The following is a 57,671-nucleotide window of genomic DNA, read 5'->3' as shown; positions in this document are numbered from 1 at the left end:
AAGAAGCTCACGCGATTTGCCAGTATTGGGTGTATCGTTTTCTGGCTGACTGCAATGCAAGCGGTCCTTGGGGCCACAGCCGCTGGCATCGACGGTCAGATTGTGCTTCCGACAATGCAAACCGCGCCCTACTTGATTCTGGTTGGGTTGGCGGGTTTGCTAGCGCATTTTTGCATTACCAATGCCCTGTCTATCGCCCCGGCAACCGTCGTCATTCCCTTTGATTTTGCACGCCTTCCGACAATCGCGGTGATCGGAATGATCCTCTATCACGAGCCCATCGACCATTGGGTGCTGATCGGCGCCGCTATCATCTTTGCAGGCATTTTCCTGAACATCTGGTCCGAAAATCGTAACAGTTTAGCAACAGTTCAGAACTGTAGTGGCAACAAGTAACGCACCGTCACCAGTTGACCTTAAACTAACTGAAAAGAAAGTATCGCGCATTACACACGAGTAGGCGCTGGACTCACTCAATTCTTCGCCAGGCAAATACTCGAAAAAGTTCGGGAGGACAGAATGAGAACAACACTACTCGCAACGTGCGCTTTGTGCGTTGGAGCAACGGCTGGTTTTGCAGGCGGCCTGGACCGCAGCGGTCAGGGTATCAACCTGATCTTTGAAGAAGGCTCTGCAGTTCAGTTTCGGTTGGGGTACACCGACCCAAGCGTGACCGGCACGATGCCAGACATTTTTGGTACAAACGGCGGCCAACCCGTTGCTTCCGGCGAAGTTGCAAACGATTTTTTTACGCCACACTTGGGGTACAAAACGGCGCTTACGGAAAAACTTGATTTCGCGCTGATCTACGATCAACCCTATGGCGCCGATATTCAGTACGCGAGCACGTATCCCCTGTCTATCAACCCAATTCCCGGCGGTCGGACCGACAGCCTGAGGGCGACAGCGGATACAGATGCCATCACTGCGCTGCTGCGCTACAAATTCGATGGCGGATTCAGTGCCATCGGCGGTATTCGCGCGCAACGCGTCGAGGCTTCGATAACTGTTCCTATTACCGCAGGCTATCAGGTGGATACCAGCGCTGATACCGCATTCGGGTATGTCGTTGGTGTCGCGTGGGAAAAACCCGAAATCGCCGCGCGCGTTTCGCTGACTTACAACTCCAAAATCAGCCACGACCTTTCGCAGACAGAATCGCTCAATCCGCCTCCTTTCCCACCAATTCCACCGGGGACTGTGGCAACGTTCAACACCACAAGTGAGATCGAAACACCCCAGTCAATCAACTTGGATTTCCAGACTGGTGTGGCGCCCAAGACATTGTTGTTCGGCTCGATCCGTTGGGTCGACTGGCCACAGCTTGTGTATAACCCGCCAAACTATCCGCCGACCAGCAACCTGGTTGACTATGACGAAGCCACGTTCACCTACTCGCTGGGTTTGGGCTATCAGTTCTCGGAAGAGTTTTCTGGTGCTGTGACACTTGGCTACGAATCTTCCCAAGGTACGCCGGTGTCGAACCTCGGCCCGACAGATGGGTTCTGGAGCATCGGTCTGGGTGGCACCTATTCTCTTGAGAATGCCAAAATTTCCGGTGGTGTGCGTTACACGGATATCGGAGATGCCACCGCGAATGGCGCTGGTCCAGCGGCACGTGGCACGTTCACAGGCAACAGCGCCTGGAGCGTTGGTTTCCAGATCACATACGCTCTGAACTGATCTGAGTATCATATGTTCCCACAAAGCCCCGCAGTTTCTGCGGGGCTTTTTCGCATGAACCGGGTCGCCGTTGGTTAACTTCAATGAAACAGTGCCCGCATGAACGAACAAAAACAACTCTCTCTCCGCGGGTGGACCGAGCTTTTGTTGCTTGGACTGATCTGGGGCGCCTCCTTTGTTTCCATCCGGGTCGCTCTAGACACACTTCCCGTGATGACGTCGGTTTTGCACCGCACATTCTGGGCCATGCTGGTCTTGTGGCTGGTGACTTGGATCAAGGGGATCAAGGTGCCGCACTCGCCCCGTATCTGGGGCGCTTTTCTGGCCATGGGGCTGTTGAACAACCTCATCCCCTTCAGCCTGATGGCTTGGGGGCAGCTTCACATTGACACGGGTCTGACGGCGATCCTGAACGCGGCGACTGCGGTCTTCGGCGTTCTGATAGCAGCACTGTTTTTTCGCGACGAACGATTGACAAAAACCCGGCTACTGGGTGTCTGCTTGGGCTTTCTTGGTGTCTCAATCGCGATCGGAGTGCAGAATTTCTTGAGTTTCAGCCTGCAAAGCACCGCTCAGCTTGCAGTGTTGACCGGAACAATTTCCTACGCATGTGCCGCGGCTTGGGCGAGGCAAACGTTATCGCACCTTTCCCCGGTGATTGCCGCCGCCGGTATGCTGACGGCTTCGACAGTGCTGGTATTGCCAATAACACTTGCAGTTGATGGAGTACCCAGCTTGGCGCTACCCGCAATAACCTGGGCGGCCATCGGGTACTATGCGATCGTCGCAACGGCCGGCGCATATCTGCTTTACTATCGGGTTTTGGCAATGGCCGGCAGTGGTAATCTTATGCTGGTGACGCTTGTCATACCCCCGGTCGCTATTGTTCTGGGCGCATTGCTGCGCGAAGAGTCCCTGTCCCCAAACGCCTTTCTGGGCTTTGCCGTTCTGGCGATTGGCCTTTTGGTTCTGAATCGTTCGTCCCGGCCCAATTGACGCCGTGCGCTGCCCGATTTAGCTAAGGCAAAAAGGACAGCGCAAAATGATCTACACCTCAGCCAATGACTGGCGCACCGCAAGCCGCAAGAAAGTGCTGTTCTTTGGCATGTCAGGATTAGGCAAGACCTACGTATCCAACATCCTCAGAGATTCCGGGAACTGGTTCCACTACTCGATCGATTACCGGATCGGAACGCGCTATATGGGCGAGTACATCACCGACAATGCCAAGGCCGAGGCCATGAAAGTTCCGTTCTTGCGTGAACTGCTGTTGTCGGATTCGATCTATATCGGTTCGAATATTTCATTCGCCAATCTGACACCTGTTGCTGCTTATCTGGGCAAGCCGGGAAACCCCGATCTGGGCGGCTTGGACATGCCGGAATACCGCCGCAGGCAGGAACAGTTTCGCTTGGCCGAAATTCATGCGCTGCTGGACACCGAATACTTCATCGACCGCGCCGAGCGTTTATATAAATATCCCCATTTTATCTGTGATACGGGTGGGTCGATCTGCGAATGGGTAGACCCCGAAGACCCAAGAGATCAGGTTTTGTCCGAACTCGCACGGCATACCCTCATGATCTGGCTAAAGGGTGACGAGGGTCACACGGTCGATCTTGTGCGCCGTTTCGACAAATCCCCGAAACCCATGTCCTATCAGGCCGATTTCCTGACCCGTTCCTGGACAGAGTATCTGGATCAACACGGCTGTGCCGAGACCGAGGTCAACCCCGATGATTTTGTCCGCTGGACCTATGCGCAAGCCCTGGCCCATCGTCAGCCCCGGTACGAGGCGATGGCAAAGAACTGGGGCGTGACGATTGATGCCAACGACATCGGCAAGATCCGCGATGCGGCTGATTTCGACGAGTTGATCGAACGCACCCTTGAGGCCAGTCGCAATAACGCCTAACTACCAGTTTTCCCTAATCTCTTCGAAGTCAGACACATGCCCATCAAAATCCCCTCAGATCTGCCCGCTTTCGACGTCCTGAACAAAGAGGGCGTTATGGTCATGTCCGAGGATCAGGCAATGCGTCAGGATATTCGCCCCCTGCGCATTGGGCTGCTGAATCTGATGCCGAAGAAGATCCAGACGGAAAACCAGTTCGCACGTCTAATCGGCGCAACTCCGTTGCAGATCGAACTGTCTTTGATCCGTATGACGGAACACCAGACAAAAACCACCGCCGCCGAGCATATGTCAGAGTTCTACCTGCCTTTTCAGGAGGTTAAGGACCAGAAATTCGACGGCCTGATCATCACTGGTGCGCCGATCGAGCATCTGGAATTCGGTGACGTCACCTATTGGGATGAAATCAGCGAAGTCTTCGACTGGACCCAGACAAACGTTCATTCAACCTTTGGCGTTTGCTGGGGCGGGATGGCGATGATCAACCATTTTCATGGTGTCCGAAAACATATGCTGGATGCCAAGGCCTTTGGCTGTTTCCGTCACCGCAATCTGAACCCTGCATCACCTTTCTTACGTGGGTTCTCTGACGATTGCGTTATCCCGGTCAGCCGCTGGACGGAAATGAAACAAGATGAGATCGACGCCGCGCAGGGTTTGACCACCCTGCTTGGCAGCGATGATGTGGGCCCTTGTCTGGTCGAAGATACCAGCCATCGCGCGCTGTATATCTTCAACCATTTTGAATACGACAGCGACACGCTGAAACAGGAGTACGACCGCGACGTCGCCAATGACACGCCCATCAACGTGCCGATCAACTACTATCCGGATGATGACCCATCCAAGACACCTCAAAACCGTTGGCGCAGCCACGCGCATCTTCTTTACGGGAACTGGATAAACGAAATCTATCAGACGACGCCTTTTGATATGAGCGAAATTGGCCGCTAAAACATTGATATCCTTTGGCCTCATCGTTCTGGGCCTTGCCGCTGTGACTGCGTGGCGCAGCGCCCGAAATGAAGCACAGGCAGAAGCGGCTTTCCCACCCGAAGGCCAGGTTCTTGATGTCGATGGGATCGCCGTTCATGCGGTTGTCATGGGGAAAGGGCCAGATGTGGTCCTCCTTCACGGCTCAAGCGGCAACACCCGCGACATGACCTTTGCGCTGGCACCCACTCTGGCGGAAAACTACCGCGTCATCGTTTTTGACCGGCCCGGCCTGGGGTTTTCAGAAAGTTTCAACCCAGACGGTGAAACGATCACGGAACAAGCGGATATCCTGCAAAAAGCTGCTGCCCAACTTGGGGCGGAAAAGCCTGTCGTTGCGGGCCAAAGCTATGGCGGTTCAGTGGCGCTTGCATGGGCGGTCACAAGGCCCGAGGATCTCTCGGCGCTTGTTTTGATCGCACCTGCTGCCATTCCGTGGGAAACGCCGCTGGATGGGTTTAACCAATTGGCATCTACCACGGTCGGCAACGCGCTCGCCCTGCCCCTGATCTCTTCCTTCGTGCCCGATTGGTACGTGACACGGGCATTGGACACTGTATTTGCGCCCCAATCGGCCCCCGCTGGATACGCCGAACATTTCGGACCCGGCCTGACCATCCGGCGCAGTTCCATGCATGCAAATGCCAAGCAACGGGCCAATCTATTGGATGAGATAACCCAATTGCAGCCGAAATACGGTGAGATTTCAGTGCCAACCGAAATCGTTCACGGCACCGCCGACGACACTGTCGGCCTCGAGTGGCATTCCCAACGTCTGATCCAGCAAATCCCGCAGGCCGAACTGGTCGCGTTACCGGGGATCGGTCACATGCCGCAGGTTGTCGCAGCCCCCGAGGTTGCCGCCGCAATTGATCGTGCAGCGCGGCGTGCAGGTTTGCGTTAATCCAAGCTCTAATCCATAGTCGGATATGGGTTTTATCGCGAGGTGACATATGGCCCGGACCGAAAAAGGTTCTATCGAGAAGTATTTTCAGGAAAGCGCGCCCAAAGCTGTGCGGGATGAGATCGAGAATTCGAAGAAAGGCGAAATCCTGAACCCGACCTACCCGTATAGCGAGAAGATGAAGACCAAGGACTATGATGAGCAGATGGAACTGCTCCAGATCGAGTTGGTCAAAATGCAGTCTTGGGTCAAGGACACGGCGCAACGGATCGCCATCATCTTCGAAGGCCGCGATGCCGCCGGTAAGGGCGGAACGATCAAACGGTTTCGCGAAAACCTGAACCCACGCGGCGCGCGCAATGTGGCGCTCAGCAAACCCTCAGAAACTGAACGCAGTCAATGGTACTTCCAGCGCTACATCCCTCACCTGCCTGCCGCTGGCGAGATCGTGTTCTTTGACCGCAGTTGGTACAATCGCGGCGTGGTCGAGAACGTATTTGGTTTCTGCACCCAGGAAGAGCGCGAGCGGTTTTTTCGTCAGGTTCTGCCGCTTGAAACGGGTTTGGTCAACGATGGCATCAAACTCTTCAAGTACTGGCTCAATGTCGGGCGGGCTGAGCAGCTGAATCGCTTTCTGGCCCGTGAAACCGACCCGTTAAAGCAATGGAAACTCAGCCCGATTGACGTGGCTGGGTTGGACAAGTGGGACGAATACACACAATCGATTTCAGAAACTCTGACCCGGTCACATTCAGACGTATCTCCTTGGACAATTGTCCGGTCGGACGATAAGAAACGCGCCCGTCTTGCAGCAATTCAAACGGTTCTGCACACGCTGGACTATGATGAGAAGGACGCAAAAAGCATTGGCGACATTGATCCCCTGATCTGCGGTGGTCCGGATGTCTGGGAAGCCTAGGTTGCGTTTTCACCCTGCCCGGCCAAGGATTTCAAGGGCAAGCGTTGGACGACCGTGTGTATTTGGTCTATCCCCTTGTCTTCCAATACCTAATCAAAGAACCTGAGGCCGGGATGTCGAAACGCGGTTATCATCACGGAAACCTAAAGCAAGCCCTGATCGAGGCAGCCTTGTCCCTGATCGAAGAAAAGGGGCCGACAGGTTTTACGTTATCTGAAGCCGCCAAAACCGCTGGCGTAACACCCGCCGCAGTCTATCGCCACTTTGAAGGGCGCGAAGACCTTATCGCCGAAGCTGCACGGCAAGGGTTCGAGATGTTCGCGGACCTGATGCAATACGCTTATGACAAGGGCCAACCCTCTGCCCTTTCCGCCTTCGAGGCAACCGGGCGGGCCTATCTGGCTTTTGCGCGGAAGAACCCCGGCCATTACATCGCCATGTTCGAAAGCGGAATATCGTTGAATCGCACCCCCGAACTATCAATGGCCGCCAATCGGGCCAAATCGGTTCTTGAAAAAGCCGCCGACGACCTGTCACAACATATTCCACCTGAAAAGCGCCCGCCCGCGTCGATGTTCAGCGCACATATCTGGGCGATGAGCCATGGTGTGGTTGAATTATACGCGCGCAATACCGGAGCGACGTCTCCCTTCCCCCCGGAAGACCTGCTGGAAAGCGGCATTGGTATCTACCTGCGAGGGCTGGGTCTGATCCCGCAGGACGATTGACACCTGTCAAAAAGTTCGGCTGCTTTGCGGTAAGCTCAGCCCGGACGTTACGTTGATCAGATTCATCTCGCCCATTCCCTTTATGTCAACACGTCCCAAGTCCGAGACCTGAAATTCGTCAATCAGGGCGTATTTCATCTCTTCCGGCGCAACGATTTTCATAGGATTGGCAAATATTTGCAGTCGGGACGCGATATTTACCGCCGGACCGAAAACGTCGTAGACGTATTTCTGAATACCCACGACAGACCCGACCGCGGCCCCCATGCCCAAACCGATCCGTGCCTGCCATTTGTGCGGGTGGCTTTCGTTACGGCGTTCGAGATAACGCAGGAAACGTACCGCGCAATGGGCCACAGCAGTCGCGTGATCGGGTGTCGGGTCAGGCATGCCTGAGACCGCAAGATATGCGTCACCAATTGTTTTGATCCTTTCACACCCGAATTGCTCAACGATCCTGTCAAACGCTGTGAAAATGTCGTTCAACTCACTCAGGGTCACTGTCGGGTCGGTCTTGGCCGCGAAATCGGTGAAACCCACAAAGTCCAGCATGACCACGGACACCTGCTTGTAGAGCTGCGGAGTGACAACACCGAAGGTTTTGAACTCTTCATAAACGGCCCGTGGCATCAGGTTCAAAAGCAGCCGTTCAACCCGTTCTTTCTCGCGCTCCAGTTCTCGCGTGTTGCGTTCGACCATGGTGGAATAGCTGTCAATCATGCTTTCCAGCTCGCGAATGCGCGTGATGTTCTGGCATTCGACAATCAGAACCTGCTCGGACAGCCCTTTGGCCAACGAAACTGCGACTGCAAAGATCAAGGTCCGCCGCTTCGGCTTGATTTGCAATTCAACCGAATATCTCAAGCCCGATTGCTTGACGTCTTCCAATTCTTTGGGATCAAGGGCCGGCAGAATGTCCGTAAGAGTACTGCCGTTCTCGGGAGTTCCAAACCACTCTGCGAAAGGTCCGTTATGAAAAACGAACTGAAGATCCGAGGCGCGCACCACGGCAATGCCGACACCGATGGCGCGTAACAGCTGTTCGTTTATTGCATGAATGCTCATGCCGCGTTTCGGGCGACGATAATTGAACGCTTCCCTTCAATTGCGGCCAGCGCGGTTTTGATATCCTGATCGGACATACCATGCACGCTCAGCGCTTCGCCAAACAGCTCAGCCATCACATCAAATTCGTCATGTGAGATACTCAGATGCCTGTGTACGGCTTCGATCCTGTCATCACTGAATGACGCCGGTCCGCCGATCAGGGACGATACAAACTTCGTCTGATGATCAATCAGCCGCGGCATATCTATATCTTCAAAATAATGGCCGATGTCATCCGAATCCAACGCCATTTCATAGAAGGTCATCACGACACGGCTGATCGTTTTGAAGCCACCGTATTTATCATAAAGCGTTTGCGCCACACGAAAACCCAAGAGTTACCGAACAAAAACACTGTAATTCTATATCAAATGGACATTTTTGTTAATGTTTATGGTATTTTTTTCGTTTTCCGGCTTAACGCGCGTTCATTTTAGGACAAGCAAAAGTGTCCGGGATTTAAAATCCTGCGCTTTCGAAGACCCGGCGTGGTACACGAAACCAAGTTGTACACAGCCAAGACTCCGGGGCTGGTTTGGGTTTCTGTCTAAGGGGGTGATGGCGGAGAGACAGGGATTCGAACCCTGGAGACGGTTCCCCGCCTACACACTTTCCAGGCGTGCGCCTTCGACCACTCGGCCACCTCTCCGTGCCGGCGATGTTTGGACCAATGTCATGAGATTTGCAAGGCCCCAATTCGGTGAAATCACCGGAAAGGATCAATTAAATCCGGTAGTCTACCCAGAGCGTCAAGCGACCAGAAACGCGACCTTTCAGCTGTCGGGCTGGTCGTCAGATTTCATCGCCCGCGTCAGGGTCCAGATCAGATTCTGTCAGTTCAACTGGCTTTCCTGCCGTTGAATCGGTTGTGTTCTGTTTGGGCGCAAGGCCTGCCTCTTTAACCTTGTTCGAGGTCTGCAAAGCTTCGGGATTGCGCAACCAGATATCACGCTGTGCAAACGGCACCTCGATACCCGCTTCCAGAAAGCGCCGATTGATCTCGTGGTTCATGTCGGATTTGACGGATAAAACCCAGTTCACATCCCGTAGGATCGCTCTGATCTCGAAATCCAACGCATCCGCTCCAAATCCCTGAAACACCACACTGGGCGCCGGGTTGGCCAGAACCATCGGGTGGTTGTTTGCGACCTCGCCCAGAATGGTCTCGACCAGCCGTGTATCTGTTCCGTAGGCGACACCGACCGGTACAATCACCCTGCCGATGGTATTGCCACGTGTGTAGTTGGTGACGACGCCGCTGATCAGGTCCGAGTTTGGAATGATCACATCCGTTCTGTCGAACGTCTCGATACGGGTCGAGCGAACGGAAATGTCACGCACGTAGCCCATCATCCCGTTCACATCGATCCAGTCACCCTTAGAGATCGGCCGTTCGACCAGAAGGATGATGCCGGACACGAAATTAGACACAATCGTTTGCAGGCCAAAGCCAATACCGACAGACAGTGCACCTGCGACAATTGCCAGAGACGACAGATCAAACCCCGCGACCATGATCGCGACCAGCGCGGCCAGAAATATCCCGATATACCCCGAGCCAGCGACAATCGCGTTCTGCCCGCCCGGATCGATACTGGTTTTGGGTAACAGCGAGTTGCGCAGCCCGCTTTGCAACAACCGCGTCAGCGTATAACCGATTGCGAAAACGGCGATAAATGTCAGGAAATTGCTGGGTGAGATCGTGACACCACCGATGTCAAAGCCAAGCAACAGGCGTGACCATACTTCAAGCAGATCCGTTTCGCGCGCGCCCCAGTATATCGCCAGAACAGGCAGCGCGACGATGGCCAGTGCAAAGCCCACCAAGACTGAAAAAAGAGAGTCGCGCGCAGCGTCGCCCTGCCCTGTGATCCATCCGTATATCTGACTGACGAACCGTTGAAAAATTGCCAGTGCGGCAATCAGAACCAGTGTTTTTACCGCCGGAAACACAATCGCTTCGGCCGCATTAGTATAGCCAACCAGTGCCAGTACGGGTGTTGCGATCCCCAGCAGGAACATGGCCTTGCGCAGGAATTCTACCAACTGGCTGAATCCAGCGGCCCGGGTAGACGTCGTCTGGTCCAGCAGGCGGTCGTTCGTCCGGATCTGCCGCACGCGGAGCAAAAGCAATGCCGTTCCGACAATCACTGGAAAGCTGATAACCGCACGGGTCGCATCCGAAACGTTTTCGATCTGCTGGAACAGAAGCGCCAGTTCGTGCAGGATCAACATCAAAGCCAACAGATCAATGTGTATCCGCAATTCGGTAATCCGAGCAGCAGACAGGCGCTTGAATCCTTGTGAAGCACCAATCACGTAAATCTGTCGGCCAATCCAGTCGTAGAAGAAGGCAATTGCCGCCCAGTAGGGGATTTTTTCCAGCAACAAACTGCCTCGCAGACCCGGAACACCCGACAGGCTGATCGCGGCGATGGCGGCAACGACACCGATCCATGGCAACAGAATCCGCAGCAGAGAAATGATGAAGGACCAAACACCAGTGCCCGCTCCGCCCAGCAATCTTAGATAGTCGCCGCCCCGCTCGGACCAACGTTTGCCGAAGATCAATAAAACCGCCGCTAGACTCACGAGAAACAGGATTCCCAAGCCACGATCACGGATACGCTCTTTCACTACGTCCGAACGCAGGTTGGTAAGTGTTTCATTTGTCAGGCTCAGAAGCGCCTCTTTTACGTCTTGCCATGCAGGTCCCCAATATACGGGGTTGATCGGTGACGGACCGCGCTCAAAGAATTGTTTTGTCTGCCGCGCCCGGATGATCCGATCGATTTCACTGATCAATCCGTTTGCGCGGCTATACGCTTCTTCGGAAATGATGCGGGGCACGCGCAAACTGTTGAGCTGATCATTAAGATGAGTTCGCAACTTAGCGATGTCTTCAGGTTCGGTCGCGTCCCCTTCGGGTTTCGGACCAAGCGCCTTGATCTGGCTTTCCAGCGTTGCGATGCGATCCGTGTTGGCGCTTCGCGCCTTGTTAAAGTCCTCTCGGTAACCGTTTATTTCAGAACGTAAATTCTCAAACGCAGCGTTTGACGCACGGTTTGCTTCGATCACCGACTCGGCACGGTCCGCCGTTTTTATCCAGCCCCGGTAATACTCACTTTGCCTGTCGGTCAGCTGCGCAACAGCACCGCCTGCGACCCCGACAAGACACAGGAAAACCAGTGTCAGAAACAGGCGAACCTGCTTAGGCATCACACGTCCTCAAAAACGCCAGGAATGCTGCGCGGTGCTTCGGTCATCCAATTCGGTACCGGCAGGTCTTTTTCGCGCAGGAAATCCGGGTTGAAAAGCTTGGACTGATACCGTGTGCCATAGTCGCAAAGGACAGTCACAATGGTGTGGCCCGGCCCCATTTCCTTGGCCAGACGCACGGCGCCCGCCATGTTGATCGCGGTTGACCCGCCCATAACCAGCCCCTCTTCGCGGAGCAGGTCAAAGATATAGGGCAACGCCTCGGTGTCAGTGATCTGATAGGAATGATCCGGCGTGAACCCTTCCAGATTCTTTGTTATCCGCACCTGTCCGATACCTTCAGCAATCGATCCGCCCTCCATCGCGATTTCACCGGTGGTGTAATATGAATAGAGACCCGCACCCATGGGATCGGCCAAACCGATTTTTACACCCTTGGGCCGCAGCGCTTCGGCAACCCCGGCCAATGTACCGCCCGACCCGACAGCACAGATAAACCCGTCGACCTTACCGTCTGTTTGTTCCCAGATTTCGGGTCCTGTAGTTTCAACGTGGGCCTGACGGTTCGCCACGTTGTCGAACTGGTTGGCCCAGATTGCCCCATTGGGTTCCGTCTGCGCCAATTCCTCGGCCAAACGCCGGGAATAATGCACGAAATTATTGGGGTTGCGATAAGGTGCGGCCGGAACTTGAACCAGTTGAGCACCGGCCAGCCGCAGCATGTCTTTCTTTTCTTCCGACTGGGTTTCCGGGATCACAATCACGGTCTTGAACCCCATTGACGCACCCACTAGCGCCAGACCTATACCAGTATTGCCTGCGGTTCCTTCCACAATGGTGCCACCGGGCTTCAAATCGCCCCGCGCAATGGCATCACGGATAATATAGAGTGCAGCACGGTCCTTGACGGATTGACCGGGGTTCATGAATTCGGCTTTGCCGAGAATTTCGCAACCAGTTTCTTCACTGATGCGGCGCAGCCGGATCAGTGGTGTTTTTCCTACTGCGTCAGCAAGATCTCGTGCAATGCGCATGATGGCCCCTTGTCGTTTTGTACCATCGAAGATTTACAGCCGCACCGCCGCGACCACAAGCGGGATAGTCACCCGCGCAATCTGTCCCGGTGGCGGGCCAGCCAATAAGCCAGAGACACCAATTGTAGATCCTTGAAAACATGGCGATCCGTCATGTCTATGAATTCGTCGAACGGCAAGATTTGACTGCGGATGTCTTCACCTTCTGTGTCCAGGCCACCGGTGATTGTGGTGTGTGTCAACTCACCAAGACCAACATAAAGATACATGAACCCGGTGGAAGATCCGCTCGAGGTGTAGGCACCGCCAGCATATTCCAGCCTGTCAAAACGAATACCCGCCTCCTCCATCGCCTCTCGATGCGCGGCCTGTTCGGGTGTCTCGCCCGGATCAATCATCCCGGCCACCGCTTCCCAAAGCCAGGGTTCCGGATCGTTGTTCAGAAAAACCGGTGGTCTGAACTGTTCCACGATCAAAACGGTATCACGAACCGGATCATAGGGCAGAACGCCGACCGCACTGCCCTGCAACAAGCTTCCACGGCGCAGTACCGGCCCCATGCTGCCGTCATGCCGCCGGTGTTGCAGGTCGATTTCCTCCATCCCGAAATAATCAAGATACACCCGGTCATGGCGATGCACGATCACATCTTTTGCAATGTCCCGCGGATCACCGGTTCTCCGCTGCCCGGCCATAATCTTTGACCAGGCACGCGTTTGAGTGGCGCGAACACTGCGGGCCATGACTCGGGGATCGACCTTCCCGAAATAGGCCATCTCTTCCTCAGCGGCGAGCGTTGTAAGTTCGCCCAATCTGTCCGCCCATTCCTGAAGCGACCACAAATCACCCGGCCTCCAGGCACCGGGGGCAGGAAAAAAGACCTGAGCTTGGGCATTGGTCCCATCTTCCAATTCGACCTTCAACGGCTTCAGATCATAGTCGAATGACCCTTCGTAATAATCAAGCCTGGCCAGATCCACAGACGACAATTCCTGCACCAGTACACCTTCGGCACTGGCACCTTCCATTTCCAGGATCATTGGGAAATCCTGCCCCTGAACAGAATGGACAGCATGGCCTCGAAGTTGGGCGGGCCGCGCTTTGGTTTCGCTCAGAGGATGGCCAAGAACGCGTTCCAACAACGGCAAGTGTCGCAGCGTTCCATAAAAAAACAAATCAGACAAAGTCGATCTCTCTTGTCGGGAAACGGATCAGCGCCATGATCGGGCGGCCTGTTCTGTGGCCAGTCCCGATACAACAGCCCCAATTAGGAATGCAATCAGGATTTCCGGGTAAATCAACAGCTTACCGTACTCAATCCCGATCTTGAAAATGGCCAGAATGGCCTCAAATGGGCCACCGTAACGATTGCGCATGGCAAGCCGGAACATTTCGTAACAGCCCTGCACGAACAACGCCCAGAAAATCAGCGAGGCGACACCAGTCAGACCGTTATTGATCCCAGCAGTCCAGCCGCGCCCTGCACGCTTGCCCATGATTCCCCACCCGCAAACCGCGCCAAGGCCCATGTTAACCAGGGTAAAGTACCCGTAATCCTTACCTTCTTCACCGTTTTCGATAATCATGCCAGAGACAATGAATGCCAGCACGATGAGACAAACGGCGGCTACAAGACGCGAGGCAGTGGGCATGTTACGGTCCGTCAGTTAACTTGCTTTGATACGGTGATCTGTGTCACATCGCAATTGCGCGTGTCAAAGGCTGCGCCACAGGCAGTCAAATAATAATTCCACATGCGGCGAAAACGCTCATCAAAGCCGAGGTCTGCGATCTGTTCCCATTTTGCATTGAACGTCTCATACCACCGCCGCAGCGTCAGGTCGTAACTTTTGCCGAATTCTTTCGACTTCACCACATTCAAACCCGCCTGATTGATCTGCTGCCGTAGGATCGTGGGCGACGGAAGCATTCCACCCGGAAATATGTATTTCTGAATGAAATCAACACCGTTCTTGTAATAATCCCAGCGGTGGTCACCTACGGTTATGATTTGCAAGGTCGCTTGCGCCCCCGGCTTCAGCCTCTCACGAACGGTTTCAAAATAAACCGGCCAGTATTTTTGGCCCACCGCCTCGAACATCTCGATTGAGGCTATGCCATCATATTGTCCACGCTCGTCGCGATAGTCCTGCAACTTGAATGTCACTTGATCTGAAAGTCCCGCTTTTTCAATACGTTCATTAGCAAACTTGAACTGTTCCTCACTAATCGTAAGGCCGGTTACATGCAAACCCCGCTCTTTCGCGGCATATTCGGCAAAACCGCCCCAACCGCATCCGATTTCCAGAATGTGGTCACCGGGTTTGGCCCCCATTTCATCGACAAGGCTGGCATATTTGGCAGTTTGCGCCTTCTCAAGACTTTCTTGCCCGGTCTCAAAAATGGCGCTGGAATAAGTCATCGTGTCATCCAGCCACAAACCGTAGAAGTCGTTACCCAGATCATAGTGGTAAGAGATATTCTTTTTCGCCTGCGTCCGGTTATTGCGATGAAGCCAGAACCGCAGCCGTTCATAGGCCTGGACAAGGAACTTTCCAGTAAACCCGTCATAGACGGTTTCGGACCCCAGATGGACAAGATCCATGAATGAGCGCAGATCAGGCGTGCTCCAATGTCCTTCAAGGTAAGCATCAGAAAACCCCAGCTCGCCTTCGCGGATCAGACGGGCAAAAACATCTCCGTCGTGGATATCGATCTGAGCAACAGGCCCTGCCTTTGGCCCCTCTGCGCGAAAGATGCGGCCATCAGGCAATGTTATGTCTAGTCGCCCCGACTCCATTCGGGCCAGCATCTTGAACACCTGGGCGAAATACCTGGGCAGATCCGACTGCCCCTCTATCGTCGTCAGCACCATCCGCTCTCCCCTCTGCGGCACAGGTATCAGGCTAGGCCGCGATTTTGTTTCTGGCAAGTTTTCAGTTCCTTAGTGGGATTTTCGGCTTTCATACGCACGCAAGGCGCGGTTTCGTCCATCCGCCAGTTTCACGACAGGTTCGGGATAATCCGCCTGCGGACACAGGTTCCATGAACCGGGAACCGCAGCGAAATAGGAAAGTGCAACGTCACTGGGTTTCGTCTGGCCTTCGGCGATCCAGCGCCGCATGTAAGCCCCCTGCGGATCAAACTTTTCCGCCTGCGTTTCGGGGTTGAATATACGAAAGAAGGGCGACGCATCCGGGCCTGATCCCGCAACCCACTGCCAGCCCATGGCGTTACAGGCTGGGTCCCAGTCAATCAGGCAATCCTCGAACCAGTTCATCCCGATTTTCCAGTGTGTCATCAGATGTTTGGTCAGGTAACTGGCAACAATCATCCGGGCCCGGTTATGCATACGGCCTGTCACATACATCTGCCGCAGGCCAGCATCGACGACAGGAATTCCGGTTCGGGCCTGCCTCCAGGCGGCAACTTCAGGGTGGTCTGGATCGATATTCCACGGGAAATCATCCCATTCCGCTTTCCAGTTATCAGTCAGCAGATGCGGTGAGTGATACATCAGGTGATAGGCAAACTCACGCCAGACCAACTGCCGCAGAAATGCCTCGGCGCCGGGGGTTCCCGTCATCGCAGCCTGTTGAACCCTGTGCCAGACCGTGCGTGGCCCGATCTCGCCCAATGAAAGGTATTCTGACAGGTTTGATGTTCCGTCCAGATCCAACCGGTCACGGTCATTGGAATAACGGGGGACTTGGTCGAGAAAGTGCTCAAGTCGATCGCGGGCGGCCTTCTCGCCGGGTTGGACATAGGGGCGCACGATTGCAGCGCCTCGGTACATGTCCGCACCCATATGCCAGGTGCTCAGTTTATCACTGGAAGGCCAGGTTGCAGGCCCCGCCAAGCGTGACACCAACGCATCCGGCGCTGGCACGTCCCGCCGCTGAACCGCGCGCCACATAGGGGTGTAGACACGAAACGGCTGGCCCTGCTTTGTTGCTACTGTCCAGGGCTCAAAAAGCAAATGACCAGGAAACGACTTTGCGCTTACACCCAGTTCGGTCAGCGCCGTTTTGATCTGTGTATCGCGTCTGATCGACGCTGGATCATAGGCCCGCGACCAATAGACAGCCTTTGCGCCCGTCTCTTTGACAAGTGTCCGCAATTGCTCAAGCGCATCGCCACGCCGCAGGATCAGACGGCTACCAAGCCTCGTCAGAGCGTCGCAAAAGACCTCCAGACCCAACCCCAACCGCCATTTCGGGGCCGCGCCAAGGTGTTGCACAAGAGGGTCATGAACAAAGACTGGTATGATCGGACGGCCGCTTGCAACAGCAGCAGTCAATGCCGAATGGTCCGACAGGCGCAGATCCCGTCGGAACCATAAGATGATCGGAGACGGCTCGTTTTCCATATCCACCCTGAGGTTTTCTTCGTTCTACGAAGCCCCAAGCAGAGTGGATCACAAAACGCGTTCAAGCGCCTCCAAAAGCTGATCAATCTCCTGCTGCGAGGTATAATGCGTAAAGCTGACCCGCAAAACGCCCTGTGCCGGATCCACGCCCATCGCTTGCAATGGGCGCACAGCATAAAAGTCGCCTCCCCCCGCCATAACATCGTATTGCGCCAGTTCCGCTGCAACTGACTCAGCGGGACGGTTCAGCGACAGCGCTACCGTCGGCGCACGCCGGGTGGCATCTGAAGTGCCGATCAGACGTACCGCGTTGCGGTCTTTAACCGCGTCCAGAACCGGTTGAAGTAAGGACACCTCATGCGCGCGCATCAGGTCATGGGCAAAGGCACCCTGCTCTGCTGCGCCGGCGTCAGGCCCACCGTGATGCGTGCACAGGAGCTCGACGTAATCGGCCATACCTGCACTTGCCGCAATCTGAGCATGATCCGGGCCTGCCGGGGTAAAGCGCTTGTAAAGAACGTCGGCGTTGAAGTAGTGCGCTTGGTTGGGCAGCAACTCTCCCAGTGTTCGGCGAATGACCATGCAGCCTTGATGCGGGCCGTAAGTTTTATAGGCTGAAAACAGATAGATATCCGGCCCCAGATCGCCAACATTCGGAAACCCATGCGGGGCGTAAGATACGCCGTCCACGCAGACAAATGCACCAGCCGCGTGGGCAATCGCAGTGATCTCGGTGACCGGGTTAATCTCTCCCACGACATTGGAACAATGCGGGAAACAGACCAGACGCACTTTTTCGTCCAGCATGTTTTCCAGATCCTGCGGGTTCAGTGATCCGGTTTCAGGATCGATCTGCCACTCCCGCACCTCAATCCCTGCCTCGGCCAGACGACGCCATGGGCCCGAATTTGCCTCGTGATCCTGATTGGTCACGACAATCGCCTCGCCAGGTTTCATCCATTGCCTGAACGCCTGTGCCAAAACATAGGTATTCTGTGTCGTCGAAGGGCCAAAGCTCAGCTCATCGGTTTCAACACCCAGGATGGCGGCCATGCGCGCGCGTGCCTCATCCATCTCGGCACCTGCAAGACGGCTGGCCTCATAAGGGGCGTAGGGCTGAACCTTTCGCTGCGTATAGAACCGCGTCAACCGGTCGATCACCGGCTTGCAGGTATATGACCCGCCCGCATTCTCAAAAAACGCCTGTCCTTTCAGGCTGGGTTCGGAAAAAGCCGGAAACTGTGCCCGAACGAAATCGATATCCAGAGAGCTCATGCCTCATTGCTCCTTAGTTGTGCTGTCATATCAACAAGATGCCCGCTCATGTTTCCGGACATCTCAGAAATCATGGCAGGTCTTCCAGCCCAGCCTGTGCTTGCGCCATGAGCTGACGAAACACCGGGCAGCCCTTCACTTCGGAAGGACAACGCTACTTAGACAGCACCATCCGCGACCGTCAAGCTGAAGCAAAAGAAAAAGCCCGGCGGGGTTGCCGGGGCTGAATTTCCAACACTCTGGGGCGGGTCTCGTTCGGGCCTCAACCCTGAACTTTGGTATATGTCCCCTCGCCTGCAAGAATTCCACGGAAACCACCGGGCTCATCCAGACCAAAGACGATCAGAGGCAGGTTGTTGTCACGCGCCAGCGCGATGGCTGACGCATCCATGACCCGCAACCGCTTGGCTAGAACGTCGTCATAGGTGACCGTGTCATAACGCACCGCGTCGGCATGTTGTTTGGGATCCTTGTCGTAAACGCCGTCGACACCGTTCTTGCCCATGAAAATCGCCTCACACGCCATTTCATTGGCGCGCAAGGTCGCCGCGGTGTCGGTGGTGAAATACGGGTTGCCGGTACCGGCCGCAAAGATGCAAACCCTTTTCTTTTCAAGGTGCCGTACGGCGCGGCGGCGGATATAAGGCTCGCACACTTCATCCATGCGAATGGCCGAAATGACCCGGGTGAACACCCCAATTTCTTCCAGGGCAGATTGCATACCCAGTGCGTTCATCACCGTGGCCAACATCCCCATATAGTCTGCTGTGGTCCGCTCCATACCCTGAGCAGACCCACTCAGGCCCCGGAAAATGTTTCCGCCACCGATAACCATGCAGATCTCAACGCCCAGATCGTGAACCGATTTCACCTCTTGCGCGATGCGCTGAACGGTTGGCGGGTGCAGGCCAAAGCCCTGATCCCCCATCAATGCCTCTCCTGAAATTTTCAACATGACACGTTTGTATGTGGTTTTCGGGGTTTCGGCAGTTTCAGAAGACGGGGAAAGGCTCATGTTGCGCTCCGGGCTGGCACGGGGTTAATTTCCGGCGCAAAATGAAGCAAAAGCTCCGCAGGTTCAATGCGGTTGGTGAGGATTGAGGCAACCGCCTATGACCCAGCGATCAACAGACACGATATTTCAGCAATTGCCCCCTATTCCCGATGACATACCTGTCCTGATTGCAGGGCCAACGGCATCCGGGAAATCAGCACTGGCGCTGGAGATCGCCGAGCAGCATGGCGGCGTCATCGTCAATGCAGACGCAAGTCAGGTCTATGACTGCTGGCGAGTGATCTCGGCCCGACCATCTGTCGAAGAAGAAACACGCGCGCCGCATCTGCTCTATGGTCACATCGCCTATGATCAGGAATATTCAGCCGGTCACTGGCTGCGCGAAGTGGTGCCACTGCTGACTGGGGGCCAGCGGCCAATCATCGTCGGCGGGACCGGTTTATATTTCACGGCCCTGACCGAAGGCATGGCCGAAATTCCTGCGACCCCAGCGCAGGTGCGGGCCGAAGCAGACTTGCTGACCGTATCTGAGCTGGTCGCCGGGGTCGACGAACAGACACTGTCTGGCCTGGATATACAGAACCGCGCGCGCGTGCAGCGCGCTTGGGAAGTGCAGCGCGCCACTGGTCGCAGCCTATTGTCCTGGCAGGCCGATACACCACCGCCAATTTTACGGCTGGATGATGCGGTTCCTATCGTTTTTGACGTCGACAAAACGTGGCTTCTGGATCGGATTGAACGCCGTTTTGATCAGATGCTGGAGCTGGGCGCAATCGACGAAGTACGCGCCATGCGGGATCGTTTCGACCCCGCTCTTCCCGCCTGTAAAGCCATTGGTGTGCCAGAGCTTATGGCCTATCTGGATGGAACACTGACTTTGGATCAGGCCCGTGAACGGGCCACAATCTCGACCCGGCAATTTGCCAAACGTCAACGCACGTGGTTTCGGGCCAGAATGAAAACATGGAATCACGTTGATTTCTCAAAGTGATATCTGGTGTTGTTCATTCCACAGGATTTGACACCGAAAGCAAACAGATCAACGGAAACTAACTGGTTTTTCGTCTGTTATCAGTAATTTGACGCAGAATCTCCGCAAGGATTTCTCCTGAAGGAGCGCCACATGACAAAATCCGTACCGAAATATCAAGACTGCGGGAACGTCGCTTTTGTGCATTTTATGTCGATTCCGAACGTTGACGTTGAGTGATTTCTGGTGCCGAATGGCGGCATGGGGATGCACAGAGTCCAAAAACCGGAATCCTTCTTTCTTTCGACACGACTAACCCGTGTCGCTTAGAACAAGAACAAATCAACAAAATCAATGTCACAGGGAGACATTTATGACCAATACGGCAATCACCACAGACAAGGTGCACTGGGCGGCCGAGATGCACGCGCAGGAATACCGTGACGGCAAGCTTAGCCGCCGGGAATTTCTGGTCCGCGCGACGGCGCTGGGTGTCGCGGTACCGACGGCCTATGGTTTGATCGGTCTGCAATCGCCTGCGGCGGCACAAGAACCGCAGCGCGGTGGTACCATCCGCTATCAGATGGAAGTGCGCGCGCTTAAAGATCCGCGAACTTATGACTGGACGCAAATTGCCACTTTCACAGCAGGCTGGCTGGAGTACCTCGTTGAATACAACAACGACGGCTCGTTCAAGCCGATGCTGCTGGAAAGCTGGGAAGCCAATGACGACGCCACTGAATACACATTGAACGTTCGCAAGGGCGTAAAGTGGAACAATGGCGACGATTTCACGGCCGAAGACGTGGCCCGTAACATTGCAGGGTGGTGTGACGCTGGCCTGGAAGGCAACTCGATGGCATCGCGTATGGCGTCGCTTATCGACGAAAGCACTCAGCAAGCTGCGGACGGTGCAATCACTGTGGTTGACTCCCATACTGTCAAACTAAAGTGCAACGCGCCTGACATCACGATCATCCCGGGTATGGCGGACTATCCCGCCGCAATCGTGCACAGCAGCTTCGATGCAAACGACATGCTTTCAAACCCTGTCGGCACGGGCTTCATGCTGCCTGACAGCCACGAAGTTGGCGTCAAAGGCGTGCTGGTGCGCAACGAAGGTTTCGACTGGTGGGGATATGAGGCTGGCAAAGGCGGCTATATCGACCGCATCGAGTTCATCGACTACGGCACTGACCCGGCGGCATTCCTTGCGGCTTATGAGGCCGAAGAGATCGACATGAACTGGGAATCTGTTGGCGAATTCGTCGACATCTTTGACGGCATTGGGCTTGTGCGCTCGGAAATCCCGTCGGGCTTTACCATCGTTATCCGACCGAACCAGTTGGCCGAAGACGAAAACGGCAACAAGATCTACGGCGACAAGCGCGTTCGTCAGGCTTTGGCCATGGCGGTGGACAACGAAGTGTGCCTGGAGCTGGGCATGTCGGGCTACGGCATTCCGGCTGACAACTGCCACGTCGGGCCGATGCACCCTGAACATGACTCGGCCGTGACTCGTATCCCATATGATCCTGCCGGGGCGAAAGCCCTGATGGACGAAGCGGGTATGGGTGATTTTGAGCACGAAGTGCAATCAATCGACGATGACTGGCGCCGTAACACCACGGCCGCGGTTGTAGCGCAGCTGAACGACGCGGGTATCAAGGCCAAGCACACAGTTCTGCCGGGATCGACCTTCTGGAACGACTGGACGAAATACGCCTTCTCGTCGACGAACTGGAACCACCGCCCATTGGGCACTCAGGTGCTGGCACTGGCCTATAAATCGGGAGTCGCGTGGAACGAATCCGGTTTCGCCAATGCAGAGTTTGATGCGTTGCTGGCCGAGGCGAACTCGATCGCAGATGTCGACAAACGTCGTGAAGTGATGGCCAAACTGCAGGGGATCATGATCGACGAAGGTGTCACGATCCAGCCTTATTGGCGGACAGCGATGCGCCATCACCGCGACAATTTGGTGGGTGTTGAAAAGCATATCGCTGACTTGCCGCAGCTTTATAAGTTCGGCTTTACGTCCTGAACCAAAACGCAAAAGGCCGCGCCACCCTGGCGCGGCCTCTTCGTCCTGAACGCGACGAACAAGTAATAACAGCTAAGCGTGGCGTTCCATGAAACCCGCGCTAGCCGACCCACAGGGGCAAATATGGGACTTTTCATTCTAAGGCGGGTTGGCATCATGCTGTTGACGGCATTGTGTCTGACATTCCTGGTTTTCTTCTTAACCAACCTCTATCCGAACCTCGAGAAGCTGGCGAAAACGCAGGGCAACTTTCGGATGTCGGATGAGCAGGTTGAGAGCTACCTGAGCAAAAATGGTTACCTCCAATCCACTCCGATAAAATACGGCGAATGGCTGGGTGTCCTGCCCTCGTATCGGTACACGAATGAAGACGGAACCGTTCAGGGAAGATGCATCCTGCCGGGCAAAACCGCCGAAGAATCCCCGAATTTCTGCGGAATCCTGCAGGGGTATTGGGGCTATTCGACTGTCTTCAAGGAAGAGGTTTCGACCGTTGTTGGGAACCGGTTGGCTCTGACTGGTCGTCTGATGCTCTGGGTCATGCTGCTGATGGTTCCGTCTGCGTTGATCCTTGGTGTTTTGGCAGGAATGAAAGAAGGATCTGCCACTGACAGGACGTTGTCGACTTTCGCCATCACAACGACAGCAACACCGGAATACGTCTCGGGCGTGATCTTTATCGCCATCTTCACCTCATCCGCAGTTGGTTTGAAGTGGTTTAAAGGTACGGCCACGCAAGCGATGGAGAACCCGACCTTTGAGAACTTCTTCCTGCCGGTCCTGACCATTGCGCTTTATGGGATGGGCTATATTGCACGGATGACCCGCGCCTCGATGACCGAAGTGATGACGGCGCAATATATCCGCACCGCGCGCCTTAAGGGTGTCTCGTTCCCGAATATCGTCATGAAGCATGCGTTGCGTAACGCGCTGATCGCACCGTTCACCGTCATCATGCTGCAGTTCCCCTGGCTGCTGAATGGTGTGGTGATCGTCGAGACCCTGTTCAACTACAAGGGCTTCGGCTGGGCGCTGGTTCAGGCCGCGGGCAATAACGACATTCAGCTGTTGCTGGCGATTTCGGTCGTTTCGGTCTTTGTGGTGCTGGTGACCCAGCTGATTTCGGATATCGGCTATGTCTACCTCAACCCGCGCATCCGCATTTCTTAAGGAGGGTTAGATCATGGAACCACTTACCTGGACCGGCTCTATCGCCTTCCTGAACCCGCTTTTTGCCCTTGGCCTTGCGCTAATGGTCTTGTCCATTGCCATCTGGATGCTGGCCAGCATCGTGCTGCCTGAAGACCAGATGACGGTGAACCCGGACGGTACGTTGAGCTCAAGCTCGGGCCTGCGGACACTGATACAACTTGCACTGCGCTACAGTTTCTTGGCCAGTGTCGGAATCGCACTCGCCTATATCGTACTGGGCGTACTAATGGGCACCAGCGCCGGGATTATTGGCGCCATGTCCCAGCAGTTTTTGCCCGTATGGGTGTCGTTGATCATCCTTTATGCCATGTCGATAGCCTTCAAACGCAAGCTTGGCCTCTACGGCAAACTGTTTGACAGCCCCATCGGCATGATTGGCTTTGGCCTTGTGATGTTCTGGGTTTTCACCGGGGTATTCGGCGCGATGGATTTGATCGTCACGCATGACCCGCTGTCGCAGGTTTCGGGCATGAAGAACAAAGTGCCAGGTACGCCACTTTCAAATCTGGAGGACGGTCAATACGCCTGGTATCTGCTGGGTGGCGACAATCTGGCCCGCGATGTGTTCAGCCGCATGGTCAAAGGTGCATGGATTGTTGTTCAGATCGCCCCGCTTGCCACGATGTTTGCGTTCATGGTTGGCATCACGCTGGGTCTGCCGGCAGGCTATTATGGTGGTCGGCTGGATACTTTGCTGTCGTTCCTTGCGAACCTGATCCTGGCCTTCCCGGTGATCCTGCTGTTCTATCTGCTGGTCACGCCCGAGATCGTTGCGACCGGTGTACCGAACTACATGGCGGCCGTCTTGTTCGTATTCCCGATCATATTCCTCGGCGTGCTGTTGAACTCACGCTACTATACCAGACCGAACTTCCGAACACCGCTGCTGATCGGAGTTTTAGGGGTAGCGGGTTGGTTCTACCTGTCTCTGATTTCGACCGGTGGCTACATCATCAATACCGACGCCTATCGTATCTGGGGGCTGCCGACCTATCTGGATCTGTTCGATATTCCAGGCGGTATTCTGGTGGTCTTTGTCTCGGTGGTCTTTGTGAATTCGCCCACCGTGTTCCGCATCGTGCGCGGACTGGCGCTGGACATCAAAACACGGGACTACGTAGCGGCAGCACAAACCCGTGGCGAGGGTCCGTGGTACATCATGCTGTGGGAAATCCTGCCCAACGCGCGTGGCCCGCTGATCGTCGATTTCTGCCTGCGCATTGGCTATACCACCATCCTTCTGGGAACCTTAGGTTTCTTTGGTCTGGGTCTGCCACCCGAAAGCCCGGACTGGGGGTCGACGATCAACGAGGGGCGCAAGCTTTTGTCGATCTACCTGCACCCTGCTCTGCCACCCGCGCTGGCCTTGTTGACGCTGGTTCTGGGTCTGAACCTGCTGGCCGACGGGTTGCGCGAAGAAAGCCTGAAAGACTGACGTGAAAACAACCGGGGGGCCAGCCCCCCGGACCCCCCGAGATATTTTTAGCCAGATGAAGAGGATCCCCTCGATCTGGCGAGGAGATACAAGATGAGCAAGATGGCGGATTATGACGGCCCGATCCTTGAGATCGACAAGCTGTCGATTTCCTTCTTTACCCGCCTGCGGGAAATTCCGGCCGTGATGGATTTCTCTGTCAGTGTGCAACCCGGTGAAGCTGTTGGTCTGGTCGGTGAATCCGGTTGCGGCAAATCCACGGTGGCGCTGGGTGTCATGCAGGACCTTGGCAAAAACGGTCGCATCGTTGGTGGTACGATCAAGTTCAAGGGTCGTGATCTGGCGGAAATGAGTTCAGACGAATTGCGCGACATACGTGGCAATGAGATCGCGATGATCTATCAGGAGCCGATGGCCTCACTGAACCCGGCAATGAAGATCGGTAAGCAGCTGATGGAAGTGCCCATGATTCACGAGGGCGTCAGCGCGGAAGAAGCGTATTCGCGCGCGCTGGAAGTTGTCACCGATGTGCGCCTGCCGGACCCCGAGCGAATGCTCAACTCGTTCCCGCACCAGCTGTCAGGCGGTCAACAGCAGCGCATCGTGATCGCGATGGCCTTGATGTCGAAACCGGCGCTGCTAATCCTTGACGAACCAACAACGGCACTTGACGTGACGGTTGAGGCTGCCGTGGTCGAGCTGGTGAAGGATCTGGGCAAGAAATACGGCACCTCGATGCTGTTCATTTCGCACAACCTTGGGCTGGTTCTGGAAACCTGTGACCGGCTTTGCGTGATGTATTCGGGTGAGGCGGTCGAGCGCGGCTCGATCAAGGATGTGTTTGACGAGATGCAGCACCCTTACACGCAGGCCCTGTTCCGGTCGATCCCGCTGCCGGGGGCCGACAAGAATTCGCGCCCGCTGGTGGCTATACCGGGGAACTTTCCCCTACCCCATGAGCGGCCCCCTGGTTGTAACTTTGGTCCGCGCTGCGACTATTTCGAAGAAGGTCGCTGTGACGCCAAGGACATCCTGATGGAGGCGGTGCCCGGAAATGACCGGCACCATACCCGTTGCCTTAAATTCAAAGAGATTGACTGGAACGCACCAATCACGGTGGGTGAACAGAAAGAGAAAGGTGAGATCGGCAGGGTCGTTCTGAAGATGGACAACCTCAAGAAATACTATGAGGTTGCAGCAAATGCCCTGTTCGGCGGTGGCGAAAAGAAGGTTGTGAAGGCAAACGAAACGCTCAGTTTCGAGGCGCATGAATCCGAAACGTTGGCCATCGTGGGTGAATCCGGTTGCGGCAAGTCCACGTTCGCCAAGGTTTTGATGGGTCTTGAGACGGCCACGGACGGGCAGATTCTGCTGGACAACCGCAATATCGAACAGGTGCCCATAGAAGAGCGCGACGCAAAGACCGTTGGTGAAGTTCAGATGGTGTTTCAGAACCCGTTCGACACGCTGAACCCGTCGATGACCGTTGGGCGCCAGATCATCCGGGCATTGGAAATCTTCGGTGTTGGCAATTCTGAGGCCGAGCGCAAGAAGCGGATGCTGGAGCTGCTGGATCTGGTAAAACTGCCGCGCGCCTTTGCCGACAGGATGCCGCGTCAGCTGTCGGGTGGCCAGAAGCAGCGCGTAGGTATCGCGCGCGCCTTTGCTGGCGATGCGCGCATCGTGGTAGCCGACGAGCCCGTATCGGCGCTGGACGTTTCGGTGCAAGCTGCGGTGACCGACCTGCTGATGGAAATTCAGCGCGAGCACAAAACCACGTTGCTGTTCATCAGCCATGACCTTTCCATCGTGCGATACCTCAGCGACCGAGTGATGGTGATGTATCTGGGCCACGTGGTCGAGCTGGGCACAACTGATCAGGTTTTTGCCCCCCCCTACCACCCTTATACCGAAGCGCTTCTGAGTGCTGTTCCCATCGCCGATACATCGGTCGAAAAGCAGCACATCGTACTGGAGGGTGATATTCCTTCAGCCATGAACCCGCCACCGGGATGCCCGTTCCAGACACGGTGTCGCTGGAAATCCGAAGTGCCTGACGGCCGTTGCGAGTCACATGTGCCACCTGTGCAGACATTGGCCGAGGGTCATCAGGTAAAGTGCCACTTGTCCGAAGAGGTGCTGGCACGGATGCAACCCGTGATCAAAGTCGCGGCCGAGTAGGTTTGCGGATCTTCACTGGAAAGGGCCGGTCGTTGACCGGCCCTTTCTGTGAGCGCCGCGTTTCACGAGGAAACTGGCGGCGCCTGTGAGTGGTGGTTCCCTGTAAGACTCTCAGCCGGTCATGACATTGTTGCCGAAATGCATGAACTCCTGGCTCATACCAGCAATCTCTCCGGCCTCCAGTTTCAGGCTGGCACTGTCAAGCAACTGATAGCTTTGCTGTCCCTTTACCCACTCGTCTGCTGATTGCAGCGTGGTCAGCGTATAAGACGTGACTTCGTTCAGGTAATGAGTTGGGATAATGATCTTTGGCTTTAGCTTGGCCACGATGTCATTACCCTGATCGAAACTCAGGATATGTTGCGACCCGTCTACTGGTAGGGTCAGAACATCGACCTTTCCGACGGCGTCCCAAAACTCCTGAGGCGGATTGTGGCGATTATCACCCCAGATCAGCGTACGAATGCCGCCTGTTTCCACCAGATAGACCACCATATCCATATGACCCACATTGTTCGGTGGGCAGGCTTCGACCCCAAACTCGGCCAGTGCATTGGTCCAGTTGTACCACCCCGGCGCCACGCAGGCATGTTTATCTGCAAAACCAGTGATTTTGATATCGGCGAACTCGAAATTGCCCACCATCCTGTCCAGCACCATGGTCGAGCTTGGTCGTTCGATTGCGTCGTGATCGAAATGCGCATGTGTCGACAAGGTAATGTCCACCGGGAATTGGGGGAATTCATTGCGGAACCAAAGCCCCCACGCGCCCGACGGGTCATCACGCCAGGGGTCGAACAGGACCGTTGCGCCGTTGGGCGAGGTGATCTTGATGGCGCAATGGCCATAATAGTCGATACTGACAACTCCGGCACTGGCCTGCCCCGTCGATCCCTGCAGGTCGATCACATGGTTATTGTTCCCTGGTTGCAACCACGCCTGCGATTGCGCCTCGGCCGGTTTTGCCCCCAGCACTGAAGCTGTCGCGCCAACACCGGCAGCACCTGCCGCCATGAAAAATGACCGCCGAGACAACCCCGGTGCCAGATGATCCTTGTCCCCTTTCAGGATGGTCGGTTTCAGATCCTTGCGATCCATATCTATGTACCTCTCTGTTGGACGTGCGCCGTTTTTCGGCACCTCATCCCAGAGGGTAGCAAGCCAAAGCACATCAGCTCAGACCGAAAAAATGGGGGTGGAATATGGGGGCATTCCCCACATTCAACATTCACGAAATCGAGAGCAAATGACTGCGCAGGTTTTGATCCCGTCCCTCAAGTCCTAGTTTTCGACGAATGTTGTTGCGGTGAAAATCGATTGTCGACGTCTCTCGGGACAGGGCCTTGGCAATGTCCTTCGTGGTTTTCCCAAACATGACCATCTGTGCAATTTCCATTTCGGTCGGGGTCATTGCCGCGAAGGCATCCGTCAACTTGTCAGACAGCGAAGACGTGATCTCGTTCAGGTTCTTTTCGGCCAGCTCAAGATAGACAAATTGCGCCTCGTCGCCGGAAAGCTGCGCCCGAACCTTTTCAAGATACGGCAAAACTCTGCTTCGAACCTGCTCGACGATTTCGTGATCCCGGTTCTTGCGGTCATCGTCGAGACTTGAGAGCAATACGCGCAACGCTGTGTTCGTCTCCTGCAACTCTCGGGTTCGATCCGAAACACGCGTTTCAAGCTGGGCAAGTGTTTCGTTCAGTTTCTCCTCCAACGCGCGTCTCAGATAAACCTCTTGCAACAAAGCCAAATCCGACTCGACCATGCGCGCGAACTGCGTCAGCCCCTCTCGGAACAACAAGGCCCGCCGGTTCTGTTTTCGGTCCAGAACACAGATTGTGCCAAACACCGAGCCATCGGGCCATTTCAGCGGTAAGCCGATGTAAAAGGTCATTCCGTGTTCCAGGTCGTCGTTATCCGCCCAAACCGGATCACATTTGGCGTCCTCGACCACCAATTCTCCGTCACGCTCCAGAACACCCTGGCAATATAGCTTGGGGTTCAACTGGAAACTCAGACCGACCGGATATGGATTCTCGGGGTGATCGGATGTGATCAAAACCGCATGATCCGGCGCGTCGGTTTTCATGATCAGGCTTGCGGGCACGTCGGCCAGTTCTGCGACCAGATCAACAAGTTGCTGCCAGTTTGCCAGCGTTTCTTTGGGAATCTGCGGGTGATCAGCAGGCATAAGGGGCCTCACCAGTTACTGGGCGATACCCTGTCAGGTTAGTTGGAGGCGTTACACTGAATCAAGAAAACGACACTCTGCGGCGCAGCATCGGTTTCAGCCGCCCCAGATAACCTTCACGTAGTTCTGGGTTTCCTTGTACGGCGGGATACCACCATGCCTTTCAACCGCATCAGGTCCCGCGTTATAGGCCGCCAACGCCAAAGGCCACGATTTGAACTTGCGGTATTGCCAGGACAGATATCTGGCACCGCCTTCGAGGTTTTGCTTGGGATCATGAGGGTTTACGCCCAAAAGCTCAGCCGTTTGTGGCATAAGCTGCGCCAATCCCAACGCACCTTTATGTGACTTCGCCTGTGGGTTCCAACCACTTTCCTGCTGCACGAGACGCAAGAACAGATCTTCAGGGATGTTGTGAAGGCGGGCAACACGTCGCGCGATTTCCAGATATTCTCCGCGATATTTTCCTGAATATCGTTTGCTGACCTGATCGCGCGTTGTTTTGGGTTTCAGCCGGGCCGAGTCGCGGTACTGGGTTGCCGCACGAGAATCCAGAACCTTCGCCTGTTTAAGGAAAATATCCTTGCGGCTTTTGCTGGACAATGTTTGTGCCTGCACCGGCGCAACGGCCAATACAAGGCAGGCAACGGAAAACCCAGCAACCCAAGAACGCATCTTTGCTTATCCTGCTCGATCAAAACCAGTGGGAGTATAGGTATTCCCGCAAAAAATGAAAGCTTGGTAAATAGTACAGTAAGACTCTTGTTCGACAGTGTTGTATCAACTGTTTTCAACCATGATGCAGGCCGTATAGGGTCTCACGAAACTCATTGCGCCAGATTCGGCGCATTTACGCAGAACAGAACGAGGATTTACATGGCGGGTTCAGTCAACAAGGTCATTCTGGTGGGAAATCTTGGCCGCGACCCCGAAGTCCGGTCGTTCCAGAACGGTGGCAAAGTGTGCAACCTGCGCATTGCCACCTCGGAAAACTGGAAAGACCGCAACACGGGTGAACGTCGTGAACGGACAGAATGGCATTCGGTTGCTATCTTCTCGGAACCACTGGCCCGCATCGCTGAGCAATATCTGCGCAAGGGCAGCAAGGTTTATATCGAAGGCCAGCTGGAAACCCGCAAATGGCAGGATCAGTCCGGTCAGGATCGGTACACGACCGAGGTTGTCCTGCGCCCTTATCGCGGGGAACTGACCCTGCTGGACGGTCGTGGCGAAGGCGGTGGCGGCAGCGGCGGCGGGTATGGTGGCGGCCAGGCCGGTGGCGGTTACGGTGACCCCTATGGCGGTCCATCCAGCTCTCCGGCACCAGCCTCGGGCGGAATCGACGACGACGAGATTCCGTTCTAAGTAAAACGGAGAAACAACATGACATGGTCCTTCTCTCTCGGCCGATTGCTCGGGTCCGAATTGAGGGTCCATGTCACCTTTTTTCTGCTGCTTGCATGGGTCGGTTTTGCCGCGTTCTCAGCCGGTGGCATGCCAGCCGCGATAGAGAACCTTCTCTTTGTTCTGGCGCTGTTTGCCTGCGTTGTCGCGCATGAGTTCGGTCACGCCCTTATGGCGCGGCGCTATGGTATCAAAACCCCCGACATCACCCTTCTGCCCATCGGCGGCCTGGCCCGACTTGAGAGAATGCCGGAAAAACCCATGCAAGAGGTTCTGGTGGCGCTTGCGGGCCCGGCAGTGAATATCGCAATCTTTATTGGCCTTGCCGTGCTTGGCGCAGGGATGCCGCTTGAGACCCTCGCGCAATTGGAGTCACCAAATGTGAGGATTGTGGACAAGCTGGCCTATATCAATCTGCTCTTGGCCATCTTCAACTTGATCCCGGCATTCCCAATGGACGGAGGCCGCGTCTTTCGCGCCCTTTTGTGTTTACGCATGAATCGTGTCAAAGCCACCCGAATTGCAGCCGTTGGTGGCCAGGTTGTCGCCATCGGGTTTGGATTTCTAGGGCTGAGCTCTGGCAATCCAATTCTGGTATTGATCGCCGTATTTGTGTTCTTTGCGGCCAATGCAGAAAGCCAGGAAGTCGCTTTGCGATCCGCGGTCCGCCGCGTTCTGGCCCGGGACGCGATGATCACCGAATTTCATGCCCTATCCCCCAGCGATACGCTGAGCACAGCTGCGCAAGCCGTCATTCACACCACGCAGCACGAATTTCCGATACTAGACTCAAATCACACTTTGCTGGGTTTTGTGACACGCGATCGCCTGTTCACTGCCCTGGCAAGCGACCAGCCCAGAACTTCGCCCGCGACCTCGATCATGGATGCCAACGTTCCCGCAGTCTTGCTGACAACCGGCCTTGAGGACGTGCTGGAACACCTGCACAATGGGGCTCCGGCCATTGCAGTTCTGACCCATGGCGGTCACATGATCGGTTACATAACCCGCGAAAACATTGGCGAGCTGATGGTTATTCAGGGCCGTTGATCCCCTGCGTCACACCGGGGCCAGCGCGTCCGACAGAACCGACAAGACCGCATCCTTCGGCACATCCGAGGTCACAAAAGCCTGACCAATTCCCCGGGCCAGAATAAAACGCAGCTGGCCGTCCACAACCTTTTTGTCCTGCCCCATCAGATCCACCAGCGCCTCGGCACTTGGCAAGTCACCGGGAATATCAGCCAGGTCCGTTTTCATGCCCATCGCCCGCAGATGCGCGCGTACCCGGCTTGGGTCTTCTTGCGAACACAGGCCAAGGCGGGACGAAAGCTCGAACGCAAGTGCACAGCCAATGGCCACGCCCTCGCCATGCAATAGACGGTTCGAATAACCTGTGGCGGCCTCCAAGGCATGGCAGAAGGTGTGCCCCAGATTCAGCAGGGCGCGGTCACCTTGTTCGGTTTCATCCCGGGCCACGATATCGGCTTTCATCTGAACCGAGCGGGTTACCGCACGCACACGTGCGGCCATGTCGCCCGAGGAGACGCTTTGCCCGTTCACCTCAAGCCATTCAAAGAATTCCGCATCCCCAAGCAAGCCGTATTTCACCACCTCGCCATACCCTGAAAGAAAGTCCCTCTGGGTCATGGTCTGCAACACAGATGTATCTGCCAGAACCAGCGATGGCTGATGAAAAGCGCCGATCAGGTTCTTCCCCTGAGGGGCGTTGATCCCTGTTTTCCCCCCGACGGAGCTGTCTACTTGCGCCAGCAAAGACGTGGGGATTTGCACGAACCGAACGCCTCGGCGCAGGACGGCCGCGGCAAAGCCTGCAAGATCACCAATTACGCCACCACCAAGGGCCACAACAACGTCCCTACGTTCAACCTTTTCAGCCAACAGCCACTCAACCGCGCGTTCGAAATGAGGCCAGCTTTTGGTTGCCTCGCCGGCGGGCAAGGCCAGCGCGGACATTTCGATTCCGGCGACTTTCAGACCTGCACACAGCGCGTCCAGATGTAGGTCAGCAACGTTCTCATCTGTCAGGACGGCCACCTTGGGGCGCGCCAATAGTGGTGCAATCCATTCGCCCGCTCGTGCCAGAAGATCCGGACCGATCTCAACGTCATACGACCGGTCACCCAGTTCCACATGTACTGTTTGATGCATTATCTGATTTCCAAAACATCAGGGCGCGCCAACAAGGCGTTGACAACCCGGTCCACCATATTCTCGATCGACGTTTCGCCATCCGAATCCACGATCAGATCAGCCTCGGCGTAAACCGGAACACGCGCCTCGTAGAGGGCTTTCAATGTCGCATACGGATCAACGGTGCGCAGCAGTGGGCGCGTGTCCTTGTGGCGAACTCGGCTCCACAAAACTTTCAGGTCTGCCCGCAACCAGACAGACGCCCCACGCAAGGTGATCAAACGCCGGTTGTCGGGCTGAAGAAACGCCCCGCCACCCGTTGAAAGGATGCCTTTTTTTTCGTCCAGCAGGCGGCTGATGACCTGTGTTTCCTTGGTGCGAAAAAACGGCTCCCCGTCCCGCTCAAAGATTTCGGGGATGGTCATGTTGGCGGCTGATTCGATTTCAGCATCACTATCCAGAAAGGGAACACCCAGACGCGCGGCCAAAGCGCGGCCCACGGCCGTCTTGCCGGCCCCCATCATGCCCACCAGAACCACGGTTTTGTGCAGATCAAATCGGGTCTGCGCGTCCGCTGAATGCGTGTTATGCTTAATTTCGCTCATTTCACCGTGAATGACGTGATCTTGGGAAAAATGCCAGTTATAACTTGGTCAAAATCAAAAATTGAGGCAGCGTGACGCCATGAGCCGTCTGATCAAATTCCTGATATATGTTCTGTGCCTGACATTCATCGGGCTGGTTGCCTATGCCTATGTCGGTCCATTCTTTGGTGTGGATTTCTCTGCGCCTCAAAGTGAAATTCGCGAGCCGGTTGTACTGGATGTCAACTAAGCAACTGCTTTTGGCAATCACACTGGCCGGGTCGGCACATGCGCAGGAACCCTTATCCGCCATCGAATGGCTGACAGACCCGCCGGAAAACCTGCCGGGAACCGTTCTGCTGGAACCACCGGTTACGCAAGATGGCGCATTGCCGGAAATTGAAGTGACTTCGCTTGAGGCACTGTCGCAGCCGTTGGGCCTTGTTTCGTCCTCTGTCACCGGTCTGCCCGTCGACCTTTGGCAGGGCAGCGAGGCGGATCGCCTGGCCGAACTGATCGCCGACGTCCACGTGCGTGACAACCCGGCCATGCAGCGTTTGTTGTTCACGTTGCTCTTGTCTGAAACCCGCGCGCCGTCGGGGCCTCTGGCCGAAGAAACCCTTTTGCTGGCCCGGCTGGATCGGTTGATGCAACTGGGTGCCGCTGATCCGGCACAATCGCTTGTTCAACTGGCCGGACCCACTGACACGCAGGACCGGTTCAAGCGCTGGTTCGATGCGACGCTCTTGACCGGGGATGAGGATCGTAGCTGTACCGCCCTTATTGCCGAGCCGTATCTTTCGCAGGACTATGCGGCTCAGATCTTTTGCAAGGCCCGCCGCGGGGATTGGGCTTCGGCTGCGCTGACGCTTGAGGCGGCACATGCGCTTGAAATCCTTCCACCCGAGGATCTGGCTGTTCTGGACCGTTTCCTCAGCCCGGAACTGTATGAAGGCGCAGCTTACCTGCCGCAGCCGGAAAACCCTGATCCCCTGACGTTCCGTTTGTTTGAGGCAATTGGCGAACGACTCCCCTCCGCTCCGCTGCCGCGGGCGTTTGCCAATGCGGATCTGCGCGATGTCGCAGGTTGGAAGGCACAGATCGAAGCAGCGGAACGGCTTACCCGAATTGGCGCATTAACCCCCAATCAGCTGCTGGGCCTTTATACCGAGCGTGATCCGGCAGCCTCAGGTGCTGTCTGGGATCGGGTGGCCGCCGTTCAGCGTTTTGAAAGCGCGTTAGACACCGGGAACGCGGAAGCGATCGGAAAGACTTTGCAACCGGTCTGGCAACAGATGCGCAGTGTCGGGCTTGAGGTTCCGTTTGCCGAACTTTTCGCCGAGCGCTTGTCGTCTGTCACATTGCCGGTTGCAGCCACCGAAATCCTGCGCTGGCGTATTCTGATGCTGTCGGGGCTTTACGAACAGGCCGCCTTGGCAGCGCCCGACACATCCAACGAAACCCGATTTCTTGCCGCTTTGGCACAAGGTGACCCCGGGCGCGCGGTGTCCCCGTCCCCTTTGGCTGATGCTGTCGCTCAGGGGTTTGAATGGGCAGCGCCTGTGCCAGGCGACATTGATGCGCTGCTGGCCAACGGTCAATTGGGCGAAGCCATTATTGAAGCCATGCAACTGTTTGCACATGGCGCACGGGGCAATCTGGTGGACCTGACAGCGGCAATTGCAACATTCCGGCGCGTTGGGCTGGAAGACACCGCGCGACGTGCGGCCCTGTCCCTTTTGATCCTGCAAAAGCGTTGATCATGGGCTCTCCGGCATTAGGTTCGCTGTGGATTTCAACGTTCTTGCAGGCGCAGGCGGCAGAGCTAGGCGCGGCTACCAATACGCTGCTGGCTTATGGGCGCGACCTGAAAGATTTTGCCGAATGGCTGGACCGCAAGAAATCCGGATTTGATCAGGCAGATCGCGACCTGATCGAAGCCTACCTGATCGACTGCGATGCACTGGGCTTGTCACGTTCGACCCGCGCACGGCGTTTGTCTGCTATCAAGCAGCTGTACCGGTTTGCCTTCGAGGAAGGCTGGCGCGCGACCAATCCTGCCATTCAGATCAAAGGTCCCGGCCGGCAGAAACGGCTGCCCAAGACGCTGGATGTGCCCGAAGTTGATCGTTTGCTGGAGGCTGCCCGAAAAACCGGGAGAACCGAATCTGACAGGCTAAGAAACACCTGCCTGATGGAGGTTTTGTACGCTACCGGAATGCGGGTGACTGAACTTGTCTCCCTGCCCGTCTCCTCGGCCCGTGGCGACCCCCGGATGCTGCTGGTGCTGGGAAAAGGGGGGAAGGAGCGAATGGTCCCCTTGTCGCCGCCGGCCCGGGATGCTTTGGCCGCTTGGCTGACCGCGCGGGACGAGGCCGAGGATCTGGCCGCGGAAAAAGGCGCTCAGCGCTCGCGCTTTCTGTTCCCATCACGCGGCAAGTCCGGTCATCTGACACGGCACAGGTTCTTTTTGCTGGTGAAAGAGCTGGCTGTACGCGGCGGTGTTTCTTCTGAAAAAGTCACACCACACACGCTGCGCCATGCATTCGCTACGCATCTGCTGGCCAACGGCGCTGATCTGAGATCGATCCAGACGTTATTGGGCCATGCAGACGTAGCGACGACAGAAATCTATACGCATGTTCTGAATGAACGTCTGGCGGAACTGGTGTTGCAACATCACCCGCTGAGCAAAGACCGCAATGGGGACAAGGGCTAAGACCTTGATCCAGCGGGGCGACGTCCCCATAACGGATGCAGTACACAAACCTATCAAGGACCAATGGAACCCTTACCTTCTATGATCGACGGCGCATTCTGGTTTACGACCGGCGCTATCCTGTTCCTGCTTATCCTGTCCGGATTTTTCTCGGGCTCGGAAACGGCGCTGACCGCCTCATCTAGGGGGAAACTGCGCGCTCAGGCCGACAAGGGATCGCGCGGGGCCAAAAAGGCTCTGGAAATCACCGACGACAACGAACGTCTGATCGGGTCGGTTCTGCTGGGCAACAACCTCGTCAACATTCTGGCCGCGTCACTGGCGACGGCGTTGTTCACACGTCTTTTTGGCGAAAGCGGTGTGGCATTGGCGACCCTGGTCATGACCTTTCTGGTGTTGATCTTTGCCGAAGTGCTGCCCAAGACATACGCCATCACCAATTCCGAAAAGGCCGCTGCGGCCGTTGCGCCGATCATCAGCGTGGTCGTGACCGTGTTTTCGCCTGTTGTCGCGGCCGTACGTTTGTTAGTGCGTGGCGTATTGCGCCTGTTCGGAGTTCAGATCGATCCTGACAGCAACATTCTGGCCGTGCGCGAAGAAATCGCAGGCGCCCTGCAACTGGGCCATTCGGAAGGGGTTGTCGAAAAAGAAGATCGCGACCGCATCCTCGGCGCACTGGATCTGGGCGACCGCACGGTGGAAGAGATCATGCTCCACCGTTCCAACATCGAAATGATCGATGCGAACGCCCCACCCGAAGCTATCCTGAGGCAATGCCTTGAAAGCCCTCACACTCGTCTGCCTGTTTTCAGGGACGAGCAGGAGAACATAGTTGGCGTTGTTCACGCCAAGGACTTGTTCCGCGCGATGTATGCACAGGCTGGCAGCAGCGATGGCGGCACCGACCGGCTGGCCAGCTTCGACATCGGCAAGGTCGCAAATGCCCCCTATTTCGTTCCAGAGACCACAACTCTGGATGACCAGATGCGCGAGTTTCTGAGGATGCATGGTCATTTTGCGCTGGTGGTGGACGAATACGGCTCATTGCGTGGACTGATCACGCTTGAGGATATTCTGGAAGAAATCGTGGGCGAAATCGCCGATGAGTTCGATATCGCCGAAGAGGTGCCGGTCGTGCGGACGGATGATGGCCAATTCCTTGTCGAAGGTGCTATGACCATTCGCGATGTCAATCGTGCGCTGGACTGGTCGCTACCGGATGAAGAAGCCAACACTCTTGCTGGTCTGGTCATCCACGAAGCCCAGATGATCCCGGTTGTTGGGCAAGTGTTCTCGTTCCATGGCTTCCGGTTCGAGGTTACAGCACGCGAAGGCAATCGTATCACAGCCCTGAAAGTGCGGCCCTTATAGGGTTTGGACGCTAGACAAAAACGACGCGCTCTGTCGCTCGTTTGACAGAATGCTTTGCCATTGATCTGCACCGTCCTACCAGAAAAGGAGGAGCGTATGAAAAACACATGCCAGGTGGTCGTCATTGGTGGCGGTGTTGTCGGATGTTCGGTTCTTTATCACCTGACCAAGCTCGGGTGGTCGGACGTCATGTTGCTGGAACGGTCCGAACTGACCAGCGGATCGACCTGGCATGCGGCAGGCGGGTTTCACACCCTCAACGGCGACACCAACATGGCGGCGCTACAGGGATACACGATCAGGCTGTATAAAGAACTGGAACAGATCACCGGCATGTCCTGTGGCCTGCACCACGTGGGCGGTGTGACACTTGCCGACAATCAGGACCGGTTTGATATGCTGCTGGCGGAACGCGCCAAGCATCGGTTCATGGGGCTTGAAACAGAAATCGTCGGCCCGGAAGAAATCAAAAAGATCGCGCCCATTACAAATATCGACGGAATTATCGGTGCTCTTTATGATCCGCTGGATGGACATTTGGACCCCTCAGGCACCACCCATGCCTATGCCAAGGCCGCGCGAATGGGCGGTGCCACAATTGAAACCCATTGTATGGTGCGTGAAACCAACCAGCGCCCCGATGGAAGCTGGGATGTCGTCACCGACAAGGGCACAATCCATGCCGAACACATTGTTAATGCAGGCGGGCTTTGGGCACGTGAAGTTGGCGCCATGGCCGGTGTCTATTTTCCCCTGCACCCGATGGAGCATCAATATCTTGTCACCGACGCGATCCCACAGATCGAAGCAATTATCGATGCGGGTGGCGAGCATCCCCATGTCATGGATCCGGCAGGTGAAAGCTATTTAAGGCAGGAAGGGCGTGGCCTGTGCATCGGGTTCTACGAACAGCCCTGCAAGCCCTGGGCAGTAGACGGCACCCCGTGGGATTTCGGGCACGAGTTGCTGCCCGATGACTATGACAAGATCACCGACAGTATCGAATTCGCATATCGCCGCTTTCCCGTGCTGGCTGAGGCTGGGATAAAATCGGTGATCCATGGGCCGTTTACCTTTGCCCCTGATGGCAACCCGCTGGTCGGCCCTGTACCCGGAATGCGCAACTACTGGTCGGCCTGCGGTGTCATGGCCGGGTTCAGTCAGGGTGGCGGCGTTGGCCTGACGCTGGCGCAGTGGATGATCGAAGGCGAGCCCGAGCGCGATGTGTTTGCCATGGATGTTGCCCGCTTCGGAGACTGGATCAGCCCAGGTTACACCCGCCCCAAAGTCATCGAGAATTATCAGAAACGCTTCAGCGTCGCCTATCCGAACGAAGAACTACCTGCCGCGCGCCCCAACCGCACAACACCAATGTATGACATCTTCAGCGAGCTGGGCGCGGTCTGGGGGCAGCAATACGGCCTTGAGGTCCCAAACTATTTTGCTCAGGAAAATGAGCCGGGGTTTGAAACGCCATCCTTCCGCCGCTCGAACGCGTTCGCGGCGACAGGGCGCGAAGTGCGGGCGGTGCGTGAAGCTGTGGGTATCAACGAAGTCCACAATTTCGGCAAATACCGCATCACCGGACCCGATGCTCGGAACTGGCTGGACCGGATCATGGCTGGCCGCATTCCGAAACCCGGTCGGCTGTCTTTGGCCCCGATGCTGTCGCACAAGGGCAAGCTAATCGGTGATTTCACCGTTTCCTGCCTGACTGACACCGAGTTCCAGCTTACGGCGTCTTATGGCAGTCAGGCCTTCCACATGCGGTGGTTCCAGCAAAACGCTCAGGACGGCGTGAGAATTGAAAACGTCAGCAACCGGTTGAACGGCTTCCAGATTGCCGGCCCGAAGGCAACGCAAGTTCTGGCAGCCTGCACCCGAGACGACTTGGCCGATTTCAACTTCCTGAACGTGCGCCGGATGACTGTCGGCATGACCGACTGTATCGTTCAGCGTGTCAGCTATACGGGTGATCTTGGTTATGAAATCTATTGCGACCCCTTAGCGCAGCGTCAGCTTTGGTGGACGCTGTGGGAGGCCGGACAACCCCACGGCATTGTTCCGTTCGGAATGCGCGCAATGATGAGCCTGCGGCTAGACAAGTTCTTTGGCTCATGGATGCGGGAATATTCGCCAGATTACACCGCCGCAGAAACGGGGTTGGACCGGTTCATTGCTTTCAACAAAAACACCCGTTTCATCGGCCGCGATACAGCGGAATCAGAACGGGCCAACGGAACCACCCGCCAGCTGGCAGCCTTCGAGGTTGAAACAGACGATGCAGACGTCAACGCCTATGAACCGATCTGGCTGGATGGTTCGGTTGTCGGGTTCTGTACCTCCGGCGGCTATTCTCATTTTGCGCAAAAATCCGTCGCCATGGGCTTTCTGCCGTCCGGGCGCATAGAAGATGGTCTGGGGGTTGAAATCGAGATTCTGGGGCAGATGCGCAAAGCGAAGGTTATCTCGACACCTTTGTTTGACCCAGATGGCACACGCATGAGGGGATGACAGCACACATGACTGACGGCAGTGAGGCACAATGACCGAAATCCCAATCATCCTGCTTGCCGCCGGTCAATCCAGTCGTATGGGCGGGTTGGACAAGCTTTTGCAGCAAATCGATGGCATTCCACTGCTGACCCGCACTGCGACCCTTGCGCGTGGTGTGGCGCCTGTCCTTGTCGCCCTGCCACCGCGTCCACACCCAAGATATGATGCACTTGCGGGACTGGATGTTCAGACCGTTCCGGTTCCGGACGCGGCAGAGGGAATGAACGCCAGTTTGCGCAACGCCATAGAATACCTTCCTGTAGACGCACCCGCAGTCATGGTTTTGCTGGCCGACTTACCTGACCTGACCCAGGCTGATCTGAGAACGATCTTGAATGCACGTCAATTACATCCCGACAATGTAATCTGGCGCGGAACAACCGCAGATGGAAAGCCCGGGCACCCGGTGATCTTCGATCGGACGCTTTTCAGTCAGCTCTTGGCATTGCACGGCGATCACGGCGCGCAGACGGTGGTTCGGTCACAACAGGGTGGCGTATTCCTGCAAGCCCTACCCGGTCAAAACGCGGTTTTGGATTTGGATACGCCGGAAGATTGGGATGCTTGGTGCAAGAAGCGCACTTCTTGAATAAACACGGCCCGGTCGATATCGACCGGGCCGGTGCCCAATACAGGACTACCACTTTCCACAATTCCAAAAGTTTGACCAATAGGTCTTAAAGACGCTCTGGTTCCCTAGCCGCTAAACCTAAACAAGACCCCCTCGTTAACACGCCGCTAAAACTTCCGGTAACTGAGTTAGCCGCCAGCGCCCCCTAGCGCTTTTGGCTTCCCCTCACTTGGGCAATTTCATCCTCACTTATCCGATCCTTAGAAACAACGTAAAATTGGAAGAATAGGTTAATTTCGCGCACCTCGATTTGGCTTTTAGGCAACATAGCTCCACGGCTTGCTCAACCTATAGGCGATCCAAGTCCGGTGCGCATATCAACGATTCGGGATTAAGCGCAAACTTATGCACCCATTCAGCTGCCTGTCAGCAAAGTTACAGCGTCAAGTCCGATGACTCCCGGACTCGCCCACAACCATTGGAAGAGCAGCACTTTTCCCCACTATTCAGTGAAAGCATTGTCAACAAAACAAAGAAAATTCAACTTTTTTGAAAGTTTGACGTCCGTTTTGGCAACAATCCTCCGATTCGCCTTCGACCTACCCGGTTAAATCAGCGAATCCTGATCAACGTCCTTCGCCACAAAACACCCGCTTTGTGGCAAAATTAAGATTTATTAATTGATCAGTCAGGAAACCCCAATCCTGCCAGTGCATCTCATGTCTCAACGCGCAACGGAAATTGCGTGATCAAACCAGGAGACAGAAATGAGCATCCGAAAATCTTCGCTTTTACTTCCCCGCACATCCAACTGGATGGGGGTCAGCGCATTGGGCGCAGCTATGCTGGCCACAACCGCTTTACCTTCGATGGCGGATGAGGCGCTTGCCGATCTTGTCGAATCCGTTTCCCCTTCGGTTGTAACCATCATTGCCGAGCAAAAGGCCGGCCCAAGCCCCGCACAGGGGCAGAATTTTGATTTCGACGGTCATCCGTTTGGGGAATTCTTCAAGCGCTTTGGTGGGCCTGAAGGGTTCAACATGCCTCAACGCGGGCCGGCACAAGGGCTCGGGTCAGGGTTTGTACTGGATGAAGCCGGTTATATCGTCACCAATCACCATGTGGTGGACAATGCCGCGACTGTAACCGTTCGCCTAAGTGATGACCGAACATTTGAGGCCGAGGTGGTTGGCACCGACCCGCTTACAGACATCGCAGTCTTGAAGATCGATGCAGGCCCGGGCCTGCAAGCTGTCGAACTGGGTGACAGCGATGCAATCCGCGTAGGCGAAGATGTCGTAGCGATCGGAAACCCGTTTGGTTTGAGTTCGACGGTCACTACCGGCATTGTATCGGCCAAAGGTCGCAATATCTCGGACGGGCCTTATGCCGAGTTCATTCAAACGGACGCCGCCATCAACAAGGGCAACTCCGGTGGCCCGCTTTTCAACATGGACGGCGAAGTAATTGGCGTGAACTCGGCCATATATTCCCCCAGTGGCGGATCTGTCGGACTGGGATTTGCCGTAACCTCGAACATCGTTGAGCATATTGCGGCCGATCTGCAGGATGACGGGCAGGTCAGCCGTGGGTGGCTGGGTGTATCTATCCAGAATATCAGCCCGCAGCTTGCGGCGGCGCTGGGAATTGATGCCTCCTCGGGTGCACTGGTGGCAGATGTTGTCGCCGACAGCCCCGCTGACGGAGTTCTGGAACAAGGCGATGTTATCCTGTCCTTCAACGGCGAAGCCGTAGACTCCAGTGGTGACCTGCCCATTCTGGTGGGCACAACCAAGGTCGGCACCGCCAGTAATTTGACCATTCTGCGCGATGGCAAACAGGAAACGGTCACTTTGACCGTTGGCCAGCATCAGGCAGCGGCGGCTCAGTCCGACACCCCTGTCGAATCCGAGGCGGCAGGCACGTCGCTTGGTGTCACCGTGACCCCGCTGACCGAAAAGGTGCGGGCCGAGGCAGGTATCGCTAAAGCCGTCGAAGGTGTGGTCGTCACAGACCTGCAACCGGACAGCCCTGCGGCTCGGGCGGGTCTGCAACGTGGTGATGTGATCGTCAAACTGGGCAACCAAGACACGTTCACACCCGAAGCGCTGAAGGCGGCACTGGACAGCGAAAAGACAGACCCGGCACTGGTATTGATCAATCGGGCCGGCAGCCAGATCTTCGTTGCCGTCGAACTGGTCTGACCAACACTATGCGCGCGCCGCTTGATGGGGAGATCCGGCGCGCGCCTCACCCGGCGGACCTGAGTTGTCCGCTGTCCGTCGGGCTTGCCGGGTGCGTGCCCAGCACCCGGCAAGATATTCTGCATTCCATGGGCTTTGTTTGGATAATGTGTTTAAATCCCAAGGGAAAAGGAGCCAGATCATGAGCCGCCGTCTGTTGATCGTCGAAGATGACGCTGACACCAGGGATTTCATTGCCAAGGGGTTTGGCGAAGAAGGCTATGTGGTCGAAACGGCTGCTGATGGCCGAGAGGGATTGTACCATGCAACGGATGGCGGGTTTGACGCCATTGTGCTGGACAGGATGCTTCCCGGTCTGGACGGGCTGTCGCTGATCAAATCCCTCCGCGCGGCGGGGTTGAAAACACCGGTCTTGATGTTGACGGCCATGAGCGCAGTGGACGAGCGCGTCAAAGGATTGCGATCAGGCGCCGACGATTATCTGGTCAAGCCCTTCTCGTTTCAGGAACTTCATGCACGGATCGAAGCCCTGTTGCGACGTCCGCAGGAATCCGAGGAAACGCCGACTCTGACCTGCAAGGATCTTGAAATGGATCTTCTGACCCGCAAGGTTACGCGGGACGGCCATGAGATCACGCTGACGCCCCGTGAATTCCAGATCCTTGAATTCTTTCTGCGCCGCAAGAACCGTGTCGTGTCGCGTACCATGCTGCTTGAGGGCGTCTGGGATTATCATTTCGACCCGAACACCAACGTTGTGGATGTTCACATCTCAAAGCTGCGCCGCCAGTTGGATGAAGGCGGAGACACACCTTTGATTGAAACTGTTCGCGGAGCAGGTTACATGATGTCCGATGGATAACCTTCGGCTTTCCCTTAATAATTCACGAACAAGACTTGTCGCCACCAGCATGGTGCTAAGCACGTTCCTGACCGCGTCCGTGCTGGCATTGGTCTATGTGACGGCCAACAGAAGCATCGAATCCGAGACCCGATCAGTCGTGTCCGCCGAACTGACCGGGCTTGCAGATGAATATGAACGGCGCGGGCTGATCGGGCTGATCACAGCGATCGAACGCCGTCTTCCAAGCGCGCCCGACCGAGACGCGCTGTATCTTCTGGCGGATCGGCAAGGCGTCAAGCTTGTGGGTAACCTGAAAACCTGGCCGGTCAATGTGACCGCCGGAAGCGGTTGGGTCGACCTTGAGTTGCGCAGGGCTGACAATGACCAACTGGTGCCTATCTCGGCGGCATCGATCCGCCTGCCCGGTGGCGAACGCCTTCTGGTGGGACGGGATGCGGCGGCCCGTCAACAATTCGACCGTGTATTGTTCCGATCTCTGGCACTGGCGCTAGGGATAGCATTTGTTCTGAGCGTGATCACCGGCTGGCTGTTCACACGCCTGGTGTTTTCACGCCTGTCGGACATTGCAAGCACAGCCGAAAACATCGTTTCCGGCGATCTTTCCAAAAGGATGCCCCTGCGCGGAACCGGGGACGAGTTCGATCAGGTCTCTGGAACGCTGAACAACATGCTCGACAGGATCGAAGAGCTGGTCAGTAATCTGCGCACTACCTCGAACTCGATCGCACATGATTTGCGCTCTCCTTTGTCCCGCCTTCGTCAACGTGTCGAGTCCCTTTCCGAGCCCGGCAAAAGCGATCTGGACCGCGAAATCGACATTGCGCGGGCAACGGGAGAAATCGACCATGTTTTGCGGGTCTTGGGACAGCTTACCGAAATTTCGCGGGCCGAGGCTGGTCTGGGTCGCGAGCAATTCGAAGACATTGACTTGCAGCAACTGGTTGGCGATGTCGTAGAGCTTTACGATCCGGTAGCCGCGGATCAGGACATCCGTCTTGAGGTTACGGGCTCTGCCCCAGCTATTCAGGGGCACCGGCCCCTCCTCTCGCAGGCTCTTTCCAATCTGCTGGAAAACGCTATGCGCTATGCACCGGCAGATACCGCAATCACGATCTCAATCGGTACCCAAGGCGGATTTGCCCAATTGCGGGTTCGGGACCGTGGTCCGGGTGTTCCGCCCGGAGAGTTGGATCGCCTTCAGCTTCCCTTCGTTACGCTTGATCCGGCGCGGACGGAACGCAACGCGGGATTGGGGCTCGCACTGGTTGCCGCGATTTCCCATATGCATGGCGGGACATTCGCAGCCCGAAACTGCGACCCGGGTCTGGAAACCACGATCAATCTGGCAATTCAGAGTTAATCCGGCAGTCCGTTTACCGCCAATATCGTGTTTTTATACCGTTTATCGCCTGTAACTTCCGCACCGAACCAATCCGGTGGGACATAAGCATTTGCGGCTTCACTGGTATGGAATTCAACCTCAACCAAACGCAGGGGTTCCAGGCCGCCTGAGAAAACATCCAGCTCGAACTGGTGGCCGTCCGGCATTTGATCCGTGTAACGTACCTTCTCGACCCGGCGTCCTTGGGTTTCCGGCCAGAAAGTTTCGAACTGGTCTCGGGTTATCACTGTCTCACGCTCAACACGTACAAGATCACCTCCCCCTTTCAAGGTCAGGAAAAACACATCGTTCCTTTGCCGCAGGCGCAATTCGGTCGAATCCTCCGGAGAGGTAAGATAACCCTGACGCACCATTGCTTTTTCTGCGCGGCTCAAGTCCGGTAAATTTGCCACCAGAAACTTGCGCTCAATTTCTGTACTCATCGGAGCGCTCCCACTCTTTCTTCCAGCTCATCAAACAGCGCCCGGTATGCTTGCCAGCCGCGCCGCGACCTGCGTAAGTATTGGCAAAGGCCCGATGCTGCGCCATTGAAAAGAACGACCGCAGCTTTTCTGATGCATATTGTGTTTGTCGAAAATGCTAATCAGTTGACCAAATAACCGCTCGAACAGGGTTGTGGGAATGGCAGGAACAAGGATTTCATTGGCGGCTCGAGAATAGACCCCAGACGCATCCCCAGAATCGCGATCGCACAGCAAAACCTGCCGACCGGTTTGCACACAGACATAGGCAAGGTTCACGGAAGTCGCGGTTTGTCCAACACCGCCCTTATTGCTGTAAAAGGCAATGATTTTCATTCCTTACTCCTTTTTGTGGTGAAACAGACTGCGGAACATGTGCCGGATTTCTTGCCCGTCAAACTGATGGAAACTTGCGACAACGCGCTTTCTTTCCGTCTTTTGGCGTTGATCAAGCACAGCGATTAGGCCGCCCACGGACAAACCGATCTGCGCGTTTACGCGGCCTTGCGTATCGGCGCGAGACGCTACAAAGGTCAACAACGCATTTTGCTGAACAGAATAGTCGTTGAACAAACCAAGACTATCCTGAAGTTTTTTCAACGGCTTAAGGATCACTTTAAATCTATTCCCGTCGAATAGTGGGGCAAACAATTCCATCAGATATCTTAGCTTTTTGCATTCGATACGAAGGTCATGCACCGTCTTGTCTGGTTTATCGTCGCTTATGCCGCGCGCCAGTTTGCACACCTTGCGATAGCGCTTCCAGATCAGCGCGCAGGCATAGTCATACGCACCAAGATGCGCGTTTGGCCCAAGGTCCAAGTGATCTGAACTTGCGAACATTGCGGTCAGGTCGGTCATGGACGTCGTGTAGTCGGCGCTGCGCAACCAGCGTGACAGGCGCAGTTGCTCTTGTGTACGTTCCGTTTGAAACTGATCAAACATCTCGGACAGTCCTGAGTGAAGGTTCGGCGGGATAAGATTGAAATACTTGTCTTTTTCCAGAAGGTAGACATCCAAATCACGCAGAGGTCCAGTACAGGTCATGAGGTCGGAAAAGACCCGCTTCAGCTCGGCCGTCTGGGCCTCGGACAACACACCCTTGAACAGGCTGATCACTGACCTGATCTTGCGCAACGATACCCGGTAATCGTGCAAAAACTCAGTGTCGATATCAGCGATCACGCCCTCTTCGTTTTGCCGCGCAACCCGCAGATATGTTTGAATGATTTTTGCAGCGACTTCGCAGGAAGGTTCTGCTTGACCAATCTTCATTTCAGGCTTGGCCTGATAGGGAACCATGTCTGGAAACAGACTGGAATAGACGGTTTCAATGTCACGAACACCGCCCGAAATGTTGGCGAGAGCAGAACGGACCAACTGATAGGCCTTCTTATACCCGCGCAACTGCTGAATTCGTACAATGGTCGCCTGCCCTGATTGCGTTGACATGTACGTTAAAGTTCCCCTGACTTGAATCTTTTGCTGATCATCAAGCACGGCAAGGGTCTTTGCCTCGATCTCTCCAACACCGATCTGCGTCAGCGCCCGTAGTTCAGGAAAGTCGCTTAGCGCCTTCTGCACAGGTCCTACTGGCAAGTCCCGCGCAAACCGCAGATACCCCGAGTATTGCTGAGACAAAGGGCCATGATTCTTCCGCAGCAGGTGCAACACCCCGCTGGTATGGATCAAAGCACGACCGGAGGCGCGCAATGACTGATCGTGACAATCCAGCAATGCGAAAGCTTTGACGGGGCTATCGGGTGAAGCTTTTGGGGGAAACCCGGCAATGGCACTTTCCAGTGCCGTTTCGTCAATCTTCGCTGGGAAAATGAACTGATCGCCTGACGATCTGGTCATGATAGGCCTTTCCAGTTCAAATTCAGAAACCCCTTTACAGGTTTCTCAACGGTCATTTGCGCGCCCGCCCCTTTGTTTGGTGGGCTGCCCCAACGCCATTCTGGGTTTTCTTGTTCAGTCTCGGCGGAACCCGAAAGGACATCAAGGCATTATGACTGCGACCGAGTGTATTCACGGGGTGACAGGCCCCGGGCGCCGAAGTAAGACACCGCTATGAGCGAACCAGTATCTTCAATCCGAAACCTTGGCCCCGCCTTTGAACAGGCCTGCGCCCGCGCTGGTATTCATTCGGCCGAGGCGCTGCGTGAACTGGGGCCGGACGAAGCCTATGCTCGCCTGTTGCGCGCCGGCACCAGGGCACATTTCATCGGATACTATGTTTTGGTGATGGGATTGCAGGGCCGCCCGTGGAACGACTGCAAGGGTGACGAGAAAAAAGCCCTGCGCGAAAGGTTCGACACAATCAAAGCCGGTAACGGGGCGGCTCCGGAAAACCAGATGATTGCAGATCTGGACGCCATCGGGGTTCGTGTTGCACCAAAGGACCTAAGGCAGGTCTGAACGATTAAGGCCGCACCCAACCAAGGATGCGGCCCCAATCTGTCAGCAATGGCTGTGGCTTAGCCGACCAGCTCAATGCCCGAGAAGAAATATGCGATTTCAACCGCTGCGGTTTCCGGAGCGTCCGAACCGTGGACCGAGTTTTCACCGACCGATTCCGCGAATTCGGCGCGAATGGTGCCGGGGGCTGCGTCTGCAGGGTTGGTTGCGCCCATGACTTCACGGTTCTTTGCAATGGCGCCTTCGCCTTCCAGAACCTGAACAACAACCGGAGCCGACGACATGAATTCGCACAGTTCGTCATAGAACGGACGTTCGGCATGAACGTCATAGAACTTGCCAGCCTGAGCTTTGGTCATGTGAATGCGCTTTTGCGCCACAATGCGCAGGCCAGCTTCTTCGAACTTAGCGTTGATTTTGCCGGTCAGGTTGCGACGGGTTGCATCGGGTTTGATGATCGAGAATGTGCGTTCCAGTGCCATGTCGGCCTCTCCTTATAATGTGACGCGGGACCCGCGCCGAAATCCATCGCGCGCCGGGTATCACGGTCTTTGGCCCATGAAAAGTGTAATGATGCCTTGCCCGTGGCTTTGCAGTTCAGATTGTGTCTGGCAAAGGGTCGACGCGGTCCAGTCGACGGACGTAAAGCACCGCCAGTAAGCCAGCAAAGCTACAGGCCCACATCATGCCCAGTACCAGATACGGCCCATTTTCGGGGCTAACGAACGCGCCGGTCATTGAGGTCAGAACAGCTCCCAAAGCCACGATCATTGCCCCCGACAGCCCTGCCGCGCTTCCTGCCAGTCCGGGGCGTACCGACATGACACCGGCCGCGGCATTGGCATTGGTCAAACCGTTGCCAAAGCCGACACAGATTGCCGAGCCGAAGAAGACCCAGACCGATCCCTGATCAGCGAGAAACAGCATCAATCCGCAAAACGGCCCGGTCGAGGCCACGATCCGCCCCGACAAGATCATCGTCGTCAGCCGCGTCCGGGCCGCAATCCGACCGGTGACAAAATTGCCAACCATGAACCCGCCGGTGATGATGCCAATCCCCAGCCCCAGCGTTGCTGGGCTCAGGTCGAACCACGCTGCGGCAACCAGCGGCGCACCGGTGATAAAGCTGTAGAACCCCCCAATCGAAAACGCCGCGCATAGGGCATAACCCCAGAACCTGCGGGCACGGAACAGGTGTGGATACTCGCGCAGTTGGGCACCAAATGTGGACGAGCGGTTGGTGTTGGTCTCGCCCATGTCGAACCAAAGCAGCACCAGCAACCCTGCCCCAAGCAACGAGTACAGGACAAACCCCGAGCGCCAACCGAAAAGCATATCCAGCGCCCCACCCAACATCGGCCCAAGCATCGGGGCCAGCGCCATGGCCATCGCGACGTAACCGAGTTTGCTTGCCGCCTCATTCGGTGCGTAACGGTCTCTGATCGACGCGCTGGACAGGACCGAGCCCGCGACAACAGCAGCCTGAAGCAGACGGAAGCCAAGAAAAACCCAGATCGATCCAGCCAGCGTGCATCCGATCGACGCAAGGACAAATATTGATATACAAATCAAAAGGATAGGTCTGCGACCAAAGCGATCTGATAAAGGGCCCATAATCAGTTGCAATACTGCCGAAACCGCCAGATACCCCGCGACCGACAGGTTCATCAGACCGTAATCCACAGCGAAATCTTCACTCATATGTGCCAGCGACGGCAGGAACATGTTGAGCGTCAGTACAGACAGCGCCGTAGCAAAGATCAACGTGATCAGGGATGGAGGCGTCCGGGCCGCGCGCATGTGGAAAACCGTTTCAAAAAGCAAACGAGACAGCGCTAACACATTGCTTGACGCTTGAAAATGCCAAGCCGCTGGCGGCGGCATCACACCTCTGCTAAGAGCGCTCCATGTTACGGATCGAAGACATCACCTATGCCGTTGAAGGCCGCCCATTGTTTGATGGCGCCAGCGCAACCATACCAGACGGTCACAAGGTTGGCCTTGTGGGCCGGAATGGCACGGGAAAGACCACGCTTTTTCGCCTGATCCGCGGGGAACTGGCGCTGGAATCGGGCAATATTTCGGTCCCCAAGCGCGCCCGCATTGGCGGGGTCGCGCAAGAGGTCCCCTCGTCCAACGTTTCGCTGATCGACACTGTTCTGGCCGCTGATACCGAGCGCAGCGCCCTGATGGCCGAGGCTGGCAACGCAACGGATCCCACGCGAATTGCCGAAATCCAGACGCGGCTGGCCGATATCGACGCCTGGTCGGCCGAGGCCCGCGCGGCCTCGATCCTCAAGGGGTTGGGGTTTGACGACGCAGACCAGTTGCGCCCCTGCTCGGATTTCTCGGGCGGTTGGCGGATGCGCGTGGCCTTGGCGGCAGTTTTGTTCTCTCAACCGGATTTGTTGCTGTTGGACGAACCGACCAACTATCTGGACCTCGAAGGCGCGCTGTGGCTGGAAAGCTATCTGGCGAAATATCCGCACACGGTCATAATCATCAGCCATGACCGGGACTTGCTGAACCGTGCCGTAGGGTCGATCCTGCATCTGGAGGATCGCAAACTCACCTATTACGCCGTGCCTTATGACAAATTCGCCGAACGGCGGGCGGAACGTCTAGCGCAGGCGGAATCCGAGAATGCAAAGGCAAAGGCCCGCATCGCTCATTTGCAGAGCTTCGTGGATCGGTTTCGATATAAGGCATCCAAGGCCGTTCAGGCCCAATCGCGCCTGAAAATGATCGAACGCATCCAGTTGGTCTCAACCCCGCAAGAGGCCGCGCTGCGCGCGTTTTCCTTCCCCGAACCCGAGGAACTGTCGCCGCCGATCATCCAGATCGAAGGTGGTGTCACCGGCTATGGCGAGATCGAAGTACTGCGCCGCTTGAACCTGCGCATCGATCAGGATGACCGTATCGCGCTGTTGGGCAAGAACGGTCAGGGCAAATCTACCCTGTCCAAACTGTTGTCAGACCGCCTGCCCCTCATGGCGGGTAAGATGGCCCGCAGCAACAAGCTGCGCATCGGGTATTTCGCTCAGCATCAGGTGGACGAGCTTTATGTGAACGAAACGCCACTGGACCACCTGCGCCGCCTGCGCCCGGACGAGGCGCCAGGCAAGTGGCGCTCGCGTTTAGCGGGGTTCGGCCTGAATGCGGCTCAGGCGGAAACCGAGGTTGGCCGCCTGTCGGGTGGGCAAAAAGCACGCCTGTCACTGCTGCTGGCCACCATCGACGCACCGCATATGCTGATCCTCGATGAACCGACGAACCATCTGGATATCGAAAGCCGTGAGGCGCTGGTCGAAGCACTGACCGCCTATTCCGGCGCTGTCGTGCTGGTCAGCCACGACATGCACCTTCTGTCGCTTGTTGCCGATCGGTTGTGGCTGGTCTCGGACGGTACGGTCAAATCTTATGACGGTGACCTTGAATCCTACCGGGCCCTTTTGCTGGCGCGTGACAAACCGGTGAAAGAAAAGCCGCAAACAGAGAAGCCCAAACGCGCCTCGCGCGATACCATGCTGGCACTGCGGGCGGACCTGCGCAAATGCGAGGACCGGGTCGAGAAACTGACAGAGATGCACGACAAGCTCGCGGCAAAACTGGCCGACCCGGCGCTTTACGAAGACGACAAGATCAACGATCTGGAAACCTGGAACCGCAAATTCGCCGAGGTGGTCGAGGCCATGCAAAAAGCAGAAGCGCTTTGGATCGCCGCTGCCGAGCGACTGGAACAGGCAGAAACGGTATGAGCGATCCCGTTGTTGAAACCAAAGCGATGATCGCGGGAATGCACCCCGAAATTCAACCCGACGAATTCGCATTTGTGGTCTGGCCCGAAGATATGGACTGGCCCGACGGGACACGCGCCAGTTATGTCGAGGCCGAAGGGCTGTCTTTAATCGTTCCGTTCCATTGCGCACCAAAAGAGGCGGTTGCTATGCGTTGTATCACGCTTCAAGTGCACTCCTCGCTCGAAGGCGTGGGTCTGACCGCTGCGGTCTCGGGGGTGTTGGCACAGGCCGGAATTCCGGCGAACATGGTTGCGGGCTATCACCACGATCATGTTTATGTTCCCTCCGGACGGGCCGAAGACGCCCTAAAAATTTTGAAACATCTGCAACAGAGTAGCAAAGAGTGATTGACACCGCATTTCTGATCACTGCGTTCACAACGCTTTTCGTGGTTCTTGATCCACCGGCGCAAACTCCGATTTTTGTGGCCCTGACCCAGAACATGGATTGGCACACGCGCCGCTCTGTCGCGATACGCGCATGCCTGACGGCAGGCGGCATTCTGGCCATGTTCGCGGCCTTTGGCGAAGCGTTGCTGGGTTTTGTCGGCATCTCGATGGAGGCGTTTCGCGTTGCGGGAGGTGTTCTTCTGTTTCTGACCGCGCTCGACATGCTGTTTGAACGCCGGACCAAACGTCGTGAAAACAGCGCCGAAGAAGAAGAACATCCGGACCCGTCGGTGTTTCCGCTGGGCATCCCACTGATTGCAGGACCCGGTGCGATTGCCACCATGATCCTACTGGCCGGTCAACATCCCGGCATTCAGGGTCTGGCGGTGGTCATCGGCGTTATGCTGGTCGTTCTGGCAATGGTTTTTGTGATGTATCTTTCATCAGGGGCCGTGGCACGGCTTTTGGGGAAAACCGGGCTGAACGTGTTGACCCGGCTTCTTGGGATGCTGCTGGCTGCATTGTCTGTTCAGTTTATTCTTGATGGCCTCAAGGCCTTTGGATTCGCATCTTAAATCCCCATATTCACAAGGTTGAGGGGATTTTCGGGTAACCGCATGGACAGTTTCGATATTGGACGCCTGATCTATCTGGCCCTGCTGGGGGCGGCGCTGCTGATGTGGTTTGTCACGCATAATCGGCAGTCGCTTGGCAAGACATTGCAGCAGGTCATGGCATGGGTGTTCATTTTTGTCGGGGTCATTGCACTGGTCGGTCTGTGGGAGGATATTCGTTCCTCGGTCACTCCCGCGCCGCAGATGAGTGTCACCGGTAACTCGGTTGAGGTTCCCCGCGCTTATGATGGCCATTATTACCTTCCGGTTCTGGTGAATGGTGAGCTGATCACCTTTCTTGTCGACACCGGTGCCAGCCAGATCGTGTTGAACGCGCGGGATGCCAAACGGGCAGGCATTGATCCCGATCAGCTGAACTATTTCGGGCGCGCCTTGACTGCAAACGGTGAGGTGCGTACCGCGCCGGTGCGGCTTGAGACCCTGACGATAGGACCCATTACGGATCAGAACGTTTCGGCCTGGGTCAACGAGGGTGAGCTGGATAAATCGCTTTTAGGGATGGAATATCTGCACCGTTTTTCAAGCATTCAGTTTGCGGATGGCAAGCTGATCCTGTCCCGTTGATGCCTCTCACCTCTTGAGAACAAAAGTGGAACATGATAGCTTGCGGGCATGTCTGCTCAGCTTCTTGGTCCCAAACCTGCACGTCAGGTCCCGGGGGTAAATCTCCATTCCCAGATCACCCTGCAACCGGGTCGCGTGCATGAAGCTTGCGGACCCGCCCGACGCAGCTTTGCCATCTGGCTGGCCGGTCAGACACAGGGTCCCGTGCTGTGGATTTCCCCCGCGTGGGAGCCCGCTCAACTGAACCCCGACGGAATTATGGCCTTTGCTGATCCGGCGCGTTTTCTGTTCGTCCACCCCACCCGCGCCGAAGATCTGCTATGGTGTATTGAAGAGGCGCTGCGCAGCGGGGCCATCCCGCTGATCATAGGCGACCTGCCCGGCGCGCCGGGGCTGACGCCGGTGCGGCGGATGCATCTGGCCGCAGAACAAGGCGGTACGATGGGCCAAGCCCCGCTTGGCTTGCTGCTGACGCCCGGTGATGGCGGCGCACAAGGGGTTGAGACACGCTGGCACATGGCCGCCGCCCATCAGGGGGATGCCAGGCACTGGACCCTGACCCGCCGCCGCGCCCGCGCCCTGCCCCCGGTCAGCTGGCAGGCCACTCAGACCGCTGCCCGCACCGGTCTGCACCTGAAACGCATTGAAACAGAGGACATTCTGACGTGAAGCCGCAAGGATCACGCAAGATGTGACTCGCCAAACTCCGGATCGCACCCTAGCGTCGCCGCATGAGCCATCCGATCCATGACAGCCGCTATTCCTGGATTCGCCTTCTGATCACGCTCGCCATCGCAACTGTGGCGAATGTAGGGATGTGGGCGGTCATCGTGGTCATGCCTACTGTCGAAGCAGAATTCGGCGCCAGTCGCGCCGAAGCCTCGATGCCATATACGCTTACGATGATCGGATTTGCGCTGGGCAATATGTGGCTAGGACAACTGGTGGACCGGCTGGGCGTGACACGCGCCCTGATCGGCGCCGCTGTATTAAGCGCCTTCAGCTATCTATTGGCAACGCTGGCCCCGAATATAACACTACTATCTGCGGCGCATCTGCTGGTCGGGCTGGGAACATCGATCGGGTTTGGCCCCTTGATCGCCGATATCTCGCACTGGTTCATGAAGCGGCGTGGGTTCGCCGTCGCATTGGTGGCCAGCGGAAACTATATCTCTGGCGCAATCTGGCCCACCCTGCTGTCCGGCATTCTGTTACGGAATGGCTGGCAACAGGTCTACCTGACATTGGCGCTATTGACGCTGCTAATTGTCATCCCCCTGTCCTTGCTGTTGCGTCGTCAGGTCCCGGTCGAAGCACACAGCACAGCCGCGGCCACAGCCCAGATCAACGCGCGCACTGTCGGCGTTTCACCACGCGTGTTACAGTACATCCTTGGCCTGGCTGGTATTGGATGCTGCGTAGCGATGTCCATGCCACAGGTCCATATCGTGTCGTATTGCGTCGGGCTGGGATACGGCCCCGCAGTGGGGGCTGAAATGCTATCGCTGATGCTGCTAGGTGGCGTCGCCAGCCGTATTCTCTCGGGCCTGTTGGCCGACCGTCTGGGCGGCGTCATGACGCTCTTGATCGGCTCAGTCTTGCAGTGCATCGCCCTGTTCCTGTTCCTGCCATATGACGGGATGGTCTCACTTTATGTGATCAGCTTGCTGTTCGGTCTGGCGCAGGGTGGCATCGTGCCCAGCTACGCTTTGGTTGTCCGTGAATACATGCCGCCGCAGGACGCCGGGGCGCGGGTCGGATTCGTCTTGATGATGACCATCCTTGGCATGGCGCTTGGCGGCTGGATGTCAGGCTGGATTTACGATGCCACCGGAAGTTACCAACTGGCTTTCGTCAACGGAATTCTTTGGAACGGTCTGAACATTGCCATCGTTCTGATGTTGATCAAAAGATCCCGCCCCAGACGGGACACCGTCATGGCATGACACACCTGACCCGCCGCTTGGTGCTTGCAGGGATGGTGGCTCTGCCTTTGGCCCGTACGGTGCAAGCCGCGTTGAAGCCATACATTTTGTCAACGAAAGCCACCGTGGTTGGTTTTACCTTTGATCTGTCAGGTATCCCTCAGACCGGATCAATGCCGATCCGGCAGGCGGACGTACAGATTGACATGCACCGCCTGCAAAATAGCCGGGTCACAGTGGTTCTGGATGTCAACAAGGCCAGAACACGCTTGCCCTTTGCCCGCATGCCGATGCTCGGCCCCGGTGTTTTGGGCGCCGAAACCTACCCGACAATTCAATTCGTATCGACTGACATTCAATTGGGGGCCGATGGGCGCATATCGAATGGTGCTCGTGTCACGGGGGAACTGAGTATCCGAGATGTGACGCACCCCATAACCTTGGATGCCAACCTATTCCGCCAGCCCGGAACAGCCGCGAACGACCTCAACCGACTGACCATAGGTTTGACCGGGACTTTGAACCGGCACGATTTCGGTGCCTCGGGTTATCCCGATCTGGTAGGACAAAACGTCGGACTGGACATACGTGCCGAGATCATTCGTGCAACCTAATCGACAAAAAGCAAAAAACGACTGGATAAAGTCGAATAGTTGCGCGCATTGTCCGGTGACGCCGCCTATCTGAGAAAACCATGCGCACGATCATTTCATTTGCCGCCCTGTTTCTTTCGGTCATTCTGCTTCAGCTTTCAACGGGCGGCGTCGGGCCACTTGATGCCATTTCCGGGATCACCTTAAGCTTTTCGACCGAACAGATCGGTATGCTGGGTTCAGCGCATTTCCTTGGCTTTTTCATAGGTTGCTGGTGGGCGCCGCGTCTGATGGGCAGTGTCGGGCATTCCCGCGCATTTGCCGTATGCACAGCGCTGGGCGCGATGGGGTTGATCGGGCACACCCTGACAGACAATCCTTATGTATGGGCGGCGTTGCGCATCGCCTCGGGCACATGTGTGGCAGGTAGTTACACCGTCATCGAAGCCTGGCTGAATGCAAAAGTGACCAATGAGACACGTGGACGAGCCATGGGCACCTATCGCATCGTCGATATGGGTGCCTCGCTGAGTGCTCAGTTGATCATCGCCGTCCTGCCACCCGCCTCGTATGTTTCCTATAACCTCTTGGCGATCCTTTGCTGCGCCTCATTGCTGCCGCTGACACTAACACGCGCAAGTCAGCCGAAGACACCAGACGCCCCGCGCCTGCGCCCGAAACTGGCATGGCACAGTTCGCCGTTGGCCGTCGCGGGCGTCATTGTTTCGGCACTCAGTTCAGCATCTTTCCGAATGGTCGGGCCTGTCTACGGTCAGGAAGTCGGGTTGGGAGTGGATCAAATCGCCTTCTTCCTCGCCTCTTTCGTTCTGGGCGGGGCGCTGGCGCAGTATCCGATGGGATGGCTCGCGGACAAATACGACCGGCGCTGGGTCTTGATCTGGCTTTCGGTCGCGGCGGTACTAAGCTGCGGGGTCACAATGGCGGCAAGCGACACGGGAACCGTCGGTGTCATGCTTGCAGCGGCGCTTTTTGGGTTCACGACATTCCCGATCTTTTCGGTGTCATCCGCGCATGCCAACGATTTTGCGACAACCGAACAAAGGGTCGAGTTGTCTGCCGCCCTAATGTTCTGGTACGCGCTGGGGGCTATTGCGTCACCCTATATCACGTCAACACTGATCCAGGATTTTGGACCCAGCGCGCTGTTTGCATTTGTTGCGGTCGGCCACGTATTCCTGATCGGTTTCGGCCTGGCCCGGATGCGGTCGCGTCCGACACCCGCGGAAAGAACCAATTACGTCTACGCACCACGTACATCCTTTACGGTCGGAAGGTTGCTGAAACGCGCCCGCGAGGAATGAATAGCGGACCCGCAGCCCTGCATTGCGCAGAGTCTGCATATTGACTGACCACATTCTGACCGGTTTACAACGGCCATCGGTAACTTGGTCGTCCCATCAGGCGCGCGTCACAAATCAGAGTTATTCCAGTCATCTACGAAACCGGGCTTTTGCTGAGCGGTGACTTAGGTTAGACGAACGCGCAGTTAGATACGCGGAAACGAAATATGGCTCGGATTCTCATCACCTCGGCGATCCCTTACATCAATGGGATCAAGCATCTCGGCAATCTGATCGGCTCGCAACTGCCTGCCGACTTGTATGCACGCTACCAGCGTGGCCGGGGGAACGAGGTCATGTTCCTGTGTGCCACCGACGAACACGGCACGCCAGCCGAACTGGCCGCTGCCAAAGCTGGAAAGCCGGTGGCCGAGTATTGCGCGGACATGTACGAAATTCAGGCCGACATCGCCAAGCGTTTTGGGATGAGCTTTGACCACTTTGGTCGCTCATCCAGCGATCAGAACAAAAAGCTGACCCAACATTTCGCCGGAAAAC

At 56.1% G+C, this 57,671-nt stretch carries 54 protein-coding genes and 1 tRNA gene (2 of these 55 running past the window's edge); 34 read left to right on the top strand and 21 right to left on the bottom strand.

Going from position 1 to position 57,671, the window contains the following annotated elements:
* The 8 genes from ACR0LL_RS03340 to ACR0LL_RS03305 all read left to right on the top strand — a co-directional run.
* Positions 1-396: the 3' portion of a DMT family transporter gene (locus ACR0LL_RS03340; RefSeq protein ID WP_480558544.1), read on the top strand. Its footprint begins 510 nt before the window's first position; the window shows 396 of its 906 coding nt (coding positions 511-906); the start codon falls outside the window, past its left edge; its stop codon occupies positions 394-396.
* 123 nt (positions 397-519) lie between these two features.
* Positions 520-1,683 carry an OmpP1/FadL family transporter gene (locus ACR0LL_RS03335; RefSeq protein WP_480583966.1) on the top strand — a complete coding sequence of 388 codons (1,164 nt, stop codon included), beginning with the start codon at positions 520-522 and terminating at the stop codon, positions 1,681-1,683.
* A 99-nt stretch (positions 1,684-1,782) separates the two neighbouring features.
* Positions 1,783-2,679, top strand: a complete 897-nt coding sequence (locus ACR0LL_RS03330; protein ID WP_480583963.1) for a DMT family transporter — start codon at positions 1,783-1,785, stop codon at positions 2,677-2,679.
* Between the two features lie 46 nt (positions 2,680-2,725).
* A complete protein-coding gene (locus ACR0LL_RS03325) occupies positions 2,726-3,598 on the top strand; it encodes an ATPase (protein WP_480583960.1) in 873 nt (290 codons plus the stop codon).
* 36 nt (positions 3,599-3,634) lie between these two features.
* Positions 3,635-4,552: a homoserine O-acetyltransferase MetA gene (gene metA / locus ACR0LL_RS03320; protein WP_480583957.1), complete on the top strand. Its 918-nt coding sequence runs from the start codon at positions 3,635-3,637 to the stop codon at positions 4,550-4,552.
* Positions 4,542-5,495: an alpha/beta fold hydrolase gene (locus ACR0LL_RS03315; protein WP_480583954.1), complete on the top strand. Its 954-nt coding sequence runs from the start codon at positions 4,542-4,544 to the stop codon at positions 5,493-5,495. Before metA ends, ACR0LL_RS03315 begins: the two co-directional genes overlap by 11 nt.
* A 49-nt stretch (positions 5,496-5,544) precedes the next feature.
* Positions 5,545-6,414 (top strand): polyphosphate kinase 2, encoded by an 870-nt coding sequence (ppk2, locus tag ACR0LL_RS03310; protein ID WP_480583952.1) that lies wholly within the window; start codon positions 5,545-5,547, stop codon positions 6,412-6,414.
* 113 nt (positions 6,415-6,527) lie between these two features.
* A complete protein-coding gene (locus tag ACR0LL_RS03305; RefSeq protein ID WP_480583949.1) occupies positions 6,528-7,142 on the top strand; it encodes a TetR/AcrR family transcriptional regulator in 615 nt (204 codons plus the stop codon).
* A gap of 6 nt (positions 7,143-7,148) precedes the next feature.
* Here the strand turns inward: ACR0LL_RS03305 and ACR0LL_RS03300 are convergent, their stop codons facing one another.
* The 11 genes from ACR0LL_RS03300 to pyrH form a co-directional block, all read right to left on the bottom strand.
* A complete protein-coding gene (locus ACR0LL_RS03300) occupies positions 7,149-8,207 on the bottom strand; it encodes an adenylate/guanylate cyclase domain-containing protein (RefSeq protein ID WP_480583946.1) in 1,059 nt (352 codons plus the stop codon).
* Complete coding sequence (locus tag ACR0LL_RS03295; RefSeq protein WP_245222458.1) at positions 8,204-8,584, bottom strand: group I truncated hemoglobin; 381 nt, start codon at positions 8,582-8,584, stop codon at positions 8,204-8,206. Before ACR0LL_RS03295 ends, ACR0LL_RS03300 begins: the two co-directional genes overlap by 4 nt.
* Positions 8,585-8,808: 224 nt before the next feature.
* A tRNA-Ser gene (locus ACR0LL_RS03290) sits at positions 8,809-8,898 on the bottom strand.
* Positions 8,899-9,041: 143 nt separating this feature from the next.
* Positions 9,042-11,468, bottom strand: a complete 2,427-nt coding sequence (locus tag ACR0LL_RS03285; RefSeq protein ID WP_480583943.1) for a DUF3772 domain-containing protein — start codon at positions 11,466-11,468, stop codon at positions 9,042-9,044.
* On the bottom strand, positions 11,468-12,502 hold the full coding sequence (locus tag ACR0LL_RS03280; RefSeq protein ID WP_480583940.1) for a cysteine synthase A: 1,035 nt from the start codon (positions 12,500-12,502) through the stop codon (positions 11,468-11,470). Before ACR0LL_RS03280 ends, ACR0LL_RS03285 begins: the two co-directional genes overlap by 1 nt.
* Before the next feature lie 68 nt (positions 12,503-12,570).
* Positions 12,571-13,677, bottom strand: coding sequence for an NUDIX domain-containing protein (locus tag ACR0LL_RS03275; protein ID WP_480585250.1), 1,107 nt, complete (start codon positions 13,675-13,677; stop codon positions 12,571-12,573).
* A 36-nt stretch (positions 13,678-13,713) separates the two neighbouring features.
* On the bottom strand, positions 13,714-14,154 hold the full coding sequence (locus tag ACR0LL_RS03270; protein WP_480485825.1) for a TrgA family protein: 441 nt from the start codon (positions 14,152-14,154) through the stop codon (positions 13,714-13,716).
* 11 nt (positions 14,155-14,165) lie between these two features.
* Positions 14,166-15,377, bottom strand: coding sequence for a class I SAM-dependent methyltransferase (locus tag ACR0LL_RS03265; protein WP_480583937.1), 1,212 nt, complete (start codon positions 15,375-15,377; stop codon positions 14,166-14,168).
* 69 nt (positions 15,378-15,446) lie between these two features.
* On the bottom strand, positions 15,447-16,871 hold the full coding sequence (locus tag ACR0LL_RS03260; RefSeq protein WP_480583935.1) for a cryptochrome/photolyase family protein: 1,425 nt from the start codon (positions 16,869-16,871) through the stop codon (positions 15,447-15,449).
* Between the two features lie 48 nt (positions 16,872-16,919).
* On the bottom strand, positions 16,920-18,146 hold the full coding sequence (locus ACR0LL_RS03255; RefSeq protein ID WP_480583932.1) for an aminotransferase class V-fold PLP-dependent enzyme: 1,227 nt from the start codon (positions 18,144-18,146) through the stop codon (positions 16,920-16,922).
* 262 nt (positions 18,147-18,408) lie between these two features.
* Positions 18,409-19,161 (bottom strand): UMP kinase, encoded by a 753-nt coding sequence (gene pyrH / locus ACR0LL_RS03250; RefSeq protein ID WP_209504110.1) that lies wholly within the window; start codon positions 19,159-19,161, stop codon positions 18,409-18,411.
* A 97-nt stretch (positions 19,162-19,258) separates the two neighbouring features.
* Here pyrH and miaA point away from each other — a divergent pair, with 97 nt between their 5' ends.
* The 5 genes from miaA (at position 19,259) to ACR0LL_RS03225 (ending at position 27,003) form a co-directional block, all read left to right on the top strand.
* On the top strand, positions 19,259-20,152 hold the full coding sequence (gene miaA, locus ACR0LL_RS03245) for a tRNA (adenosine(37)-N6)-dimethylallyltransferase MiaA (protein WP_480583930.1): 894 nt from the start codon (positions 19,259-19,261) through the stop codon (positions 20,150-20,152).
* Between the two features lie 352 nt (positions 20,153-20,504).
* Positions 20,505-22,175, top strand: coding sequence for an ABC transporter substrate-binding protein (locus ACR0LL_RS03240; RefSeq protein WP_480583928.1), 1,671 nt, complete (start codon positions 20,505-20,507; stop codon positions 22,173-22,175).
* A 123-nt stretch (positions 22,176-22,298) separates the two neighbouring features.
* Positions 22,299-23,345: an ABC transporter permease gene (locus ACR0LL_RS03235; protein ID WP_209504113.1), complete on the top strand. Its 1,047-nt coding sequence runs from the start codon at positions 22,299-22,301 to the stop codon at positions 23,343-23,345.
* Between the two features lie 13 nt (positions 23,346-23,358).
* A complete protein-coding gene (locus ACR0LL_RS03230) occupies positions 23,359-24,822 on the top strand; it encodes an ABC transporter permease (RefSeq protein WP_480583927.1) in 1,464 nt (487 codons plus the stop codon).
* Positions 24,823-24,915: 93 nt separating this feature from the next.
* On the top strand, positions 24,916-27,003 hold the full coding sequence (locus ACR0LL_RS03225) for an ABC transporter ATP-binding protein (RefSeq protein WP_267363907.1): 2,088 nt from the start codon (positions 24,916-24,918) through the stop codon (positions 27,001-27,003).
* Positions 27,004-27,114: 111 nt separating this feature from the next.
* Here the strand turns inward: ACR0LL_RS03225 and ACR0LL_RS03220 are convergent, their stop codons facing one another.
* The 3 genes from ACR0LL_RS03220 to ACR0LL_RS03210 all read right to left on the bottom strand — a co-directional run bounded on the left by ACR0LL_RS03220 (position 27,115) and on the right by ACR0LL_RS03210 (position 29,869).
* The gene (locus tag ACR0LL_RS03220; protein ID WP_480583925.1) at positions 27,115-28,101 is read right to left on the bottom strand and encodes an MBL fold metallo-hydrolase; all 987 of its coding nucleotides are present in this window, start codon (positions 28,099-28,101) and stop codon (positions 27,115-27,117) included.
* A 130-nt stretch (positions 28,102-28,231) separates the two neighbouring features.
* Positions 28,232-29,194 carry a LuxR C-terminal-related transcriptional regulator gene (locus tag ACR0LL_RS03215; RefSeq protein WP_480583922.1) on the bottom strand — a complete coding sequence of 321 codons (963 nt, stop codon included), beginning with the start codon at positions 29,192-29,194 and terminating at the stop codon, positions 28,232-28,234.
* A 96-nt stretch (positions 29,195-29,290) separates the two neighbouring features.
* Positions 29,291-29,869, bottom strand: coding sequence for a lytic transglycosylase domain-containing protein (locus ACR0LL_RS03210; protein ID WP_480583920.1), 579 nt, complete (start codon positions 29,867-29,869; stop codon positions 29,291-29,293).
* Positions 29,870-30,070: 201 nt separating this feature from the next.
* Here ACR0LL_RS03210 and ssb point away from each other — a divergent pair, with 201 nt between their 5' ends.
* Positions 30,071-30,559, top strand: coding sequence for a single-stranded DNA-binding protein (gene ssb / locus ACR0LL_RS03205; RefSeq protein WP_267363903.1), 489 nt, complete (start codon positions 30,071-30,073; stop codon positions 30,557-30,559).
* A gap of 18 nt (positions 30,560-30,577) precedes the next feature.
* The gene (locus tag ACR0LL_RS03200) at positions 30,578-31,648 is read left to right on the top strand and encodes a site-2 protease family protein (RefSeq protein ID WP_480583917.1); all 1,071 of its coding nucleotides are present in this window, start codon (positions 30,578-30,580) and stop codon (positions 31,646-31,648) included.
* 9 nt (positions 31,649-31,657) lie between these two features.
* Here ACR0LL_RS03200 and aroB read toward each other — a convergent pair whose 3' ends face one another.
* On the bottom strand, positions 31,658-32,770 hold the full coding sequence (aroB, locus tag ACR0LL_RS03195) for a 3-dehydroquinate synthase (protein ID WP_480583914.1): 1,113 nt from the start codon (positions 32,768-32,770) through the stop codon (positions 31,658-31,660).
* The gene (locus ACR0LL_RS03190; protein ID WP_480583911.1) at positions 32,770-33,357 is read right to left on the bottom strand and encodes a shikimate kinase; all 588 of its coding nucleotides are present in this window, start codon (positions 33,355-33,357) and stop codon (positions 32,770-32,772) included. The genes aroB and ACR0LL_RS03190 overlap by 1 nt, the downstream gene beginning before the upstream one ends.
* 79 nt (positions 33,358-33,436) lie before the next feature.
* Between ACR0LL_RS03190 and ACR0LL_RS03185 the strand changes: the two genes are divergently transcribed.
* The 9 genes from ACR0LL_RS03185 to ACR0LL_RS03145 all read left to right on the top strand — a co-directional run bounded on the left by ACR0LL_RS03185 (position 33,437) and on the right by ACR0LL_RS03145 (position 44,982).
* Positions 33,437-33,586 (top strand): hypothetical protein, encoded by a 150-nt coding sequence (locus tag ACR0LL_RS03185; RefSeq protein WP_267363898.1) that lies wholly within the window; start codon positions 33,437-33,439, stop codon positions 33,584-33,586.
* The gene (locus tag ACR0LL_RS03180; RefSeq protein ID WP_480583908.1) at positions 33,576-35,096 is read left to right on the top strand and encodes a hypothetical protein; all 1,521 of its coding nucleotides are present in this window, start codon (positions 33,576-33,578) and stop codon (positions 35,094-35,096) included. Before ACR0LL_RS03185 ends, ACR0LL_RS03180 begins: the two co-directional genes overlap by 11 nt.
* Before the next feature lie 2 nt (positions 35,097-35,098).
* Positions 35,099-36,055 (top strand): site-specific tyrosine recombinase XerD, encoded by a 957-nt coding sequence (locus ACR0LL_RS03175; RefSeq protein ID WP_480583906.1) that lies wholly within the window; start codon positions 35,099-35,101, stop codon positions 36,053-36,055.
* Between the two features lie 81 nt (positions 36,056-36,136).
* Positions 36,137-37,426 carry an HlyC/CorC family transporter gene (locus tag ACR0LL_RS03170; RefSeq protein ID WP_480583903.1) on the top strand — a complete coding sequence of 430 codons (1,290 nt, stop codon included), beginning with the start codon at positions 36,137-36,139 and terminating at the stop codon, positions 37,424-37,426.
* Between the two features lie 96 nt (positions 37,427-37,522).
* Positions 37,523-39,940 carry a GcvT family protein gene (locus ACR0LL_RS03165; RefSeq protein WP_480583900.1) on the top strand — a complete coding sequence of 806 codons (2,418 nt, stop codon included), beginning with the start codon at positions 37,523-37,525 and terminating at the stop codon, positions 39,938-39,940.
* A gap of 31 nt (positions 39,941-39,971) precedes the next feature.
* Positions 39,972-40,571: a nucleotidyltransferase family protein gene (locus tag ACR0LL_RS03160; RefSeq protein ID WP_480583898.1), complete on the top strand. Its 600-nt coding sequence runs from the start codon at positions 39,972-39,974 to the stop codon at positions 40,569-40,571.
* Between the two features lie 749 nt (positions 40,572-41,320).
* Positions 41,321-42,757, top strand: coding sequence for a DegQ family serine endoprotease (locus ACR0LL_RS03155; protein WP_480583895.1), 1,437 nt, complete (start codon positions 41,321-41,323; stop codon positions 42,755-42,757).
* 181 nt (positions 42,758-42,938) lie between these two features.
* On the top strand, positions 42,939-43,619 hold the full coding sequence (locus ACR0LL_RS03150) for a response regulator transcription factor (protein ID WP_267366336.1): 681 nt from the start codon (positions 42,939-42,941) through the stop codon (positions 43,617-43,619).
* A complete protein-coding gene (locus ACR0LL_RS03145; protein ID WP_480565059.1) occupies positions 43,612-44,982 on the top strand; it encodes a sensor histidine kinase in 1,371 nt (456 codons plus the stop codon). The genes ACR0LL_RS03150 and ACR0LL_RS03145 overlap by 8 nt, the downstream gene beginning before the upstream one ends.
* Here the strand turns inward: ACR0LL_RS03145 and ACR0LL_RS03140 are convergent.
* From ACR0LL_RS03140 to ACR0LL_RS03130, 3 genes are read right to left on the bottom strand one after another with little or no spacing between them, the layout of a single operon-like run.
* Positions 44,979-45,446, bottom strand: a complete 468-nt coding sequence (locus ACR0LL_RS03140) for a CYTH domain-containing protein (protein ID WP_480583892.1) — start codon at positions 45,444-45,446, stop codon at positions 44,979-44,981. The genes ACR0LL_RS03145 and ACR0LL_RS03140 overlap by 4 nt on opposite strands.
* A 30-nt stretch (positions 45,447-45,476) precedes the next feature.
* Positions 45,477-45,821: an AAA family ATPase gene (locus ACR0LL_RS03135; RefSeq protein ID WP_480583889.1), complete on the bottom strand. Its 345-nt coding sequence runs from the start codon at positions 45,819-45,821 to the stop codon at positions 45,477-45,479.
* A gap of 3 nt (positions 45,822-45,824) precedes the next feature.
* Complete coding sequence (locus tag ACR0LL_RS03130; RefSeq protein ID WP_480583887.1) at positions 45,825-47,345, bottom strand: CHAD domain-containing protein; 1,521 nt, start codon at positions 47,343-47,345, stop codon at positions 45,825-45,827.
* 213 nt (positions 47,346-47,558) lie between these two features.
* Between ACR0LL_RS03130 and ACR0LL_RS03125 the strand changes: the two genes are divergently transcribed.
* Complete coding sequence (locus tag ACR0LL_RS03125; protein ID WP_480583884.1) at positions 47,559-47,906, top strand: TfoX/Sxy family protein; 348 nt, start codon at positions 47,559-47,561, stop codon at positions 47,904-47,906.
* A gap of 59 nt (positions 47,907-47,965) precedes the next feature.
* Here ACR0LL_RS03125 and ndk read toward each other — a convergent pair whose 3' ends face one another.
* Positions 47,966-48,388, bottom strand: coding sequence for a nucleoside-diphosphate kinase (gene ndk, locus ACR0LL_RS03120; RefSeq protein ID WP_008757405.1), 423 nt, complete (start codon positions 48,386-48,388; stop codon positions 47,966-47,968).
* Between the two features lie 115 nt (positions 48,389-48,503).
* Positions 48,504-49,706: a multidrug effflux MFS transporter gene (locus ACR0LL_RS03115; protein ID WP_480583882.1), complete on the bottom strand. Its 1,203-nt coding sequence runs from the start codon at positions 49,704-49,706 to the stop codon at positions 48,504-48,506.
* 107 nt (positions 49,707-49,813) lie between these two features.
* Between ACR0LL_RS03115 and ACR0LL_RS03110 the strand changes: the two genes are divergently transcribed.
* The 9 genes from ACR0LL_RS03110 to metG form a co-directional block, all read left to right on the top strand.
* Entirely contained in the window at positions 49,814-51,664 is a 1,851-nt protein-coding gene (locus ACR0LL_RS03110) for an ABC-F family ATP-binding cassette domain-containing protein (RefSeq protein WP_480583879.1), read from the top strand.
* Positions 51,661-52,053 (top strand): ACT domain-containing protein, encoded by a 393-nt coding sequence (locus ACR0LL_RS03105; protein WP_480565080.1) that lies wholly within the window; start codon positions 51,661-51,663, stop codon positions 52,051-52,053. The genes ACR0LL_RS03110 and ACR0LL_RS03105 overlap by 4 nt, the downstream gene beginning before the upstream one ends.
* Complete coding sequence (locus tag ACR0LL_RS03100; RefSeq protein WP_209504138.1) at positions 52,050-52,670, top strand: MarC family protein; 621 nt, start codon at positions 52,050-52,052, stop codon at positions 52,668-52,670. Before ACR0LL_RS03105 ends, ACR0LL_RS03100 begins: the two co-directional genes overlap by 4 nt.
* Positions 52,671-52,712: 42 nt before the next feature.
* Positions 52,713-53,294, top strand: coding sequence for a retropepsin-like aspartic protease family protein (locus ACR0LL_RS03095; RefSeq protein ID WP_480583877.1), 582 nt, complete (start codon positions 52,713-52,715; stop codon positions 53,292-53,294).
* A 48-nt stretch (positions 53,295-53,342) separates the two neighbouring features.
* Positions 53,343-53,963, top strand: coding sequence for an ImuA family protein (locus ACR0LL_RS03090; RefSeq protein ID WP_267364161.1), 621 nt, complete (start codon positions 53,343-53,345; stop codon positions 53,961-53,963).
* 62 nt (positions 53,964-54,025) lie between these two features.
* A complete protein-coding gene (locus ACR0LL_RS03085) occupies positions 54,026-55,240 on the top strand; it encodes an MFS transporter (RefSeq protein WP_480583873.1) in 1,215 nt (404 codons plus the stop codon).
* A complete protein-coding gene (locus tag ACR0LL_RS03080) occupies positions 55,237-55,833 on the top strand; it encodes a YceI family protein (protein ID WP_480583870.1) in 597 nt (198 codons plus the stop codon). The genes ACR0LL_RS03085 and ACR0LL_RS03080 overlap by 4 nt, the downstream gene beginning before the upstream one ends.
* 80 nt (positions 55,834-55,913) lie before the next feature.
* Complete coding sequence (locus ACR0LL_RS03075) at positions 55,914-57,134, top strand: MFS transporter (RefSeq protein WP_480485858.1); 1,221 nt, start codon at positions 55,914-55,916, stop codon at positions 57,132-57,134.
* A gap of 206 nt (positions 57,135-57,340) precedes the next feature.
* A protein-coding gene (metG, locus tag ACR0LL_RS03070) for a methionine--tRNA ligase (protein ID WP_480583867.1) crosses the window boundary here: on the top strand, positions 57,341-57,671 show its beginning. The gene runs 1,388 nt beyond the window's last position; the window shows 331 of its 1,719 coding nt (coding positions 1-331); it begins with the start codon at positions 57,341-57,343; its stop codon lies beyond the right edge, outside the window.

This window comes from Ruegeria sp. AI2, from assembly GCF_056541275.1.
Note: the sequence above shows the minus strand (reverse complement) of the source record. Positions and strands in the feature narration are given on the sequence as shown.

Coding starts and splice junctions, on each gene's coding strand:
- ACR0LL_RS03115 (WP_480583882.1), bottom strand. CDS start 49,706: ATGCGCGCGGCCCGGACGCCTCCATCCCTGATCACGTTGATCTTTGCT.
- ACR0LL_RS03185 (WP_267363898.1), top strand. CDS start 33,437: ATGAGCCGTCTGATCAAATTCCTGATATATGTTCTGTGCCTGACATTC.
- ACR0LL_RS03225 (WP_267363907.1), top strand. CDS start 24,916: ATGAGCAAGATGGCGGATTATGACGGCCCGATCCTTGAGATCGACAAG.
- ndk (WP_008757405.1), bottom strand. CDS start 48,388: ATGGCACTGGAACGCACATTCTCGATCATCAAACCCGATGCAACCCGT.
- ACR0LL_RS03235 (WP_209504113.1), top strand. CDS start 22,299: ATGGGACTTTTCATTCTAAGGCGGGTTGGCATCATGCTGTTGACGGCA.
- ACR0LL_RS03150 (WP_267366336.1), top strand. CDS start 42,939: ATGAGCCGCCGTCTGTTGATCGTCGAAGATGACGCTGACACCAGGGAT.
- ACR0LL_RS03325 (WP_480583960.1), top strand. CDS start 2,726: ATGATCTACACCTCAGCCAATGACTGGCGCACCGCAAGCCGCAAGAAA.
- ACR0LL_RS03180 (WP_480583908.1), top strand. CDS start 33,576: ATGTCAACTAAGCAACTGCTTTTGGCAATCACACTGGCCGGGTCGGCA.
- ACR0LL_RS03075 (WP_480485858.1), top strand. CDS start 55,914: ATGCGCACGATCATTTCATTTGCCGCCCTGTTTCTTTCGGTCATTCTG.
- ACR0LL_RS03270 (WP_480485825.1), bottom strand. CDS start 14,154: ATGCCCACTGCCTCGCGTCTTGTAGCCGCCGTTTGTCTCATCGTGCTG.
- ACR0LL_RS03220 (WP_480583925.1), bottom strand. CDS start 28,101: ATGGATCGCAAGGATCTGAAACCGACCATCCTGAAAGGGGACAAGGAT.
- ppk2 (WP_480583952.1), top strand. CDS start 5,545: ATGGCCCGGACCGAAAAAGGTTCTATCGAGAAGTATTTTCAGGAAAGC.
- ACR0LL_RS03190 (WP_480583911.1), bottom strand. CDS start 33,357: ATGAGCGAAATTAAGCATAACACGCATTCAGCGGACGCGCAGACCCGA.
- pyrH (WP_209504110.1), bottom strand. CDS start 19,161: ATGAGCCTTTCCCCGTCTTCTGAAACTGCCGAAACCCCGAAAACCACA.
- ACR0LL_RS03130 (WP_480583887.1), bottom strand. CDS start 47,345: ATGACCAGATCGTCAGGCGATCAGTTCATTTTCCCAGCGAAGATTGAC.
- ACR0LL_RS03215 (WP_480583922.1), bottom strand. CDS start 29,194: ATGCCTGCTGATCACCCGCAGATTCCCAAAGAAACGCTGGCAAACTGG.
- ACR0LL_RS03085 (WP_480583873.1), top strand. CDS start 54,026: ATGAGCCATCCGATCCATGACAGCCGCTATTCCTGGATTCGCCTTCTG.
- ACR0LL_RS03210 (WP_480583920.1), bottom strand. CDS start 29,869: ATGCGTTCTTGGGTTGCTGGGTTTTCCGTTGCCTGCCTTGTATTGGCC.
- ACR0LL_RS03110 (WP_480583879.1), top strand. CDS start 49,814: ATGTTACGGATCGAAGACATCACCTATGCCGTTGAAGGCCGCCCATTG.
- ACR0LL_RS03280 (WP_480583940.1), bottom strand. CDS start 12,502: ATGCGCATTGCACGAGATCTTGCTGACGCAGTAGGAAAAACACCACTG.
- ACR0LL_RS03240 (WP_480583928.1), top strand. CDS start 20,505: ATGACCAATACGGCAATCACCACAGACAAGGTGCACTGGGCGGCCGAG.
- ACR0LL_RS03305 (WP_480583949.1), top strand. CDS start 6,528: ATGTCGAAACGCGGTTATCATCACGGAAACCTAAAGCAAGCCCTGATC.
- ACR0LL_RS03335 (WP_480583966.1), top strand. CDS start 520: ATGAGAACAACACTACTCGCAACGTGCGCTTTGTGCGTTGGAGCAACG.
- ACR0LL_RS03080 (WP_480583870.1), top strand. CDS start 55,237: ATGACACACCTGACCCGCCGCTTGGTGCTTGCAGGGATGGTGGCTCTG.
- ACR0LL_RS03260 (WP_480583935.1), bottom strand. CDS start 16,871: ATGGAAAACGAGCCGTCTCCGATCATCTTATGGTTCCGACGGGATCTG.
- ACR0LL_RS03165 (WP_480583900.1), top strand. CDS start 37,523: ATGAAAAACACATGCCAGGTGGTCGTCATTGGTGGCGGTGTTGTCGGA.
- ACR0LL_RS03145 (WP_480565059.1), top strand. CDS start 43,612: ATGGATAACCTTCGGCTTTCCCTTAATAATTCACGAACAAGACTTGTC.
- ACR0LL_RS03200 (WP_480583917.1), top strand. CDS start 30,578: ATGACATGGTCCTTCTCTCTCGGCCGATTGCTCGGGTCCGAATTGAGG.
- ACR0LL_RS03090 (WP_267364161.1), top strand. CDS start 53,343: ATGTCTGCTCAGCTTCTTGGTCCCAAACCTGCACGTCAGGTCCCGGGG.
- aroB (WP_480583914.1), bottom strand. CDS start 32,770: ATGCATCAAACAGTACATGTGGAACTGGGTGACCGGTCGTATGACGTT.
- ACR0LL_RS03265 (WP_480583937.1), bottom strand. CDS start 15,377: ATGGTGCTGACGACGATAGAGGGGCAGTCGGATCTGCCCAGGTATTTC.
- ACR0LL_RS03125 (WP_480583884.1), top strand. CDS start 47,559: ATGAGCGAACCAGTATCTTCAATCCGAAACCTTGGCCCCGCCTTTGAA.
- miaA (WP_480583930.1), top strand. CDS start 19,259: ATGACCCAGCGATCAACAGACACGATATTTCAGCAATTGCCCCCTATT.
- ssb (WP_267363903.1), top strand. CDS start 30,071: ATGGCGGGTTCAGTCAACAAGGTCATTCTGGTGGGAAATCTTGGCCGC.
- ACR0LL_RS03135 (WP_480583889.1), bottom strand. CDS start 45,821: ATGAAAATCATTGCCTTTTACAGCAATAAGGGCGGTGTTGGACAAACC.
- ACR0LL_RS03330 (WP_480583963.1), top strand. CDS start 1,783: ATGAACGAACAAAAACAACTCTCTCTCCGCGGGTGGACCGAGCTTTTG.
- ACR0LL_RS03140 (WP_480583892.1), bottom strand. CDS start 45,446: ATGAGTACAGAAATTGAGCGCAAGTTTCTGGTGGCAAATTTACCGGAC.
- ACR0LL_RS03105 (WP_480565080.1), top strand. CDS start 51,661: ATGAGCGATCCCGTTGTTGAAACCAAAGCGATGATCGCGGGAATGCAC.
- metA (WP_480583957.1), top strand. CDS start 3,635: ATGCCCATCAAAATCCCCTCAGATCTGCCCGCTTTCGACGTCCTGAAC.
- ACR0LL_RS03175 (WP_480583906.1), top strand. CDS start 35,099: ATGGGCTCTCCGGCATTAGGTTCGCTGTGGATTTCAACGTTCTTGCAG.
- ACR0LL_RS03300 (WP_480583946.1), bottom strand. CDS start 8,207: ATGAGCATTCATGCAATAAACGAACAGCTGTTACGCGCCATCGGTGTC.
- ACR0LL_RS03285 (WP_480583943.1), bottom strand. CDS start 11,468: ATGCCTAAGCAGGTTCGCCTGTTTCTGACACTGGTTTTCCTGTGTCTT.
- ACR0LL_RS03155 (WP_480583895.1), top strand. CDS start 41,321: ATGAGCATCCGAAAATCTTCGCTTTTACTTCCCCGCACATCCAACTGG.
- ACR0LL_RS03170 (WP_480583903.1), top strand. CDS start 36,137: ATGATCGACGGCGCATTCTGGTTTACGACCGGCGCTATCCTGTTCCTG.
- ACR0LL_RS03095 (WP_480583877.1), top strand. CDS start 52,713: ATGGACAGTTTCGATATTGGACGCCTGATCTATCTGGCCCTGCTGGGG.
- ACR0LL_RS03230 (WP_480583927.1), top strand. CDS start 23,359: ATGGAACCACTTACCTGGACCGGCTCTATCGCCTTCCTGAACCCGCTT.
- ACR0LL_RS03160 (WP_480583898.1), top strand. CDS start 39,972: ATGACCGAAATCCCAATCATCCTGCTTGCCGCCGGTCAATCCAGTCGT.
- ACR0LL_RS03255 (WP_480583932.1), bottom strand. CDS start 18,146: ATGAGCTCTCTGGATATCGATTTCGTTCGGGCACAGTTTCCGGCTTTT.